The sequence below is a fragment of the Streptomyces sp. NPDC028331 genome (genome assembly GCF_055565775.1).
On the sequence record NZ_JBVHTR010000014.1, the window covers coordinates 56,202 to 110,330 of the forward strand.

Consider the following 54,129-nt stretch of genomic DNA (forward strand, 5'->3'; position numbering starts at 1 on the left):
ATGGCCGAGTTCGGCCGCTACCTGGCGCAGGTCTGGCGGGTGCGGGCGCCGGACGTGGTGCACTCGCACTTCTGGATGTCGGGGCTGGCGTCGCTGCGGGCCGTGCGCGAGCTGGGGCTGCCCCTGCTGCACACCTATCACGCGCTCGGCACCGTGAAGCGACGGCACCAGCAGCTCGCGGACACCAGCCCGCCGCGGCGGATCGCGTACGAGACGGAGGTGGGCCTCGGCTGCGACCGGGTGATCGCCACCTGCCGGGACGAGCTCGTCGAACTGGGCAGGATGGGCGTACCCGCCGGGAAGGTCAGCATCGTGCCGTGCGGCGTCGACACCGAGCTGTTCACGCCGAAGGGTCCGGTCGCGGAACGCGGCACCCGCCGGCACCGGCTGCTCCAGTTGGGCCGCCTGGTGCCGCGCAAGGGCGCGGCGGTGTCCGTCGCCGCGCTCGCCCGGCTGCCGGAGACGGAACTCGTCGTCGTCGGCGGGCCGTCGGCGGACCGGCTGGACGACGACCCGGAGGTGCGCCGGCTGCGCCGCGTCGCCGAGGAGCACGGCGTCGCCGACCGGGTGATCTTCACGGGCGGAGTGGCGCCGCACGATGTGCCGCCGCTGCTGCGCGCGGCCGACGTGGTGGTGTGCCCCGCGGACTACGAGCCGTTCGGCATCGTCCCGCTGGAGGCCATGGCCTGCGGCAGGCCGGTCGTGGCCAGCGCGGTGGGCGGCCAGTTGGACACCGTCGCGGACCCGACCACCGGGCGCCTGGTGCCGCCCCGGGACCCCGAAGCCCTCGCCCGGGCCGTCGGCGAACTCCTCGCGGACCCCGAGATGCGGGAGGCGTGCGGTGCGGCCGGCCGCCGTCGCGTGCTGCGCAGGTACGGCTGGGGACGGGTGGCCGCGGCGACCGAGGCGACGTACTGCTCCGTCCTGGACGCCCAGCCCGCGGCCACGGGGGTGGTGTGAGCACGCCCGGCCCCCGACAGCGTTCCCGACCCACCGCGGAGCACCGACGTCCGAAGGAGGTGCGGGTCCGGCCGCCGTCCCCGTGACGCGGTACGCCCGATCAGCATGACCGATTCTTCTGCATCCCTTGCACTCGATGCCGCGCATCTGCACTGCCGGTCACTGGAGCAGGCGCTCGTCCGGCTGCGCCGCGACGGCCTGCACCGGATCGCGGAGTGGGGCGGCCGGCTCGCCATCGTCCTTTCCGCCGGCGGCCGGCTGCTGGCCGCGGGCAACGGCGGCAGCGCCGCGCAGGCCCAGCATCTGACCGCCGAGCTGGTGGGGCGCTACCGGCAGGAACGGCCGGCCTACTCGGCGATCTCGCTGCACGCGGAGACCTCCAGCGTGACCGCGATCGGCAACGACTACGGCTTCGACCAGGTCTACGCCCGCCAGGTGGCCGCCCACGGCCGCCCGGGTGACGTGCTCGTGCTGCTGTCCACCTCCGGCCGCAGCGCCAACCTGATCAGCGCGGCCGTGACGGGCCGCAAGGCCGGACTGCGCGTGTGGGCGCTGACCGGGCCGGCTCCGAACCCGCTGGCGGAGGCCGCCGACGAGGCGCTGTGCATCGACGTCGGCAGCACCGCCACCGTCCAGGAGGCCCATCTCGTGGCCGTGCACCTGCTCTGCGAGAGCTTCGACGCGGCGCTCGGCGCCGCCCCTGTGCACACCGCCGCGCCGCGTGCGGTCGGAGTACACGGGAGGGCGTCGTGACGGGGCGGGGTCCGCTCGTGGTCGTCGGGGACGTCCTGCTCGACGAGGACATAGAGGGTGTCGCCACCCGGCTGTCGCCGGACGCCCCCGCTCCGGTCGTCGACGTCACCGAGGACCGGTGTCATCCCGGCGGCGCGGGCCTGGCCGCCGCGCTGGCGGCCCGCGGCGGCCGTGAGGTGGTGCTGGTGACCGCGCTCGGCGACGACGCGGCCAGCGAGGCCGTACGCCGTGACCTGCGCGGCCGGGTGCGGTTGGTGGAGATCCCGCTCAAGGGCAGCCTGCCGGTCAAGACGCGGGTGCTGGCGAGCGGCCGGCCCCTGGTGCGGATCGACCGGGGCGGCGGTACGCCCGGGGAGCCGGACGCCGCGGTGCGGGATGCGCTGGCGCAGGCGCACGCCGTGCTGGTCGCCGACTACGGGCGGCACACGGCCGGTGCCGTGCGGGAGCATCTTCAGGCCGTGGTGCCGCGTACGCCGCTGGTGTGGGACCCCCACCCCCGCGGCGACACTCCCGTGCCGGGGGCACGCCTGGTCACCCCGAACGCGACGGAGGCGTCCGCCCTGTGCCCCGGCGACGGCGACTCGCTGCGCGCGTACGCCGACCGGGCCGCTCGGCTGGCGGAGCGCTGGCAGGCGGCGGGCGTCGCCGTGACCCTCGGGGACCGCGGGGCGCTGCTGGCCAGGCCGGGCAACGGCACGCCGATGCTGGTGCCGCCGCCGTACCGGGCCAGCGGGGATCCGTGCGGTGCGGGCGACTGTTTCGCCGCTACGACGGCGGCGGCGCTGGCGGACGGCGCGCTGCCGGAGGAGGCCCTGCAACGGGGCGTCGCGGAGGCCGCCGCGTTCGTGTCGGCGGGCGGGGCCGGGAATCCGGCGCTGTGGCGGACCTCGCCCCCTCCCGCGGCGGAGACGCCCCGCACCGACGCCTTCGCGATCGCGGAGCGCGTCAGGGCGCGGGGCGGCACCGTGGTGGCCACCGGCGGCTGCTTCGACCTGCTGCACGCGGGGCACGTGGGCCTGCTGGAGAGCGCGCGGCGCATCGGCGACTGCCTGATCGTCTGCCTCAACTCCGACACCTCGGTCGCCCGTCTGAAGGGTCCGGGGCGCCCGCTGAACACCGTGGCGGACCGGGCGCGGGTCCTGGAGGCCCTGGGCAGCGTGGACGCCGTCGCGGTCTTCGAGGAGGACACCCCGGAGACGCTGCTGAAGCGGCTGCGGCCGGATGTGTGGGTCAAGGGCGGCGACTACTCGGTGCAGGACCTGCCGGAGGCGGAGGCGCTGCGGGGGTGGGGCGGGCAGGCCGTCGTCCTGCCGTACCTCGACGGCCGCTCCACGACGCTGCTGGCCCGCCGGGCGGCGCGGGCCGCCGTGCCCCCGGTGCCCCCGTCGTGAGGGCACCCGAGGCGCACCCGCCGCGGGTGCTGGTGCTGCGGGCGCTGGGGCTCGGTGATCTGCTGACGGCGGTGCCCGCGCTGCGGGCGCTGCGCCGGCATCTGCCCGGCCACGAGATCGTGCTGGCAGCGCCCGGGCGGCTGGCGCGGGCCGCCGCCGCGACCGGCGTGGTGGACCGGCTGCTGCCCGCCTCGGCCCCCGGCCGGGCGGTCCCCGCCGAGCTGGACTGGACCGGGCCCGCGCCCGATCTGGCGGTGGATCTGCACGGCAACGGCCCGCCGAGCCATCTGCTGCTGCAGCGGCTCGGGCCGCGGCGGCTGTTCGCCTACGCGCACCCGGGCACTCCCGGCATCGCCGGTCCGGTGTGGCGGGAGGACGAACACGAGCGGGAACGGTGGTGCCGCCTGCTCGCCTGGTACGGCGTCCCGGCGGACCCTGGGGACCTGTCGGTCCCGGCGCCCGCGACGGCCTCCCCCGCACCGGGCGCCGTCGTGGTGCACCCGGGGGCCGACGCCGCCGCGCGGTGCTGGCCGCCGGAGCGGTTCGCGGCCGTGGCGCGGGAGGTGCGCCGCTCGGGCCACGACGTCGTGGTGACCGCGGGCGCCGGGGAGGGCGTGCTGGCGCGGAACGTGGCGGCGCGGGCGGGGCTGCCGCCGGACGCGGTCGTGGGGGGCGACGGCGACGTGCCGTTCGACCGGTTGGCCGCACTGGTGGCGGGGGCGCGCTGCGTGGTGGTCGGCGACACGGGGCTGGCCCATCTGGCCACGGCGCTGGGGACCCCCTCGGTGGTCCTGTTCGGCCCGGTCGCTCCCCGGCTGTGGGGGCCACCGCCGGACCCGCGGCACCGGGTGCTGTGGCACCCGGGCGGCGACGACGGGCCGAGGCCGGGGGACGCGCACGGGAGGGTGCCGGACGAGCGGCTGCTGAGGATCACGGTGGCCGAGGTCACCGAGGCGGTGCACGGGGTGCTGGAGCGCGGGAGGCAGCCGGGGCCGGGCGGTGGCACACGGGGTGCGGGCCCCGGAGCACTGACGACGGGTCTGCGGACTCGCGGCTGACGGACCGAGACGGCAGGCCTGGGCACCGGGGAGGGGCCTACGGACGGCTACGGACGGACGGCGGACGGGCGGCGTGAGCAGGGGCCCTCAGTCCCGTCGCCTGCGGCGGGCGGCAGCGGTCGCCCGCCACCGGCCCGCCCCGACGGCTCAGGCCGCGGTGCCGAGGCTCGGTACTCCGCGCTCCTCGGTGTGGAGTACCACCGCCGGTGTGGCGCGGCGACGGCGCAGGACGAAGCCCGTTGCGATGGTGCCCGCGATGACCGCGCCGCCGACGACGAGGGCGCCGCGGGCTCCGGCGAGCTGCATGAGGAGGCCGAGCGCGGGCGGGCCGCCGAGGCCCCACGCCGTGCTGATGGTCCTCCACACGCCGAGCACGCGGCCGCGCAGGTGGGCGGGCGGGTCGGTCTGCAGGACGGTGGTCCCGGCGGTGTCCGAGACGGACTCCACCACGGCCATCGGCAGGACCAGCGCGAGCAGCACCGCGAGCGACGGCGAGAGCCCCGCCACGATCTGGAGGAGGCCGCCCACGGCGGCCAGCGTGCCCACCACCCGCACGGAGGGCCGGCGCAGCCGGGCGCCGAGGACCGCACCGACGATGCCTCCGACGGCGAGGACGGTGGACACCGTGCCGAACGCCGCGGCGCCGCCCGCGAGCGGGCCGGTGACCAGGACGGCCAGGGTGAGGCCGTAGTTGCGTCCGAAGATCGCACTGATCCCGGTGACGCCCGCGAGGGCCACCAGCCGTGGGCGGCGGGCGAAGAACGCGAGCCCCTGCCGCACGGTCATGTCCTCGGCGGCCGGCCGGCTGCCGCGCTGGGCCGGGCCGGCCGGCGCACGGCGCGCGGGAGCCCGTACGGCGCCGGGTGCCGGGCGGAGGAAGGGGATGACGGAGGTGACGAACAGGAAGGAGATCCCGTTCGCGGCGTAGGCGGCGGCCGTGCCGAAGAAACCGACCGCCACACCGGCGAGCGCCGTACCGGCCAGCCGGCCGGCGCTGTGCACCAGCGAGCCCACGCCGATCGCGGAGGGGACGTCCTCCTCGCGGACGAGGTCGTTGCCCAGCAGCGCGCACGCGGGGCCGTCGACGGTGGCGATCAGGCCGGTGACGGCGGCCAGCGCCATCAGCACGGGCACGTCGAGCCGGCCGAGCACGACCAGGACGGCCGTCGTGAAGGCGACGGCGCCCAGGAGCGCCTGGCTGACGGCGGCGGTCAGCTTCCTCGGCAAGCGGTCGACGGCGGCGCCGCCCGCCAGGCTCACCAGCAGGGCGGGGGCGGCCTGGACGGAGATCGACAGGCCGGTGGCGGCGGCGGACCCGGTGATCTTCAGGACCAACAGGTTCTGCACCGTGAGCTGCATCCAGGTGCCGGCGTTGGAGACGAGGTTCGCCAGGGACCACCAGCGCATGCTGCGGTACTTCAGGGATCTCCAGGGGGAGGAGGACTCGGCCGCCGGAGCCGCGGAGGCGTCCGGCGCGGGAGCAGCCGGTATGAGGGCAGCAGGGGGCGCGGAAGCGACAGGGGAAGAAGGCACAGTGATCTTCGGGGAGGGGTCCTGGGCGGACTCACACGGAACATCGGCGGGAGCTCGGTACACCGGCTGCGCTGCGCGGTCGCTCCCCCGGGTCTGACGGGTGCCGTGTCGCCGGTGAGCCGCGGTACGGGTCCCGGTGGGTCGGCGTCGACCATCGTGGCAGACGGGACCGCCGAGTCGTCGGCGAGGGCTGCGGACAGGGGGCCGTACACACGCCAAGTCCCCGACCGTGTCGGGGACTTGGCGTTCCTGTGTACTTGCTCACAGCGTCCGTGGCCGACCGCCCGCGGTCAGTCCTCCAGTTCCTCCTCGATGGGGGCCCTGGGTGCGTCCCGCAGGTGCTGCGACAGCCCCGGTTTGCCGCCCTCGCGCGCCTGCTCGGCACGCTGTGCGGCGGTGTGTCCGAGGTCGGAGTCGGGGTCCACCCGGACCGACCGCGCCACATCCTCCCGGCTGGTGTACTCCTCGGGCGGGATGCCGCGCAGCGCCTTGACCACCTCGTCGGAGGCTCCGGCCGCACGCGCCGCCGTCAGCAACCGGTCCTTGTCGGCCGGGAAGTCGACGTCCTTGAGGGCGCCGAGCACCTCCGGCACGTCGGTGTGCGCTACGGCGAGTACCCAGAGACCAGGCCGTGAACACCCTGAAGACCCGGGAGTGCGCGCCCGGGCCCTTCGTCGCCCGTTCTGCGTGTCGCACGGCACATACGGCGGACCGTGCGGCGAAGCTGACCTGGGCGGGGCCGGTGAACGGCCACGTCCTGGCCCCCGTCACGCATGCCCGGCGGCGCTGCGGGCACCCACGGGACGCACGGGCCCGGCGTGAGAGAGGAAGTGTTCGATGCAACCGATCGCCTCGGGGCCGCGAGCACTGGCCGTCACGGTGGTGAACCAGGGGGATCTCGACGCGGCGCGGGCCCAGATGGGTTTCTCCCTCGCCTGGCACATCGTGCTGGCCTGCCTCGGCGTGGGCCTGCCGCTGCTGACCCTGGTCGTGGAGTGGCGGGGGGTGCGGACCGGAGATCCCTCGTACCGCCTCCTCGCCCGCCGCTGGGCCCGCGCCATGGGCGTGCTGTTCGCCGTGGGCGCCGTGTCCGGCACGATCCTCAGCTTCGAGATGGGTCTGCTGTGGCCGGGTCTGATGGGAACGTACGGCCAGGTGATCGGCCTGCCCTTCGCCATGGAGGGGATCGCCTTCTTCATCGAGGCGATCTTCCTGGGCATCTACCTGTACGCGTGGGACCGGCTGTCGCCCCGCACCCATCTGCTCACCGGTGTGCCGATCGTGGTCGCGGGTGTGGCGTCCGCGTTCTTCGTGGTGTCCGCCAACGCCTGGATGAACCAGCCGCGCGGCTTCACCCTGCGGGACGGCAAGGTGGTGCACGTCGACCCGTGGGCGGCGATGTTCAACCCGGCCACCCCGCCGCAGACCACGCACATGATCCTCGCGGCCCTGATGGTCGCGGCCTTCCTGACGTCCAGCGTGTACGCGGTTGCCCTGCTCCGCGGCCGCCGGGACCGCTACCACCGGCTCGGCTTCACCGTCCCGCTGGTCCTGGGCGCGATCGTCGCACCGGTGCAACTGGTCGTCGGGGACTGGGCGGCGCGTTTCGTCGCCCACTACCAGCCGGTCAAGCTCGCCGCGATGGAGGGTGTCTACCGCACCGGTGACCACGTGCCGCTGACCATCGCCGGCATCGCGGGGCCGAACGGCCTGCGGTACGGGCTGGAGATCCCCGACGGGCTGTCGCTGCTGGTCGGCTACAGCCCGAACACGGTGATCAAGGGCCTGGAGACGGTGCCGCCTGGTCTGCGCCCTCCCGTCACCGGTGTCCACCTGGCCTTCGACCTGATGGTGGCCTGCGGCCTGTTCCTGCTCGCGGTGAGTGTGTGGCTGCTGGTGCTGGGCCTGTACCGCAGGCGTCACCCCGGCCCCTGGCTGGAGGGGGAGAGCCGCCCGTTGCGCGCCTTCCTCGCGCTGGGCGTCCTGACCGGGCCGGCCGCGGTGATCGCCCTCGAGTGCGGCTGGACGGTGACCGAGGAGGGGCGTCAGCCGTGGATCGTCTGGGGGCTGCTGCGCGTCCACGACGCCGTGAACGTGGCCCCGGGGCTGATGGCCGGGTTGTGGCTGGTGATCGCCGTGTACATCGCGATGACCGTGGCCACGGTCTACGTGCTGCGCCGTCTGACGCGCGACCGGCCCGTTCCGCTCGCTCCCCAGGAGCAGGACGTACGGGAGTACCCCGTTGTCTGACCGCTCGCCCTTGCTGTGTGTCCGCACCACCGTGACGGGGGGACCCTGATGCTCGCGAACACGGCCCTGGCCGTCATGTGGGTCGGTCTGACCTGCTACGCCCTCTTCGGCGGAGCCGACTTCGGAGCGGGCCTGTGGGACCTGCTCGCCGGGGGCAGCGAACGCGGCAGGGCGCCACGGCGGCTCATCGAGCACAGCATCGGCCCGGTGTGGGAGGCCAACCACGTCTGGCTGATCTTCGTCGTCGTCATGCTGTGGACGGGCTTCCCGCCCGTGTTCGCGGCGGTGATGTCCACCCTCTACATCCCGCTGACGCTGACGGCTCTCGGGATCATCGCCCGCGGTGCCGCGTTCGCGTTCCGCAAGGTCAGCACGGAGGTGTGGCAGCAGCGGCTGTTCGGCGGCTGCTTCGCGCTGTCGTCGGTGGTGACGCCCTACTTCCTCGGCTCGGTCGCCGGAGCCGTGGCCTCGGGGCGGGTTCCGCCCGGCCTGGCGAAGGGGAACCTGGTCACGAGCTGGCTCAATCCCACGTCCGCGCTGGGCGGTGTGCTGGCCGTCCTGACGTGCGCCTTCCTGGCGGCCGTGTATCTGAGCGGGGACGCGGCCCGGGCCGGGGAAGAGGGCCTGGCGGCCTACTTCCGCCGCCGGGCCCTGGTCACGGGGGTGGTGACCGGCGTCGTGGCGCTTGCCGGTATCGCCGTACTGCACGCGGACGCGCCGCAGCTCTTCCACGGCCTCACCCATCGGGCGCTTCCCCTGGTGGTGGTCTCGGCCGTGCTGGGCGTGGTCAGCCTGGGCCTGCTGGTGCGGGTGAAGCCCGCGGCGGTGCGGGTGACGGCGGCCACGGCCGTCGCCGCGATCCTGTGGAGCTGGGGAGCCGCCCAGTACCCCGCGATGCTGCCCCCGTCCGTCACCGTCGGTGACACCGTGGCGCAGTCGTCCGTCCTCGGGGCGAGTCTCGCGGCGCTGGCGGCCGGTGCGGTGCTGCTCGTCCCGTCGCTGCTGTGGCTGTACTCGCTGTTCCAGCGCCGTCCCGAACCGGCGGGCGGGGACGGCGAGCGCGGGGCCTGAGCCGCGGCTCGCGCGGCCGTGGCGGTACGGCGGCGGATCGCGCGCTCGGTCGGCGCATGGCCTCGCCGGGGCCCGGGTACTCGGGGGTCCGGCGCTTTTGGCGGCGCCGCGTCAACCCGAAATCTCACCGCCTGGAGGAGCCATGGCGGGTGTCAGCCCCACAGATCTGCAGAAAGCACTGTCCGGCGCGGAGTACCCGGCCGACACCGAGCAGCTCAAGAAGGTCGCCCGGGACAACCGCGCTCCCAAGGAGATCACCGAGCGCATCGACCACCTCGGTAAGAAGAAGTTCCAGAATCCGGCCGAGGTGAGCAAGGCGGTGTTCGAGAACGAGTGATCCGACGTCCGAAGTGCGGCGGCCGGGGCCGAGGTGCCCCGGCCGCGGCGCGTGCGGCCGGCGTCAGCCGACGTACTTGCGCGCCGGGGAGGTCCGCCGCGCCTCCTCCAGGGCCACCAGCCGGGCCTCGAGGTCGGCGGGCACGGGATCGCGCTGCTTCAGGACCCACGGAAGGCCCGCCGCGGCCCGCGCGAACGCGCGTACGGACGCGTGGTCCCGGGGGACGGTGCGCATCAGGTACCAGGTGCGGCGCAGCGCCGACGGCCAGGGGCGGCGCAGCCAGGTGAACCAGAGGGTGTTGCGCAGTCCGAGGACGCGCCGTTCGGTGCTGTCCCGTACCCGGGACGCCGCGTGATGGATGGTCAGTTCCGGTACGTAGCTCAGCCAGTGGCCCCGGCGGAGCAGGTCGGTGGCGAGGAGTTCCTCCTCACCGCCCAGCCACAGCCCGGGGTGGAAGCCGCCCGCGTCCCTGAAGGCGCTGACGCGCATCACGGTCGCGGCGGCGAGGAACGACCCCAGGGCGGGGCCGGGCAGCCAGTCGGGGCCCGTGAGGGGTGAGTCGCGCAGCTCGGCGACGACGGGGTCCTCCTCCCCCGACGGCTCGACCACGATGCGGGCCGTGACGGCCGCGAGCCGTGGACGGGCGTCGAGGAGGTCCGCGGCCCGGCGGAGTGATCCCGGTTCCCACCAGGTGTCGTCGTCGCAGAACGCCACATAGGGCGTCTGTACGTGACGCACGGCCAGGTTGCGGCCGACCGCTCCCAGGTTGCGCCCGGGGCGCAGCAGCCGGACCTCGGGGAAGTGCCGGGTGACGGCGTCGGCGGTGCCGTCGGTGGATCCGTTGTCGGTGACGACGACCCGGGGACGCTCGGGAAGGTCCCGCAGGGTCCGCAGGGTGCGCAGAAGTTCCGGGCGGCGGTCGCGGGTGATCACCACGACCGTGGTCCGGGGGTCGGGGCGGACGTCGTCGCCGTGTGGTGTGCCGGTGGCGTTCCGGGGTGTCGTGGCGGGCGGGTGAGAGGGATCGTGGGGCATGTCCGCTCGTTCTCGGTCGTCGGTGCTCATGGGGTGGCCCGCTCCAGCAGGCGGACGGCGTGCTCGGTCCGTGCGGGCAGCGGTTCGCGGTCCCTGAGGGCCGCGGGGAGCCGGGCGATCGCGCCGCTCAGCGCCGCCACCGCGTCGCTCTCACCGCGGGCCGCCGCCGCGGCGAGGCGGGCGGTGTGGCTCAGGGCCACCGTGACGGGACGGCGGAGCCATGCGGTGAGCAGGGCGTTGCGCCGTTGCACCGCCGTGCGGCCCGGGCGTTCGCCGGGGTCCGGATGGTGATGGGCCGTCACCCAGGGCACGTAGCTGACGCCCCAGCCGCGGGCCGCGAGGTCGTAGGCCAGCAGGGTCTCCTCGCCGCCGAAGAACAGCACCCGGTGGTAGCCGCCGGCCTCCAGGAAGGCCCGGCGGCGGACCACCGCCGCGCAGGCGAGGAAGCCGAGCACCGGGCGGCCGGGCAGCTCGGGGTCGGGCGGCAGGGGCGAGTGCGCGAGGACGGAGTTCAGCGGGTCCTCGGCGGCGTCCGGGCCGACCAGGGTGCGGGCGGCCAGCAGGCCGAGCCGCGGGTGGGCGTCGAACACGTCCGCGGCGGTGTCCAGGGCGCCCGGGGCCCACCAGGAGTCGTCGTCGCTGAAGGCGACGTAGGGCGTGGTGGCGTGCCGTACCGCGATGTTGCGGCCGAGGGCCCCGGTGTTGCGTCCGGCGGACAGGAGGCGCACGCCCAGCGGGTGCTCGCGCACGGCGGCCGGGGTGCCGTCGGTGGAGCCGTTGTCCACGACGACGACGGGTGGCCGCTCGGGCAGCTCGGCGAGCCGGTCCAGGGTGCGCAGCACGCTGTCACGGCGGTCGCGGGTGATCATGGCCACGGTGACGCGGGAGGCGGGCCCGGGGGGCGCGTCGATGTCGTTCACGCGCCCTCCCGGAGGAGCTTCTGCACCCCGCGCAGCACGTCGTGGGCCGTGATTCCGTGCGGACTCGGGCGGGCGCTCCCGTCCGCACGTGGGCCCCTTTCGTCGCCGAGGAGGATGCCGGGCACACCGTAGGGCTCGCGACGGGGATCCACCGGGGAGCGGAGCGAGACGACGGGGGTGCCGGTGGCGGCGGCGAGCTGGGCGGGGCCCGTGCTGCCGGTGACGACCACGTCGGCGGCCCGCACCACCCCCGCCAGGGTCCGCGCGTCCGTACGGCCGCCGAGGTCGACGGCCGTGCCGCCGCTGACGTGCCGGGTCAGGGCGGTCTCGTGCGGGCCGCCGGTGACGACGACGCGATGGCCGGCGTCGGCGAGCAGGGCGACCGCCTCCGCGCAACGGTCGGGGTCCCAGGCACGGTTCGGCGTTCCGGCACCCGGGTGGACGACCACGTAGGGGCCGTTGCCGGTGAGGCCGGCGGTGTCGGGCGACGGCAGCACCCGCAGCCGCCCGTCGTCCCCGTCCCTGAGCGAGAAGCCCGCGGCGGCCGCGGTCTCCAGTGCCTCCTCGGCCTCGTGGCGGCCCGACCGGTGCCGGGTCGCGCCGTCGAGGGGGCGGACGGTCGCGACACGGCGCGCCCGGACGTCGCGCAGCACCTCTGCGGCGGGCAGGGGGCCCCGGTGCGGCGGGGTGAGGTCGAGCGCCACGTCGTAGGACGCCTCGCGCAGGTGCCGTGGCAGGCGGCCGGTGTGCGCCTCGGCCTCGGCCGGCGGGTCGCCGCCGTCCCGGGGGGCCTCCCACACGGCGACGTCGTCGACATGGGGCAGCAGCCGGGCGGCGGGTGCGCCGCGGGGGCCGCACAGCAGTGTCACGTGGCCGGCCCGGGTGGCGGCCGCCCGGATCGCAGGGCCGGTCAGCAGGACGCCCCCGAAGCCGCCGAGCCGCACGACGAGTGCCTTCACCGTGCCCCTCCCCCGTGCGAGCGTCCCTCCGGGGTGCCGTCCGTGAAGGCGGCGATCGTCCGCTTGAGCCCTTCCTCCCAGGCCACCTTCGGCACCCAGCCGAAGAGTTCGCGGGCGAGGGTCGTGTCGGGGCGGCGCCGCGCGGGATCACCCGGATCGCGGTCGACGAACGTCAGGCGGGAGTCCGAGCCGGTGAGGGCGATCACCCGGCGCGCCATCTCCTCGACGGTGGTCTCCTCGTCGCCGCCGATGTTGACGGGCCGCACGGACCGGCTGGCGGCGACCCGCAGGATGCCGTCGACGGTGTCGTCGACGTAGCACAGGGAGCGGGTCTGGCGGCCGTCGCCCTCGATGGTGACCGGCTCCCCGGCCAGTGCCTGCCGGATGAAGGTGGGGATGGCCTGGCGGCCGTCCGCCGGCATCCGGGGGCCGTAGGTGCTGAACACCCGTACGATCCCTGCGTCGGTGCGGTGGGCCCGCGCATGGGCGGTGGTGAGCGCCTCGGCGAACCGTTTGCCCTCGTCGTAGGCGCTGTGCGGTCCCACGGGGTCGACGTCGCCCCAGTGGTCCTCGCGCTGCGGGTGCAGCGCCGGATCGCCGTACACCTGACAGGAGGAGCCCAGCAGGAACCGCGCACCGTCCCGGTCGGCGACGGCCAGCGCGTTGCGCGTGCCGTGACCGCATGCGTCGAGCGTCTCCAGGGCGCGGCCCCGGGCGTCGGCGGGCGAGGCGGGACCCGCGAAGTGCAGCACCACGTCGTAGGGGCCGGCGAGGGCGTCCCGGCTCTCGGGCCGTGCGATGTCGCACTCCACGAACCGGAAGCCCGGCCGCCCGGTCAGATGGGCGATGCCGGCCACCGATCCCCACCTCAGGTCGTCCGCGCAGTCGACCTCCACCCCGCTGTCGAGGAGACGTTCGCACAGGTGTGACCCGAGGAACCCGGCGCCTCCGGTCACCGCGGCGCGGCCCCAGAAGGGCCGGGCCGCGGGGAGCGGGGAGAACGTCGTCGTCGGCGTCATCAGCACGTTCTTCCTTCCGCCTTCCTTCCGCCGATGGGGACTCATGCCGGCGCGGCGGCCGGTCGAGTGCCCCGGCGCGGCGTTCTCATGCTCCGGCCTGCGGTGAGGGCGTGCCACAGCGGTGCCGGGCCCGGCCGCCGACCGCGGCCGGCGCGACGGCACAGCGTTGGCCCGTACGAGTGAAACCCTGCGGTCGGCCGGAGCGTCGCGGCATCCCACGGGCCGAACGGGGTACTTCGCCGCCATGCGGGTGAGTGTGATCGACGTGGGTTCCAACACGATCCGTCTGATGGTGGCGGACGCGGAGCGCGGTGTGCCCCTTCCGGTGCACACCGCCAAGTGGAGGCAGCGGCTGTCCGACCAGACGGACGCGGACGGGCGGATGGCGGACGCGGCTGTGGAGCAACTGGCCCGGTCGGTCGCCGAGGCCGCCGCGACGGCCGAGCGGTGGGGCTCCCAGCCACCCCTGGCGTTCGCGACCGCGGTGGTGCGGGCCGCGCCCAACCGGCAGGAGGTCCTGGACGCGGTGCGCGGCGAGACCGGTGTGGCGCTGTGCACGCTGCCCGGCGAGGTGGAGGCGGAGCTGACGTTCCTCGCGGCACGGCGCTGGATGGGCTGGCGGTCCGGGCCGCTCGCGCTGCTCGACATCGGCGGCGGTTCGCTGGAGGTCGCGTTGGGACGGGGCAGCCGTCCGGACTTCGCCGCGTCACTGCCCCTTGGGGCGAACCGGCTGACCCGGGAGTTCTTCGCCGAGAACGATCCGCCCACCCCGGCGGACATCAAGGGGCTGCGCCGCAAGGTCCGTCATGAGCTGCGGGACGTGGCCACGCGCGCCCGTTGGGAGAGCCCCTGCACGGCAGTGGCGACCTCCCGCACTTTTCAGCAGCTGGCACGGTTGTGCGGGGCCGCGCCGGGGCGGCACGGTCCGTTCGTGCACCGTGAGTTGCGCCGGGGCGACCTGCGGCGGGCCATCGACGACCTGGCCTCCCGCCGGTCGGCGGAGCGGGCCGAACTGCCGGGCATCTCCGCGCCTCGGGCGGCCCAGAGCCTGGCGGGCGCCCTGGTCGGGCACACGGTCATGAAGCTGGGGAACTTCAAGACGGTGACCATCTGCCCCTGGGCGGTCAGGGAGGGGGTGCTGCTGCGGTCCATCGAGGACGGTTTCGGCTGGTGGTCGAAGGCCGCGCAGCACGGCGGCACGGAGACGCCGCCTGGTGTCGCCGTTCCGCTGCGCGTGGCGGAACCGACGGCCTGACCGGCCACGGACACAGCGGCGTCCGTGCCGCGCGGCTCCGGTCCTGCGGCCCGGACGCCGCTGTGTGGGCCGAGCCTCGTCTCCGCGTGAGTAGGTCCCGCGCGTGAATAGGTCCCGCCGGCGGGTGACCCGCCGTCCCCGGCTACCCGTGACGCCCGCTGGCCCTTCCGGCCCGGTCCGTCAGGGCCGCCACGAGTGCCGGGGCGTTGTCGTCGTCCGGGTCCTCCAGGAACTCCCGCCGCACCTGCCGGGCCGCCACCCGGCCGGAGGTCAGGCACCACTGCCACCAGTGGTCCAGCCGCCGGGTGGTGAGGCGGTCCACGGGGACCAGGGCGGGCCACCCGCAGGCCTCGGCCTGGGCGGTCAGCTTGGCGCCGCCCTCGACGGGGTCCACGGCCAGGGCCGGCACTCCGCCGCGCAGCGCGAGCACCAGTCCGTGCAGCCGGTCGGTGACCACCAGGTCCATCCGGGACAGCACGGACTCGAACTGTCCGGGCGTGGCGCACAGCCGCCAGTCGTGGCTGTCGAGCCGGGTCTCCAGCTCCACCCGCGCGCAGTCCTTGCCGGCCAGCCACCGGGTGACCGTCTCGGCGGCCTCGTCGTGGCGGCGCCTCCCCCCGTACTCGTGCTGCCCGTGCGTGAGGATCACCCCCACGACGGGCGTGGTCGTCTCGGTCGGCGCGTGGGTGGACAGATCGGGCACCGGGCCCATGGCGGGCGCGTCCCGCGGCAGGACCCGGTGGAATCCGGTCACGGCCGGGTCGTCGGCGTCCAGCACGGAGGTTCCGACCGCGATCCGCACACAGTGCGCGAAGCGCCGGTGCAGTTCCTCGACCTGGGGCCCGTGCAGCGGCCCGCAGATGAAGACCAGATGCGAATAGGAAGCGGGCCGTACCTCGTCCAGGTGCAGCGCCGACGGCCGGAAGCCGGGGCTCCATGCCACGTCGTAGGGGATGCCCTGGTGGCGCAGCACGTCCTCGACCCGCCGCAGGGCCAGCACGTCCCCCGCGGTCGCCTCACCGTTCAGGAAGCTGAACCATCCGGTCAGCAGAGTCCTCAGATTCCTCGCACACACAACGCCTCACGAGTGCCCCCTCGTTACGGGCTCACTCATGCCCTGAAGGGATCACGGGTGTCCGGGCGGTGGCTCACGGGCATCCGGGCGCGTGGGCTCACAGGCATCCCGGCGAGGGTTCACGGGGATCCCGGCGGGGTTCGCGGGCATCCCGGCGGGGTTCACGGGCATCCCGGCGGGGTTCGCGGGCTGACCTCGCGGGCATGACCGTGGCCGTCCACCGGCCCCGAGTCGGCACGCCCGGCGGCTGCGGTATCGTCCGGGCCGTCGGGGCCCGTACGGCACGGGCCGGACGGTGAGCCCGTAGGCACGGGCCGGGAAGTTCACGGAGTGCTGTCGACGAGGTGCCCGCCATGACCGAACCCGAGCAGGGGCCGGCCGCCGCGGCGGCCCGGTTCACCGGGCGTCCGGTGACCGGTGAGCGTCCGGTGTCCGGGGCGCTCACAGAGGTCACCCTCGACGGTGGCCGGGTCGTGATGGTCAAGCACGGCGACGATCCGGGCCCCTTGCGGGCCGAGGCGGCCGGGCTGCGCTGGCTGGCGGACGCCGGCACGGTGCGCATCCCCGCCGTGCACGGTCACGACGGGCACTGGCTGGTGACCGACCGTGTCGCGCCGGGGCGGCCGGACAGCGACGCCGCGGTGCGCTTCGGCCGCGATCTGGCGGCCCTGCACGCGTCCGGCGCGCCCGCCTTCGGCGCCCCGCCGCCCGACGGTCCCGAGGACGCGTACATCGGCCTCGCCCCCATGCGCAACGCCGCCGGTGAGGACTGGCCCACCTGGTACGCCGAGCACCGGGTGCTGCCCTATGTGCGCCGCGCGGTCGACGACGGCACGGTGCGGTCGGCCGAGGCGGCCCTCTTCGAGCAGGTCTGCGAGCGGCTGCCGGACCTGGCCGGTCCCGCCGAGCCGCCCGCCCGGCTGCACGGCGACCTGTGGAACGGCAACGTGCTGTGGGGCGCCGACGGTCACGTCTGGCTGATCGACCCGGCCGCCCACGGCGGCCACCGCGAGACCGACCTCGCCATACTGCACCTGTTCGGCTGCCCGCACCTGGACCGGGTGCTCGACGGCTACCGGGAGGCGGCCCCGCTCGCGGACGGCTGGCGGCGCCGGATCGGTCTGCACCAGCTCTTCCCGCTGCTGGTCCACACGGTGCTGTTCGGCGGCGGCTACGCGCAGCAGGCGCTCGCGGCCGCCCGCGCGGCGCTGGCGGCCTGACACGCCGCACACGCGCCCGGGCCGGGTACGGTCTGCTGGTCACCACACCTGGAGGAGCCGCCGTGTCCCGCGCCACCGACGCCTCGTTCGACCTGCTGCCCGGCGCCGACGACTCGCCGGTGATCCTTCATGTGCCGCACGGCGCCCGGGAGATACCGGACGACGTGCGCGAGGGCATCCTGCTCGACGACGCGGCCCTCGCCCGGGAGCTGGACCACATCACGGACGCGCACACCGGCGAACTGGCCGAGCTCGCCGCCGAGGCCGCCGCGCTCACGCCCTGGCGGTTCGTCAACCGGCTGTCACGGCTGGTCGTCGACCCCGAGCGGTTCCCCGACGAGCGGGAGGAGATGCTCGCCGTGGGGATGGGCGCCGTCTACACCCGTACCACGCACCGCGAGGCCCTGCGCGACGCCGGCGCCGACCCCGAACCCCTGCTTCGGCGCTACTTCCACCCGTACGCCCGGGCGATGACGGCGGCGGTCGCGGACCGGCTGGCCGCCACCGGGCGGGCCGTCGTCCTCGACGTCCACTCCTACCCGACCTCCCCTCTGCCCTACGAACTGCACGGCGACGGGCCCCGGCCGCCGGTCTGCCTGGGCACGGACCCCTTCCACACACCGCCGGAGCTGCTCGCCCTGGCACGCGCCGCGTTCGCGGACCTCGGCGGAACCGGGGTCGACAGCCCGTTCTCCGGAACGTACGTCCCCTTGGAGTTCTACGGCACCCACCCCGGGGTCACCGCCCTCATGGTGGAGATCCGCCGCGACACCTACATGGCGGAACCGGGCGGTGGAGCGGGACCCGGTCTGCCCCGCCTCGCGTCGGCGCTTGCGGCCCTGGTGGACGCGGTGTCCTGACGGCTACCCCCGCCGCGGTCACTGGAGCAGCGGGAGCTTTCCGACGATCTTGCCGACGCGGTTGCGCGGGCCCACGATGCTCACGGCGCAGTAGACGAGGTCGTCGGTGGCGGTCTTGCCCACGGTGGCCCGGTAGTCGGCGTAGACCCGGGTCTCCTGGGCCGCCACGGGCATGTCGGCGACGAAGGTGTCGGCGTACGAGGCCGCCTTGGCGCGGACGGCACGCAGGGTGTCGGCGTCCGCCGCCAGGACCGAGCAGCCGGCCCAGGGCAGCCCCGGGTGCACGGCGCCCTCGGCGTCGGTGGCGTCTTCGCCGAGCAGGCCGGTCACCGCGGACTGCGTGGCCGCCGCGACGCAGACGGCCGCGTTGACGGCGCGGCCCGCGGGCAGGTCGCGGTCGACGACCAGGACCCACTTCAGCCTGGCGGCGCGGGTCGAGACGGTGGGGTCCATCTCCTCGGGCGCGAAACCGATCGCAGTGCTGGGCGTGCTTTCCTCGGCCATGAACGTGTCTCCTGAGCATTTCTGCGGCTGATGGCCGGAATGCTAGACAAGCGTGCGACCTTCACGGGCCGTCGCCGAACTTTCGCTGGCGGGCGTGGCCGCCCGGCGGTCGACGGCGCACTTCGTGCGGCGAGTCGCCGTATGCGGCGTCGGACGTGCGATGGGCGACCGGGCCCGTCACCGTCTGCTGCGCCGGGTCGCCGGGCGTTCGGCGGCGGGTTCGATACGGCGGGGCTGGACGTGCTCGTAGATCATGGTGGTCTGCACGTCGGCGACTTCGCGGCGTTCGGTCAGCCGGTCGATGACGAAGGCGTAGACGCCGTCGACATCCGGGACGGCGACGTGGATCAGGAAGTCGTGGGCGCCGGAGGTGACGAACAGGCCGATGACTTCCGGCAGTCGGGCGGCCCACTCACGGAACCCCTCGATGACGGGGCGGGCCGGCGGCCGGATGCGGACCGCGATGAGGGCCTGGACCGGGCGGCCCACCGCCTCCAGGTCCACGGCCGCGTGGTAGCCCGTGATGACCCCGCGCTCGCGCAGCAGCCGCACCCGCTCCAGCGAGGTGGACGGGCTGACCCCGGTCCGAGCGGCCAGTTCGCGGTTCGTACGCCGCGCGTCGTCCTGCAGTTCGCGCAGCAGAGCGCGGTCCAGTGCGTCCATGTCCATGCCGCCCACTATGACGTACGGCGTTCGGCGCTCGCGGCGAAGTGCCGTACGTGTGCGCGCGGCGGCCGTGCGGGTGCGGTCTTCCGGTGCGTGCCGGGGTCCGTCGAAGCCGCCACTTTTTGTTATCGGCCGTGTCCGGGGCCGTCTCCTGTGCGCAACCGTCCCGATCGGACCACCTGACGAGACCGAGGACCCACCGACGTGAGAGCACAGATCAGCCGCCGGAGCATGCTGAAGATCGCCGGGACCGCCGCGGGCGCGGCCGCGGTCACCGTCGCCCCCGCGCCCGGGGCGTCGGCTGCGGGAACGGCCTTCGCGCACCCCGGGCTGCTGCACACCCGGGCCGACCTCGACCGCATGGCGGCCAAGGTGAAGGCGGGCGCCGCTCCCTACACGGCGGGTTTCGCCAAGCTGACCGCCAACCGGCATGCGCAGAGCGCCTGGACGGCCCGGCCGGCGGCGACCGTCTACCGGGGATCGGGCACGCCGGAGAACTACTCGGTCCTCTACAACGACGTCCACGCCGCCTACCAGAACGCCCTGCGCTGGCACGTCAGTGGCGACACCGCGCACGCGGACACCGCCGTGGCCATCCTCAACGCCTGGTCCGCCACGCTCACCAAGCTGGACGGCACGGCGGACCGCTTCCTCGCGGCCGGGCTGTACGGCTACCAGTTCGCCAACGCCGCCGAACTGGTGCGTGATCACGCCGGGTTCGACCTGGCCCGCTTCCAGAAGATGATGCGGTCGGTCTTCCTTCCCCTCAGCTCCGACTTCCTCGTCCACCACAACGGCGCCTACGTCAGCAACTACTGGACCAACTGGGACCTGGCCGCGATGGCCTGCGTCCTCGGCGTCGGCATCCTCTGCGACGACCGCACCGCGGTCGACCAGGCGGTCTCCTACTTCCGGCAGGGCCAGGGCATGGGCTCGGTCAGGAACGCGATCCCCGTGGTGCACCCCGACGGCCTCGCCGAATGGGCCGAGGCGGGGCGCGACCAGGGGCACGCCCTGCTCGGCGTGGGCCTGATGGGCACGGTGTGCGAGATGGCCTGGAACCAGGGCATCGACCTGTACGGATACGAAGACAGCCGCTTCCTCAAGGGCGCCGAGTACGTGGCCAGGTGGGGCATGGGCGGATCCGTGCCCTACACGGCGCTGACCCGGAAGAAGGGCGCACCGGGCGTCTGGTCCGGCAGCGAGACGACCAGCAGGGCGGCCGCCGTGGACCCGGCCATGACCCGCCCGATCTGGGCCATGATCGCCAACCACTACACCAAGCGCCGTGGGCTGGACGCACCCTACGTCACGCGGATCGCGGCCAGGACGGCCCCCGAGGGCGGCGGCGGGGACTACGGGCCCAACAGCGGCGGTTACGACCAGCTCGGTTTCGGCACGCTGACGTTCACCCGCGACCGGGCGTCCGCCACGGGCGCGGCCGCATCCCCGGCCCCCGGATCCGGGACGGGCGCCCGGGCCGGAGGCGGCGGATCCCCCGCGCCGTCGTCCGCGGCCGGAGCGCAGGGCGCCCGGAGCAGGGACCTGGCGGACACCGGCTCCTCGGACGTGCCCGCGTGGACCGCCGCCGCGGGCGTCACCGCCGTCGCGGGCGGACTGCTCCTGCTGCGCCGCCGCGGCCGCGCCGGGCGCGACCGCGCGTGAGCCCGCCGTCCGGCGGTCCGCCGTCGTCGGACCGCCGGGCGCCTGCTCCCCGCACACGCTGGGTACCCGACCTGCTGCGCCCGGTACGGAAGGACCGATTCCGCATCTTTCGGGATGCGCGCTGCGCCATCCGGGGCAAAGGTGAGGGGAGAATCCACTCGCGGAGGAGACAGAATGTCGACGTCACAGCCTGATGCGTCGCGTCGTCCGGCCGACGACCGTGCCACGCCGGACGAGCTGCTGCACGCGTGCCCCCTCGAGACCTCGGCCGAGGATCTGGTCCTCGCCTCGGGGCGGGACATCACCCCCCAGACCCTCGCCTGGGCGGAGCGGAAGCTCGCCTCCGAGGGACACGCCGCGCTGGACAAGCTACTGCCTTAGCGACTCCCGGTCCGGAATCACCGCGCCGGGGAGGGGGCCGCCCCCCGGAGCCGTGATTGCGGACCGGTGCGGTTGCTGCGGGGCGAGCTTCGGGCTGTCCGCGAGGAGCAGCGCGTCGGCGGCGGCGACGGCGTCGCGCACGTCCCGGGTCCCCGTCATGACGCAGAGCGTGTAGCTGACGTCCGCCAGTTCTGCCGCCGCTTCGGGTGTCTCCCGCTCGGCGAGCGCGATCCGCAGGGACGCGTACCGAGTCAGCAGTCTCCTGACGGCCTTCGGATCCGGAACGAGCACAGTCGGGCCCTTTCTCTGGTTTTTCGGTCCCGACTCCCCCGTCCCGGGGGAAGCATGCACAACTCGTCTCACACCGCGCGCGATATGGCGCGATCTCGGCCCTCCCCTCCCCCACGACCGCCCCTCACCGGACGGGGCCACGGCGCGACACGCGGATCCCCGAGCCGCCCTCCCTCCTCGCCCTTGACGTGCACGGACCATACTGGGAGGCGCCCCTGTCCCCTTTCCGCAGAGTGATCCATGGCAAAGTCCTCCACCGCCCGTGCCACGGCTCCCGACACCGTCTGGCTTGCGCGCGGGCGACACCTCGGCCCGGGTGCCGAGGACGCCGTCCGAAGCCGCCTGCGCAAGCTGAAGAGCGAGAACGTCATCCAGGACGAGACGGAGTTCGACGGCTCCCCGGACGACGCGCCCGCGCGTGTCTTCGAGGCGCGGTGGCTCGTCGCGGACGACGTCGTCGTACGGGCCCGCCTCGATCTCGGGACACCCGACGACAAGGACGGCACCCAGGACTGGGTGCTGGTGGCCGAGGCGGACCGGGCCTGGGACCCCTACTGGCCCTCACCGGCCACCGTCTTCTGGCCCGACGACCCGGACGTGCCCTGGGACCACGACGTGGTGCCCGGGCTGCGCTTCAGGGAGATCAATCCGCTGCCCGCGGAGGACCGGGCCCTGCGGCGTCTGCTGAAGGACTGCGCGCGCCACTCGTGGAGCATCCATGTGGTCGTGCACGAGGCGATGACCCCCGACGAGCGCGGACTGCGCCCCCTCGCGCCCCTGTTGCCGCCCGCTCTCAGGCACCGTGTCGTGGAACACCGGGCCGCACCCGAGCAGTTCCAGGTGGTCAACTGGGCCCTGTACGACCTCGGCGCCCGGGTGCCCCGGGGCGGCGCCGTGGTGCTGCCCGCGGCGCCGTCCGGTCCCGGCGCCGACGACAACGGGTTCAGCGTACGCACGGTCTTCCTCGACGGTTCGCGCCCCACGGAGCTGCTCGACACCGTGCGACGCTTCGCCGAGCAGCCCGCGCCCCTGCCGGAGGGCGCCGAGGAGGCCCTGTCCGCGCTGCGGGAGCAGTGGCATCTGACCACCCTCGAGGAGGAACTGGCCCTGGCACGCAGCCGGCTCGCCGCCTACGCCGAGGCGCTCGAGGCCATGACGAGGTCGAGGGACCTGTACCGGGAGGCGGCCGAACTCGCCCACGAGGCCCTGGCGGCCTACCAGGAGTCGGGGGCGCTGCCCGCACCCCGGCAGCCGCGCAAGCGGGAGGGTTTCTCCCTGCGCACCCTGGCCAAGCCCCTGGAGCGCGTGGTGGACGGGGTGAAGTCGCTCGGCGTGCCGGGCCCGCAGGACCGCGGCCCCGCCCCGGAGACGGAGCCGTCCGCGCAGACCTCCCCGGGCGGGCCGCCGGACGCCGGGGAGCCGAAGTAGCGGTACGCCTGCGGACGGACAAAGGCCCCGCCGGGTCCCGGGGGGAGGGCATCGGCGGGGCCGACGGCTCGCGATGCCAGGGGGGAGGGCGTCCGCGAGCGGTCCGAGATGCTGCTGCCCGGCTTCCCCGAAAATATGCGGGGCCGATTTCGACGCCTCCTTTCCGCCATCCGTGACAGCCGGGTGTAGACGGAGGTTTGTCGGGGTACCCGTGGCGAACTCGGTGTGGGGTGCGACTGGTGCGAGCCCGGCAGCGAGATGTTGATCACCTCCGGAGCGCGGTTCGCGGTGCATCTGTCGCCCGCCCCGGGGTAGGCGAGTCCCGCCACACCGTACGGATGGGAGGACATTGTGTCGACTGAGCAGACCCCGCTCTCCATCGATGTGACGATGCCCCGGGAGGATGTCGCGCTGGTCACTGTGAAGGGTTTCCTGGACGTCGACACAGCGACGGAGTTGCATCACCACCTCGCCAACCAGATGCACCACGGCCGGCAGCACCTGTTGCTCGACCTGTCGGAGGTGCCGTTCATGGACTCGTCGGGCATCAACATCATTCTCAACGCCTACAAGGAGACCCGTCAGGTCGGCGGTTCGATCGGCCTCATCGATCCGGCCCCGGCCGTGCAGCGGATCCTCGACCTGACGGGGGTGAGCCTGACCGTCCCGTCCTTCAAGACCGTTCAGGACGCGCTGGACGGCACGGGCGATACGCTGAGCCGCCCCTAGAGCCCCTGGGCGAGGCGTTGCCTCGAAGGCCGGACCGGGTCGTGTGTGCGCCGAGGCGAGCGGTCACCGTACAGTGGCCCGACTCGGCCGTGACCGGCTCCGTGTGCTTGCTGACGGCCAGTCAACCGGTAGCGTCATCAAGGGACTTCGTCCGCCCGCCTGATTTCCGTGTTCGTCGTCACCCGCCCGCAACGGCCCGACGCCGTGCAGTCGGCGAGGTCCCCCGATCGTTTGACGATCTCCGGGGCGTCCTCGAATACCGAGGGGGATCTCCCATGATTACAGTGGTCGCGCGACAAGGACCGCGCTCTCCGGGCAGGCTCCCCGGCCGTCGGGGGAGAGAACGTACGAAGGAGACAGGGACGTGACGGACCAGGAGTCGGCAACGAACCCAGGGGCGTCGACAAGGGTCGTGGGGGACTTCCTGCTACGCCGTCGGGAGCAGATCTCTCAGCGCTGGGCCGACCAGACGCTGTTCCGTACGGTGTTCACCGTGTCCCGCGACGAGGCGGTGGAAGCCGCGGGCTCCCTGGTGGAGGCCCTCGCCACGGTGGCCGCGTCGGGACGGATCGAGGACATGAACGCCGCCGGGTTCGCCGGGGCGCGGGACCAACTCGCGCGTATGGTGGCCTCGCGGGCCCGTGCGGGAGCGACGCCTTCACAGATCGCCGACGAGGTGGCGGCCCTGCGGTCGTCGGTGACCGAACTGCTGAGGGCGGAACTGTCCGGTTCGGACGGCGAGGCGAGCAGCGCGCACGTCGTCGCGCTCACCGTTCTGATGGGCACCCTGAGGGTGCTGGTGATGGAAACCACGCTGAGCGCGGGCGAGGAGATCATCGAGCGGCAGCGCCTGCAACTGCTCGAAGTGGCCACGCCCGTCATCAAGTTGTGGAACGGCATCGTCGCCGTGCCGCTCATCGGCACACTGGACAGCGCCCGCAGCCAGGTCGTGATGGAGAGCCTGCTGGACGCCGTCGTCACCCAGCAGGCCCGGTTCGCCATCCTGGACATCACCGGGGTGCCCACCGTGGACTCGTTGGTGGCGCAGCACCTGATGAAGACGGTCGCGGCGGCGCGCCTCATGGGCGCCGAGTGCATCGTCTCCGGTATCCGGCCGGCGATCGCCCAGACGATCGTGCATCTGGGGATCGACCTGGGCTCGGTCCTCACCCGGGCGAGCCTGGCCGACGCCCTCGCCTACGCCCTGCACGAGCTGGGCGCCGTGATCGTCGACCGGGCGGGCCACGGAGGAGGCCAGCGGTGACCGGCGGATTCGAAGGCCCTGGGGGTGCCTCCGTCCCCGTACTCAAGCTCGGCGACGTGCTGCTCGTCACCCTTCAGGGTGAACTGGAGGACAAGGCCGCCGAACAGCTTCAGCAGGACATCAGCGAGGCGATCGCGGGCAGTTCCGCCACCGGGGTGGTCATCGACGTCTCCGGTGTCGAGATCGTCGACTCCTTCCTCGGACGCGTGTTCGCGGAGATCGCGGCGAGTTCCAGGCTGCTCGCCGCGGAGACCGTCGTGGCCGGCATGCGCCCCGCGGTGGCCATCACCCTGGTGGAACTCGGCCTCACGCTGCCGGGTCTGCGCACCGCGCTCGACACCGACGAGGCCCTGCGGATGCTCACCCGGTCGTCCACGCCCCTGTCCCACGGCCGAGCACGCCAGGAGAACGCGTGACGGAGACATCGGGCCGCGTCACCACATGCCTGCCCATCCGCACGGACATGGATCTGGCGTGGGTGCGGCAGCATGTGCGGCAGGCTGCTGCCGAGATCGGTTTCGGTCTGGTGGAACAGACCAAACTGATCACCGCGGCCAGCGAGCTCGCACGCAACACACTCGTCCACGGCGGAGGCGGACAGGTCGAGTTCGCCTTCCTGGACAACGGCCGGACCCGGGGCCTGCGCCTGTCCTTCGTCGACGAGGGACCGGGCATCCCCGACATCGAGCAGGCCCTCACCGACGGCTACACCTCGGGCGGCGGCCTCGGCCTCGGGCTCGGCGGAGCCCGGCGGCTGGTCCACGAGTTCTCGATCGACTCCCGTCCCGGCAACGGCACCCGGGTCACCGTGGTCTGCTGGGCCGCCGGACCGCCACGACCCCGTGAGGAGATCCGATGACCCGCGTCCGGGACGTGCCCGTGCACGACTCGACCCGGGTACGGGATGTCGCGGTGGCGGCGCGGGAGGCCTGTGGCCAGGCGGGGTTCGATGACGGCCGTACGGCCCAGGCCGTGCTCGTCGCCACCGAACTCGCCACCAACCTGCTCAAACACGGGGGCGGTGGCCGGATGCTCATCGACACGGTCGACGCGGACCTCTCCCCGGACGCGACCGCTCGACGGCCGGCGCTGCAGATCGTCTCCATGGATCACGGTCCCGGCATCCCCGACCTCACGGCCGCACTGGGCGACGGCTTCTCCACCACGGCCTCGCTGGGTGCGGGCCTCGGCACCTGCCGGCGGATAGCGGACGACTTCCAGCTGCACAGCGCGCCCGGACGCGGCACGGTCGCCCTGGCCCGGCTGAGCGCCTCGTCGGGTCGCCGACGACACGGGCACGCCCGGCACACCCACGTCCAGGACCAGGCACCGGTGCGGGCCGGCGGCGTCAACATCCCCCTCGCCGGGGCCGTCTCGGGTGACGCCTGGGCCTGTGTGAGATCCGGGGAGCGCGTCACACTGCTGCTCGCCGACGGCCTCGGGCACGGCCCGGCCGCGGCCGAGGCCTCCGACGCGGCCGTCCGGCAGTTGCGGGACAGCCCCCATCTGCCGCCGGCGGAGCTGCTCGGCGTCCTGCACACGGTGCTGCGCAGCACCCGGGGAGCCGCCGTCGCGGTGGCCCAGCTCGACCTGGCGAAGGGGGATCTGGAGTTCTCCGGCATCGGCAACATCGGTGCCCGGTTCCGTTCCGGCGGCGGCTGGCAGCACCTGCTGTCGCATCCCGGGATAGTCGGCGCCCACCGGCCGGCGCACATTCCGTGCCGGCGGCTGCCCTGGTCGCCCGACTGCCTCCTCGTCCTGCACAGCGACGGACTGCCCAGCCGATGGTCGCTGCGCGAGGACGTGCCCTCCGCGGACCTGGACCCCGGCGTGACCGCGGCTCTGATCGTGCGGGACGCCAGCAGTGCCGCCCGGCCCGTCCGCGACGACACCACGGTGACCGTGCTGTCCCCCACACCGCCGAAGCGTGAGCCATGACCCACACCTGGCAGATCATCACCGTCGTCGACGCCGCCCGGGCCCGGATCGCCACCGCCCGGCTCGCGGCCGACCTCGGTGTCTCCGTCGTCGACCGCACCCGCCTGGTCACCGGGCTCACCGAGCAGCTCCGCCAGTGCCTCACCAAGGGCGGCGCGTGGCGGCTCACCCTGGCGACCACTCCCGCGTCCAAGCGCGACGAACAGCCACGGCTGCGGGTCACCGTCCGTCCCGACCCGGACGAGCGCCCCCACGAGGAGCCGACGTGGCAGGCCCAGGTCCCGGCGCCCGAGCGGGGCGGCCGGGCCGACGCGGTGACGGTGCGCGCCTCCCCGCCGGCCCTCGCCGAGGCCCTCTTCAGCGCCGACGACGACACCGCGCGCGTCCTTCAGGCGCTTTCGGAGCAGGAGGCGCTGGTCGCCTTCCACCGCGAGGAGCTGCACCAGACCAACCAGGGCGTCCTCGCCCTGCATGCCGAGCTGGACGCCGCCGGCCAGGCACAGCGCGCGCTGTTCGCCGCCGAGCGGGCGGCGCGCACGGAGGCCGAGGAGGCGCGCCGCCGGCTCACCTTCCTCGCCGACGCCAGCGCGGCCCTGACGGCGTCCCTGAACCACGGGGAGATCGTGCGCCTGCTCCCCGAGCTGCTGACCCCGACCTACGCGCGCACCGCCGAGGTCTGGCTGCTCGGCGACGAGGACGCGGAGTCGAGCCACGCGCCCCGCGCGGCCGCCGCCGTGCTCGCCGCCCGGACCGGCCGCCCGCAGTACGCGGCGCCCCATCCGGGGGGTCTGCCCGGTGTGGACGACCGGCCGCCCTCGGCCCTGCACCCCACACGGCCGCTGCTGTGCATTCCGCTGTCGGCCCGGCGCGCGTCCCTCGGCGTGATCACCCTCACCCCGCCCGGCGACCGGTGGGACCCGGACGACGCCGTGATGCTGATCGAACTGGCCCGCAGGGCGGGTATCGCCATCGACAACGCCCAGCGTTTCGAGCACAGCCGCGACATCGCCGAGACGCTGCAGCGGGCGCTGCTCACCGAGCTGCCCACCACGCCCGGGCTCCAACTGGCCGCCCGCTATCTGCCGGCGACCCACGGACTCAACATCGGCGGCGACTGGTACGACGCGTTCCGGCAGCCCGACGGGAGCCTGATCGCGGTCATCGGCGATGTCACCGGGCACGGGCTGCACGCGGCGGTGATGATGAGCCAGCTCCGGACGGCCCTGCGCGCGTACGCCGTCGACGGGGGCAGCCCGGGCCGGCTCCTCACCCGGCTGCACCTCTTCCTGCACCATCTGCAGCCGGACCTGTACGCCACCGCGGTCATCGCCCGTTTCCGGCCCGGCGAACCGGTGCTGACCTGGGCCGCGGCCGGTCATCCGCCCCCGGTGCTGCGCACGCCCGACGGCCGGGTGCACACCCTCGACGCCAAGCCGGGTGCCATGCTCGGCGTTCCGGTGCAGCAGGACATCCCGGACCACACCGTGTCCCTGCCGCCCGGCTCCACGCTCGCCCTGTACACGGACGGCCTGGTGGAGCGGCGGGCGTACGGCATCGACCCGGGCATCGAGCGTCTGGCCGAGGCGATGTCCACGCTCGCCGTGCCGGATCTGGACGCCGGTCTGGAGGGCGCCGCGGACCGGGTGCTCGAGCCGATGCTGCGGGATTCGGAGGGCGAGGACGACGTGTGCCTATTGTTGTGTCACGTCAATGGCGAGACGACCGGTACCCCTGGGGAGCTGCCCATGCCGTGATCCTGGATGCGTATCCGGCGGCTTTCTGGCAACCGTCATAAGGGGGGCCGGGCGACAGCGCTACGAACGACGAGAACCGGCCGGAGTGCCGGCCGGGGGAAGGACGGCATGGCAACCGAGCCGCGTTGGGACAAGGCCTGGCCGTTCGAGACGGTGGAGGCCCTGGTGGCCGATTTCGGCGGTGACCTGCCGGACGTCACGGGCGCACGGCTGGCCGCCGAGGAGTTTCTGCGACGGCTGGCGCGGGCGTCGCCTCCGACGAGTCCGGAGTACTGGAACGACATATTGCTGGTGGTCGACGAGCTGGCGGCGAACGCCGTCCAGTACGCGCCCGGGCCGTTCGGCCTGCGGATGCGTGCGACGTACGACGGTGTCCATGTGACGCTGCACGACACGAGTACGACGCCTCCCGCGCCGCGTCCCTTCAAACCGGGCCAGAGCGGAGGCATCGGCTGGCATCTGGTGCACACGCTGTGCCACCAGGTGAGTGTGGTGGTCCAGCCGGACGGCAAGGACGTGCACGTGTTCCTGCCCTGGTAGGGCGCGGCGTTCTCCGCCCGGCCCCACCGGGGCGGAGCCCCCGCCGAGCCGTCGGCCGTCCGACGGTGCGCACGGGGGCCTACGGGCTCAGGCCGCCTGCCACCGCGTCCCGGAGGCGTCCGGGGCGGTGCTGCCGGTGGCGCCTGTCTCTCCGGCCTTGTGTGCCGTGGGCTCGGGGATCCGCGGCACGGTGCCGGTTGCGTCCGTCCGGTCCGGGGAAGCGGGCACGGCGTGCAGCCGACGGCGTCCCGCGGCGCGGGTCCTGGTGCTGCCGCGCGGGGCGAGCATCCGTTCCTCATACCTGCCGAGCGCCAGCACGAGACACAGCATGGACACCGGCATGAGCAGGGCTACGGCGATCATGTGGGCTCCTTCACAGGGTGCCCCTTTCGCGTTGCCCCGCTTCGCCCGTGGAAACACGATTCAGCCGAGCGGCACCAGCACGCTGATGGTCTTGCCGTCCGCACGCGGTTCGATGGTGATGTCGCGTGCCAGTTTGATGATCAACGGCCAGCCGAAGCCGCCCCGGTCCTGCCTGTTCGGGAGCTCGCCGGTGCCGAACGCCACGGAGGGGATGTCCGGGCTGCGGTCGTGCACGACGAGCCGGACGCCCTCCCGGGTCGGGACGGCCTCGAAACCGGCGAGTCCGCCCCCGTGGCGGATGGCGTTGGACACCAGTTCCGAGGTGACGAGCAGCAGGTCGGTGACGGCCTGCTCGGTCGGCCGTACGGGCCGGGTGTCCCAGTGGCTCCGGACCACCGTGAGCACGTGGGCGCGCGCCGTGGCCGCGCTGGTGACCGGGCCGCCGGGCGGGGGCGGGCCGCCCTGCCGCGCGGCGTCGGGCGTGTGCGCGTGCCTCGGGCGTACGGAGGCACCGGTGTCGCGCTCGTCGGCCGCTCCCGGGTTCCCGCCGTCCCGCGGGGGGAGGTCCAGCGGTTTCATCGCGCGCGGAACGAGTCGGGCAGGCCTGCGTGACCCGTGGCGCCGCTGAGACAGCACCGGGACTCGCATCGGACGGGAGCCGGCGGGGCGTGGTGTCGTTCATTCATCGACCCACGCATACCCGTCCGCGGACAAGCCATGAGTGCGAAAAATCGCCCGTTGGGGGATCCACCGCCTGTGCCCGCCGCTCACCGGGCCTCAGGCGGCCAGGGTGGAGGCCAGTTCGGCGGCGGCCTCGACGAGTTCCGCGTCGTGCTCCGCGAGCAGTTGCCGCAGAACGCCCCGGTCGGCGCGTACGGCACGGCGGGCCGCGCGCTCCCACCCCACGTAGTCCTGGGGGTAGTTGAGCAGTTTGGGGTAGACGGAGGCGGTGCTCTCCCACTGGTGGGCGTCGGCGATGTTCCTCAACAGGCGGAGGATCTCCACGCGGCAGGTCACGTGGGGAAGCCGGGCGAGCTCCCACAGGAACGGAACGGTGGCCGCGGTGGCCTGGTCGACCACGAAGCCGTACTGGCAGATGCGCTCCCGCAGGCGGCCGAGCGCTGCCCGGGCGGTGGGCTCGTCGCCCCGGGCGACGTCGTGGAGCAGGACCGGGATGGCCTCGGCGGAGCCGCTGGAATCCTTGATGGAGTCCCACGGCACGTGCCCCAGGTCCTTCAGTGGTGTGGCCATTTCCACTCCCGCAAACAGTGTGGGGCCAAGAACGACACGGCATTGCTGGACACGACATCGCCCTGAGGCGACGTCAGCACGCTGACGTCTGTGAAGCGGTGGACGCCGCCGCTATTATCCACGCTGTCAGCACCGTCGTGCAATTGCACGGGAAATTGCATGACGGGGAGCGGAAGGAGACTGTGGTGCCTTCAGTGCCGAACGGAGTGCAGGCGGGGTCGTTGGACGCCCGCTGGGTCAAGAGCGGGCACAGCAACGCCGAGGGCAACTGTGTCGAGCTGGCCCGCCTGGCCGACGGAGCCATCGCGGTGCGCAACTCGCGTGATCCGGACGGGCCCGCGCTCGTGTACACGCCCGCCGAGCTGGCCGCCTTCCTGGCCGGTGCCAAGGACGGGGAGTTCGACCATCTGGTGTGAGGCGGGTCCGGCCGGCCCGGTTCTGCCGTCCTCTGCGACGGGGCGCGCGGGAATGCGATAATGCGGTCCTGTCGTCCGTCGGCCAACTGGGAGTCAGGATGTCCGCCTCGTCGCACCGTGTCTCCCGTCTCGAACCGTATCTCACCCGGACCCACCCCGCTCCGACTCTTCTGAAGATGCTGGTCGGAGTGCAGTTGGCGGGCATGCGCGAGGACGCCGGCCTCTCCCAGGAGCAGGCGGCCCGGGCGCTCGGGTTCAGTCCGGCGAAGCTGTCGCGCGTCGAGGCGGGCAAAGGCCGTAGGCCGCCCACGGAAGACGACGTACGCGCGCTGCTGCGGCTGTACCAGGTCGGCGACCACGAGGCCTCGGTGCTGCTGCAGTTGCTGCGGCGGGCCGGCGAACCCGGCTGGTGGCAGCGTTACGACAAGCGGCTGATGCCCGAGTGGTTCGACCGCCTGGTCGGGCTGCAGGAGGCGGCCACCGCGATCCGCACCTTCGAGATCCAGTACGTTCCCGGGCTGTTGCAGACCCCGGCCTACACCCGGGCCGTGGTGGAGCGCGGTCTGCCGACGGCGTCGGCCGCCGAGGTGGAGCGCCGGGTGGAGCTGCGGATGCGGCGGCGCGAGCTGCTGTCGCGTCCGGACGCGCCCCAACTGTGGGCCGTCCTCGACGAGTCGGTGCTCATGCGGGTACTGGGCGGTCGTCACGTGATGCGCGAGCAGCTCGAGCACCTGGTCGAGATGGCGCAGCGCCCGCATGTGACCGTGCAGATCGTGCCGTTGGACGTGACCAACGCGTCGGCCCCGTCGATCCCGATCACATATCTGCGCTTCGGCGGCGCGGACCTGCCGGACATCGTCTACCTGGAGCACATCAGGAGCGCCAACTTCCTGGAGGACCGGGACGAGACGGAGGAGTACCGGGTGGCACTGGACCGGCTCGCCGACGAGGCCCTCGACCCGCACGAGTCGCTGGAGCTGTTGCGCAGGACGCTCCGGGAGCGTTACCCGGCCGGATGACCGGGGGCCGGGGGAACCCGCGGGCGACCCGGAGGCGGTGGCCCGTCAGCGGATGCGGCCCACTCCCCCGAACTCGATCCACTCCTGGGTGAGTTGGCGGGGAGCGACCTCGGAGTCCGGCCGCCAGGCGGAGACCTCCACCAGTCCGGGCTCGAGGACGTCCATCCCGTCGAACCAGGCCTGGACATCCTTCTCCTGGCGCACCCGCCCCCAGTGCCCCTGCGTGGCGCGGTCCATGAAGTCGGTGACGAAGTCCCTGACGTCGGCGTCCTCGCTCACCAGTTGGCACATCACCATGAAGCTGCCGGGCACGAGCCGCTCGGCCACCCGGCGGACCAGGGCGGGCGGTCCGTCCGTCTCGCTGTCCGGGATGCAGTGCATCACCGAGTTGAAGAGGACGGCGACCGGCTGCGTGAAGTCGATCAGACGCCGCGTCTCCGGATGCGAGAGGATCGCATCCGTGTCCCGCATGTCGGCCTGGATCACTGCGGTGCGCTCGTCCTGCTCCAGCAGGGCCCGGCCGTGCACCAGAACCATCGGGTCGTTGTCGACGTACACGACGTGGGACGCCGGGTCGATGCGCTGGGCGACCTGGTGGACGTTGTCCTGGGTGGGCAGTCCGGATCCGTGGTCGAGGAACTGGCGGATCCCGTACTCCTCGGCGAGTGTCCGTACGACGCGCTGCAGGAACCGCCGGTTGTTCAACGCGAGCGCCCGCGTGCTGGGCACGACCTTGTCCAGCTCTTCACAAGCGGCCCGGTCGGAAGCGTAGTTGTCCTTGCCGCCCAGGTAGTAGTCGTACATACGGGCGGCCGTCGGCACCGAGGCGTCGACCGACGTGGACAACTGCCTGCCAGACTGCATCGTTCCCCCAGATCCGGGCCGGGCCGTCGAACCGGCTCGGCGGGCACACCATCCTAGGGAACCGGCGCTCGCCCGTGCCAGTACTCGAACGAAGGACACCTCGCCAAGTCCGCCGCCACTCCCCCGCGTTGCGAAGGAGCCCCGCCAGGGCCTTCGCGGCCGGTCCGGCGCCCCCGGTCGCGGCCCAGCCGGTCGCCGACCCGGGGTCCGGGCCGGAGGCGGACCCGGGGGCGCGCCTGACAGGTCGCCCCGTAGGATCGGCGCAGGCAGGCCCGGTGACGGGGGCCGGCCATCGGCGAGGACGAGGAGACCCGGTCATGACGGAGCGTGTCGGCGTGGGCGCCCAGGTCGAGGACTTCGCCCTGCCGGACGAGACCGGCGCCGAGCGACGCCTCACCGAACTCCTCGCCGACGGGCCGGTCGTGTTGTTCTTCTACCCCGCCGCCCTCTCCCCGGGCTGCACCGCCGAGGCGTGCCACTTCCGCGATCTGGCCGCCGAGTTCGCGGCCGTCGGCGCGCGGCCGGTCGGCATCAGCGGGGACGCGGTGGACCGGCAGCAGGAGTTCGCCGGACGTCACACGCTCGGCTTCCCGTTGTTGTCGGACCGGGACGGCACCGTCCGGGAGCGGTTCGGCGTCAGGCGGGGTCTCTCCCTGGCTCCGACCAAGCGCGTCACTTTCGTCATCGACCAGGACCGCACGGTCCTGGAAGTGGTGCGCAGCGAACTGCGCATGAGCGCGCACGCCGACCGTGCGCTGGCCGCGCTGCGCGCTCGCAGCGCCTGACGACCGGCGCCCCGGCTCTCCCCGTCGAGCGCAACCGCTCGCCAGGCAGGTCGGACGACTTCTGCGCGAGGCGTTGACCAGAAACCATCGTCGGGGACAGCGGCAAGAAGATCGTCCCGTGCCAGAAGTACAACGGCAACAACACGGGCGCGGAACCGCCGAAGATCGGGACCGGCCCCGACGGCACCTACTGCAAGTACAGCGCGTCCGACATCACCTACCGCTGAGCCGGTTCCCTCCCCCACAAAGAAGGCCCGCCGCCCCCCACCTCGGGGCGGCGGGCCGTGGCCGGCCCGGTCAGTGGGCGGGCCAGCCGTCGAGGTGGCGGTGGAGAGTGACGGTGGGCCGCTCGTGGCCCTTGGGGGCCTTCGCGACCGCGTCGTGGAGCACGGTGTTCACCTCGGCGGCCAGGGCGTCGGCGCGCGCCTTGAGGTCGGTGGCCGGAAGGGTGGAGCGGGTCAGCGCGTCCAGCCGCCGGTGGATGTCCGCCAGCCGCCGCTGCGTCTCCTGGTCCAGGGAGAAGGGGCGCGGCGTGGAGACGATGAACTGGTAGGCCCCGGCGAGGGTCTGGCAGCCGTCGCAGTGCTCGTTGACCGCGTCGCCCCGGTTGACCGCGGTCAGATGCGTGTGCTCGCCGGCCATCGTGACGATCTGGAAGGACAGCGCGACCGAACGGCAGTGGTCGTCGACCGAGCAGCCCACCCCGACGGCGTTGGCCTGGTTGCGCACGCCGGCGGCGTCGACCGCGCCGAGCTGGTGCACGGTGAAGGAGTCCCTGGTCTGGGTGTGGTGCCGGAAGTCGGCGCGGCTGAACGTCTGGTCGGTGGCGACCGCGGTGTGGTGCGGCAGCGCGGTCGCCGCCTGCGCCGGGACGGCGGTCGCGAGTCCGGCCGCCCCGGCGGCGAACAGCCCGGCGCGGACGGCGCGCTTGGTGAAGACCGACTGCGGACGGGGTTTGCGATGCTGGTTCATATGGTCTCCCGCTGGAGTGGTGTCGATGGACCCCGGAGCTTGCCGGGGCGATCAGGAGGCGGTGGGCGACGGCGTTCCGGCCGGCGGCGGGCTGGAACTGACCGGCGCGGACGGGCTGTCGGCCGGGGACGACGGCGCGGACGGCGAGCCGGGGGCGGGACCCACGGGCGCCGAGGTCGGGGGCTGCCCGCTGGGGGCCGGGCTGTCGGAGGGCCGGCCGGCCGTGCCCGGCGGTGACGCCTTGGAGTCGCTGGGGTGCGGGCTCGCCGAGGGCGAGGGAACGGCCGAGGCCGAAGGGCCGGCGGAGGCGTTCGGGGACGCCGTGCCGGACGGCCTGGTGGTGGCCGTGGCCGACGGTCCGGCCGTGTGCCGGTCCGGGAGCGTGGCGTGCCGGGCGGGCGGGGGCGAGGTGGAGACCCCGGGCTGCAGGATCGGGGCGATCGGCGGCTGCTTCGGCAGCGGGCGCGGGGTCAGACCCGAGACCCAGGCGTAGCTCAGGCCGCCGAGGCCGACGACCAGCAGCGCGCACAGCGCGAGGCGCAGCCGTGGCCGTCCGGCCGTCGCCTTCACGCCGCCCCGCCACAGGCGTCCGCCGAGCTTCACCGACAGGTAGACCACGCCGGCCATCGGGCACAGCAGCATGACGCAGCCGATCACGCCCATCAGGCCGGCCGCGATCTGGCCGTGCGCGAACGCGCCACCCGTGCCGAGGAGTTGTTCGGTCAGCGAGCGGATCATCGTGGTGGTGATCCGGGGCAGGTTCCACAGTGCGTAGCCGAGCTCGCCGATGATCAGCGGCACCATCGTCAGCACCCAGACGGCGACGATGGCCCGCGCGGACTTCTTGAGCGCGGTCACCTCGGCGCGGGCCCTGCGCCCGGTGGCGCCCGGGACCAGGCTCAGCAGGATCGGCTTGATCTTGCCGTAGAGGTCGGGGACTCCGGCGAGGTCGCCGAGGATGTAGTAGCCGTCGAGGCGTACCGCCGGCATGAGCTGTTCGAGGATCTCGAAATGGCCGAGATAGACGGCCGCCAGGAAGAACGCCTGGCCGCTCAGGGCGTAGGCGCCGGCCATGGCCAGCATGAAGACGACGTTGAAGTAGACACCGCCGAGGTCGGTGCGGAGCCGGCCGGCCCTGCCGATGCGGTAGACGTCGGTGACGTCCGTGTACATCGAGGGCCAGATGAGGAACAGCCCGCAGCCGATGCAGCCGGGTCTGGCCCCGCCGTAGCGGCAGGCGGAGGCGTGGCCGAACTCGTGGAACACCAGGGACGCCACGGTCAGCACGAACACGACGAGCAGCAGCACCGGCTGGTCCAGCACCTGAAGCACGGGTGTGATCGCGCCGAAGAAAACGAACAGCCACACGTCCAGGACCGCGACGCCCGCGAGGACGGCCATGACGACCAGGGGACGGTGCAGCCAGGCGAGGGCGCCGGCGATCTTCGCCACGCGTCGCTCGTCGAACAGGACGCGGTGTCCCTTGAGCGCCAGCAGCAGGTCCGACCGGGGGGCGGAGACCTGGTCGTCCTCCTGGCCCTCGGGGACCGTCACACCGAGCGGCTCCAGCTTGTTCTCGATCAGATAGCGGATGTTGTCCGCGCTGACCTCGCGTCCGAACCGGGCGCTGACCCGGTGGGCGACCGTCTCGACGTCGCGGCTGCCGTCGATCGACGATGCGACCAGATGCAGCAGCCGCGTGAGCTGCACGACCTGCCCGTCCCCCCGACGGGCGATGTACCTCGGCTCGGTGAATCCCGACCCCTGGTACTCGCCGTGCAGTTGGAGCCCGGCGCTCAGCCGCGGTACGAGCGGCTTGTCCGGGCCGGCGACGGCGAGGCCGCCGGTGGCGACCTGCTCGTACGTCACCGGGATTCCCCCGGGCCCCGGCACCGGGCCGGTGTCGTGAAGTGCCGCGGTGTTCTCCCCCAGCAGCGTCATGTGCGCCTTTCCTCCCCCCGGATGCGGACCGCGCCTGCCCCTGGCGCGGTCCGCTGAACGTGCCCTCGTGGTCCGGGGGTTACTGGTGGATCGTGATCGACTGGGTGGCCTGGGACTCGGCGACCGACCACGCGGAGTGGTCGTTGAGCGCGGCCGACTCGTTGTGCGCGGAGACGTTGGCGACGTGCTTGGTGACGTTCACCGTCTTGCCGAAGCTGAACTTCAGCCGGCCCAGGGCCTCGCGGCCCGGCAGCAGCTCCGCGGTCTCGGCGTCCAGCTCGTGGGCGTTCATGCTCATGGCGTGTCCTTTCAGAAAGACGTTCGTTGTAAGGCGTGGTGGGGCCGGGCGGACGCGGATCGCCGCCCGGCCGGTATGGGGTGACAAATCGTCAGGTGTTGCCGCCCGATGGTGGTACCGCCGCGGCGAGCGGAGGTGTGGTGAGGTGTCGCCGCGGCGGTACCGGGTGCCGCACGGTGCCGGGGCGCCGGGCCGTGCGGCACCGGATCACTGGGTGATGTTGATGGACTGGGCGGCGCCCGAGTCCGCCACCGACCACGCGGAGTGGTCGTTGAGCGCGGCCGACTCGTTGTGCGCGGAGACGTTGGCGACGTGCTTGGTGACGTTCACCGTCTTGCCGAAGCTGAACTTCAGCCGGCCCAGGGCCTCGCGGCCCGGCAGCAGCTCCGCGGACTCGGCGTCCAGCTCACGCGGATCCATCATGGTCGATTCCCCCTCGGGGTTCGTAACGCGGTGCCGTCGGACACGTTCAGGTCCCCCCGGACCGTGTCCAACTCCGTCGGACGGGCTGTCCAACGAGATTGGACACTAGGGGCCGAGGCGGGTGTGACGCAAGCGGTTCGGGAGAACACCTTCCGTCATGCACCCAAGTCGCCCCTAGAATGATCCGACGCGGAAGAGTTCCGCCCGGCGGCGAGCAGGAAGTGACCATCGGTGGCCAACGCACTGCAGCAGATCATCCGCGACCGGCTGGACAGTGAGCGCTGGTCGTACGGCGACGTCGCCCGCCGCGGAGGCATTCCCCGCTCGACCGTGCACCACCTCGCCACGACCGATCACATGGCCCGGATGCCGCAGCCGGCCACCCTCGAGGGGCTGGCCCAGGGCCTGGGTCTGCCGTTGGACACGATCCGCCGGGCAGCCGCCGAAGCCTGCGGGATCCACCTCTACGCCCCCGCCGCCGAACCGGCCCCGGCATCCGAGGGGTCGGGGGACCCCGAGGTGGACGTGCTCATCGCGAGTGTGCAGCGCCTGTCGGCCGAGGACCGCCGCCATGTCGCGGCGCTCGTCGAGTCGCTGCTCGGCCGCTCCGCGGACGCGTCCTGAACACTCCCGGGGCCGGCCGGGGTACGGCGAGGCGTCCCTCGCCCCACCGGTCACTTGCACCAGAAGACGTCACTTCGGCCCGAAGACGCATGATCCGCCGCTAGTCTCTCCTCCTGCCCGGGGCCCCGTGAGCCGCACGCCCCGGGTTCCTCTGGGGGGAAACTTGCTCTTCGTACACGGCGGCCCCGCCACCGCCATCGTCAAGGGACCGACGGGAGAATCCGTGGTCCTGCTCTCCGGCGAACTGCCGGCCGACCTCACCGACGCCGCCCTCGGGGAACTCCTCGATCTCGCGGCGGCGGTGCTCAGCGAGGAGGAACTGGCCCTCTTCGACCAGTGCCTGGCCCTGCTGCGCCGCGGTGAGGGCCCCACGCCGCAGCGCATCGAGATCAACGGGGCCGTGCTCACCGTCTACCGCGAGTGAGCCGCGCCCGGGGCCGCCGGGCACCGGAGTGACCCGCTCGTACACAATTCCAAGCGCCGCGGCCATGGCCCCGCGCGCCAAACAGAGGCACGATCAAGCCATGGCAACGACCCCGCACCGCCGCTCCCTTCTCCTGGCACGCCGATGAGCCCGGCCCGCATCCCCGGCCTGATCGTGCCGCTGGCCCTCCTGTGCGCCCTGGTCGCCGGTGCGGTCTGGTACTGGCGGCATCGCGGCGACTAGATGTATTGATCACGAGCCTCCCGAAGGGCCCGGAACGCCGACCGCGCGGAGCGGGTCGCGCGGGGAGGGTGCCGACGGCTACTTCTCCTGACGGGCCGCCACCAGGACGGATCGCGTGGCCTCCAGGAAGCGCCGTACGGAGTCGAGTTCGCGGTCGTCGAAGTCGTCTTCCACCGCGACCAGCCGGCCGATCAGCGGACCGAAGAAGGACCAGCCGAGGTCGGTCGCCCGGTCGGTGACGGTGAGGAGGACACGGCGGCGGTCCCGCGGGTCGTGTCCGCGGCCGACCAGGCCCTGCCGCTCCAGCCGGTCGATGACGGCCGTGACGGCCGAGGAGTTCAGTCCGAGCTGCGCACCGAGCCGACCGGGCGTCGCGTCGGTGCCCGCCCTGTCGAAGTCCAGCAGGTGGATCAGTGCACGCAGATCGGTGGGGTGCAGGCTGTTCCGCGCCGCGAACTCCGCGCCGAGCAGGTCGAGTTCGACGGTGATGCCGCGCAGCAGGTGCACCAGTTGGAGACGTGGGTTCCGGTGGTCCACGTGGCGCCCTTCCACGAGTTGATATCTCAATGAGTGAGTATATCGTTGAGTGAGGCATGATCGGTGTGCTGTTTCGACAGGGGAGGTCGCATGTCCGGTGCGCCAGGTTTCCGCAGTTCACAAGCAGAGGCGCGTTTCCTCGCGGCGTACGACGCCGTGCTGGGGCGCTGGCCGGTGCCGGTCGAGTGTGCCGACGTGCCCACCAGCTATGGGACGACGCGCGTGAACTCCTGCGGCCCGTCGGACGCACCGGCGCTGGTCCTGCTCCCCGGTGGAGGCGCCACGTCGGCGGTCTGGCTGGCCGATGTCGCAGGGCTCGGCGCCCGGTTCCGCGTCCACGCGGTGGACACCATCGGTCAGGCCGGGCGGAGCATCGCGGACGGCCGCCCGGTGCACGGCAGGGACGAGCTGATGGCATGGCTGGACGAGGTGCTGGACGGGCTGGCTATCGAGCGTGCGGCGTTGTGCGGGCACTCGTACGGCGCCTGGCTGTCCCTCACCTATGCCCTGCACGCGCCGCAGCGGGTGAGCGGGGCGGTGCTGCTGGACCCCACGCGCTGCTTCGGCGGATACCGGAGGCGGTACGTGCTGCGGGCCGTGCCGCTGTTCGTGAAGCCGAGCGAGCGGGCGGCGCGTGCGTTTCTGGGGTGGGAGACGGGTGGGACGGCGCTGGACGAGGGGTGGCTGGAACTCACCGCGCGCGGCACGGCCGGGTACATCCCCAAGATCGTCGATCCCCGCCCGCCCGAACCCGAGCTGCTGCGCCGCTCCACGGTGCCGCTGCTGGTGGTACTGGCGGCCCGCAGCCGCGCGCACGACATCCGGACGATCGGTGAGGGCGTACGACAGCGAGCGCCGCACGCCCGGATCCACGTGCTGCCCACGGCGACCCATCACACGCTGCCGCTCGCCCACGCCCAGGAGGTCGACCGGCTGATCCTCGACTTCCTCGACTGAGGACCGTCCGCCCCGGCCGCCGGTCCGCCCGTCCGCTTCGCGGGGGTGGCGGCACGTCGCCATCCCCTGCTGTCATGGGGCCATGACGCATCCGCACCTGCCCACCACCGAGTCGGCCGTCGCTGCCCTACGTGAGATCGCGCGGGAGTACGGGCGGGCGGTGACCGTCACCGACGACATCGGCGCGGACCAGACCTCCCGTCGCACCTCGGCCGGGGCGTTCGCGGTTCTCGATCCGGACGGTTCGCTGCCGCACGAGGCGTTCGTCGAGCTGGGAGGCACGCCGGCCGTCACCGTCCGGCTCTTCCCCGAGGACGACGCGAAGATCACTGTCGACGACGTGGAGTTCGAGGATCTTCCCCGCGACGCGGTCCCGGCGTTCCTGCGGTCCGTCTACGGCGGTCGGGCCCATGTCAGGGAGCGGTTCTTCCCGCCCGGTCAGTGGCTGATCGTTCCGCTGCCCGGGGACGAGACGTACAGGGAGCTGATCCCGCGCACCTCGCTGACGCCGTGGCTGGTCCGCGCCATCCGGCGTTAGCGGTCCCCCCGAACTCCCCGGGCCTCAGTGCTGGCCGCGTTCGGCCTGGTCGCGCAGGAAGGTGCTGATCTGGCCGGCCAGGGTCTCGGAGACGGCGTCGGAGCGGGCGGCCGCACCCGGCAGGCCGTCGGGGACGGTCATGTCGCCGGACCACAGATACCGGTCGGTCCATTCGTCGTCCGCCTTCAACTGGACCTGGATGTCCACCAGGCTCAGAGCGGACTCCGGTGCCGCGGCGTACAGGACGGCGGTCGCACGGCGCAGCGGGTACACGTCGAAACCCTCGATGAAGTGCGAGTTGCGCCAGTCGAGAAATGCGCTCTCGCCGTCGGGGCCGGTCCTGACGTCCAGTTGGCCGTCTTCCAGATGGATGCCGACCGGTTCCCCCGAACGGTTTTCGACGGTCACCCGGAAGCGGAAATAAGTGAGGTCTTCGGCCGCCTCGTCGCGCCCACGCGGCGGCTCCGCCTTTTCCAGCCCGTGGACGCGGACGCGCAGACCGGCATGCTCGTCCGCGCATTCCTGCCAGTCACCGATCACATGGGGCTCGTGCACGGTCCACCTCTCCACTTCCGGCCATGTTCCTATCCGCGCACGCAACAAAGTGTCAAATGCAAGCAAGATCCGGCGGCCGGTGTATTCGCCTGGCTGGATCACCGATCAAGCCGTGCCCAGCATGAATCGCTTCAGCGCCGTGCGAAAGGCGATCGCGCACGTGTCGCACATCACGTGCGCGGCAGGCCGGGCACGGGGCTCCCGGACCGCTGGCAGACTGCAGGTCATGGCCCCGATCACGCCCGCCCGCGCCCTGCTTCTCCTCGTCACCGGGCTGGTCTGCCTGACCACCGCGAGCGGCGCCCTCGTCGGCGCCCTCTTCGCCGGTGCTCGGGGGGCTCTCGTGGCCGCTGCGTGCGCGGGCGCGGCGGGCGCACTCGGCGCCCTGATCTTCCGTCGGCGTGCGCTGGCACATTTCGCCGCGGCCCAGCGGCAGGCGGGCATGCGCGGTTACGCGGAGGGGATCGCCCACGGGGTGCTGGTGCACGTCGCCGCGTACGAGGCCGCCGTCTTCCCCCGTACCGGCCCCCTGGGAGTCACCCGGGAGGAGCGGGCCGCGCGGCGCACCGTCGCCTATCGGATGGCCGCCCTGGACGAGGTGCCCCAGCGGGTCCGGGAGGCCGCGGCGGACGCGCTGGCGGTGCTCGACGCGGCCGACCGCACCCGGGCCGAGGAGGCCCTCGCCCGACTCGCCGCCGCGGTCCGGAAGGAGTACGCCCGACCCTGACCGAGGGCAGGGCTGCTGCGGATTTCCGGCCACCCGAACGCCCGCACGGATCATTCGGCGCATCCGCGCCGTATGCGTTCGAGTCCCAACGGCCGGTCGACGCTTGGGAGTTGGTTGGTTCGGGCTGCCGGGTACGGCCGTCTCACGCCCTGCGGCCAGTGCTCAGGCACCCGTGTCCTTCGGATCACGGCACGCGCGCGATTGAGCAAGGTCGTGCCGTGCCGACGTAGCAGAGGTCATGGCAGCATGCAGGGGCGCGGACGGCTCGGACGCGACGTACGACCGGGGGCGCGGACGATGACGTACGACCAGCAGACACCCGTCACGCCCGACGGCGACGCGCCCTCGGGGCCGGCCGGCACCCCTTCCCGGACGGACGCCGACGGCGCGGGTCTCCGGGCGCGGCTGCGGCGGCACCGGCGGCCGTTGCTCGTGCTCGCGGTGTGCGCGCTGCTGGCCCAGATGGCGTTCGCCATGGCCACCACCGCGGTGCGGCAGACCCCGACCATCGACGAACCCGTGTACGTCGGCACGGCGGTCGTGTACGTGCGGGAGCACAGTCTGCGCTTCAACCCCGAGCACCCACCACTGGGCAAACTGATCATCGCGGCCGGCACCGTCTTCGCCCACCCCCATCTCAAGCCGGGCTTCCAGGGCGACCAGGGGCAGTTGGGGCGGCGGCTGCTGTACGAATCGGGCAACGACGCGTGGCGGGTGATGTTCTGGGCCCGGCTGCCGGTGATGGTGGTCACGCTGCTGTTCGGGCTGGTGGTGTTCGGCTTCGCACGCGAACTCGCCGGATCGGTCGGCGGGTTGGCGGCGCTGGCCCTGTACGCGTTCTCGCCCGACCTGATCACGAACGGCTCCCTGGCCACCCTGGACGTGCCGGCGGCGGGATTCGTGGTGACCGCGGCCTGGATGGTGTGGCGGGCACGGCGGCGGCCGCTGCCGTTTCTGCCGCTCGCCGGGGTGGCGGCGGGGGCGGCCGTGGCCACGAAGATGAGCACGCTGCCCGCGGTGCCGGTGCTGCTGGCGCTGGCCGGGTGGTCGTCCTGGCAGGCACAGGGCGCCGGCGCACCACGGCGGCGGCGCGCGGCACGCGCCGCGGCGGCGGCCGCGGGGGTCGCGCTGGTCCTTGTGGCCGTCGTGTGGGCCGTCTATCTGGTCGTGGATCCCCGGCTGCGGTGGACGACACCCGCGCACACGCCCGCGGTGCACGGTGTGCGCGCGCTGCTCATCGACGCGTCGCCGTTCCCGGAGCCGTACCGCGACGGGATGCGGATCCAGTTCGGGTTCGAGAGCGCGCAGTGGCGCGGCTACCTGTTCGGCCGGCTCTACAGCGGCAACCGCTGGTACTACCTTCCGGCCGCACTGCTGGTGAAGACGCCGCTCGGCATGCCGGCACTGTGGCTCGGCGGTGCGGTGGCCATGGCGGTGGTGCCCCGGCTGCGCCCGGCCGTTCCGTATGTGCTGCTGGTGCCGGGGGTGCTGCTGGCCGCGGCCATGCAGGGGTCGCGTGATCTCGGGGTGCGTTACGCGCTCTTCGTCCCGGTGTTCCTGGCCGTCGCGGCGGCATGCGTGCTCGCGCTGCGGCGGCGGTGGGTGTACGTCGTGACCGCCGCCCTGGTCGCGTTCGTGGCGGTCAGCTCGCTGCGGACGTACCCGTTCTATCTGCCGTACTCCAACGAGGCCTTCGGCGGACCGGCGAAGACGTATCTCAGGCTGCACGACTCGAACGTCGACTGGGGGCAGGACCTCGGGCGGCTGGCGGACCGGCTGCGCGAGCGGTACCCGGACGAGAAGAACGTCTGGCTCGTCTACAAGGGCAGCGGTGTGCCCTCCTGGTACGGCATCCGCGGGCGCGACCCGCTGAAGGTGCCCCCGAGCCGGGTGCACGGGCTGCTCGTGGTGTCCGACACGTCGATCGCCAAGGCCGGGGGCCGGCTGAAAGAGCTGATCCGCGGCAGCAGGGCGATCGACGACGTGGGTCACTCCATCACGATCTTCCGGCGGCCCTAGGTGTGCTGTCCCGGCACGTTGGTGACCGGGGGGCTTGCGGCGGTGCCGGTCCACGTGGGGAACAACGGGCCTGCGTCCTTGCCGGACAGCCGCTGGCCCAGTCGGACGAAGCCGTCCGCGGTGCGGTGGCCCCGCCGGTGCCGCGCGGCGGTCCCGGTCGGGTCGCCGGGAGCGCGGGAGGCCGTTCAGGGGAAATCGCCCGGCCGGGACGCGTGAGGGGGTGCGACGGTGTCCACAACTCACCCGTGAGACTGCCGCTGATCGCCCCCATGCTCGCCTGCCCCGGCACGCTGCCGCCCGCCGGGCAGGACGCGCAGTGGGCGTACGAGACCAAGCAGGACGGCCAGCGCGTGGTGGTCTATCTGCCCGGCGACGGCAGCCTGGAGCTGCGGGCCCGCTCCGGCGACGTCATCACCGGCGCGTACCCCGAACTGCGCCCGCTGGGCGACGCCCTGGGCGCCACGCCGGCGGTGCTCGACGGGGAGGTGGTGGCGCTCGACGAGAGCGGGCGCGGTGACTTCCAGCGCCTGCAGTCCCGGATGGGGCTCGCCCACTCCCCCGCCCTGGCGGTGCGTCGTGCGGCGCTGATCCCGGTGCACCTGGTGGTGTTCGACGTGATGTTCCTGCGCGGCGAGCGCCTGCTCGCGCTTCCCTATGCCCGGCGGCGCGAGCTGCTGGAGGGGCTGGCGCTGACCGGGGCGCACTGGTCGACGCCGGGCGCGATCGTGGGCCATGGGGCGCGGGCACTGGAGGCGACCCGGGAGGCGGGTCTCGAGGGGCTGGTGTGCAAGAGGCTCGACTCGGTGTACGAGCCAGGGGTGCGGTCCCGTTCCTGGATCAAGATCCGCAATGTGCGGGCCGTCGATGTGATCGTGGGCGGCTGGCTGCCTGGCCAGGGACGGCTGCGGGGACTGCCGGGGGCGCTGCTGGTGGGGCAGCGGGCCGAGGCGGGGCGGCTGCGCTATGTCGGACGGGTGGGCACCGGCTGGAGCGAGGGCGAGCGGGCCGACCTCGCGCGGCTGCTGGAGGCGCTGAAGACGTCGGCGTGCCCGTTCGAGCGGGATCCGCGGGTCGCGGGCGCCCGCTGGGTCCTGCCCAGGCTCGTCGGGGAGGTGCGCTACACCACGCGCACCCGGTCCGGGCTGCTCAGACAGCCCTCATGGCTGCGGCTGCGCCCGGATCTGGCGCCGGAGGACTCGGCGGCCGACCTGCCGTGACGACCCCGTTTCCAGTGGGCGACGCCGCTCGGCCGACACGGCTCACACATGGCCCGGGCCGCCGCTGCCGAACCCGCCGCTGGAACCCGGCAGCCACCGTTTGCGCTGCTGGTCCTGGCACCGCTTGGACGCGCAGTGGTGAAGCTGGTACGGCATGAGCCGCTCGCTCTCCTGCCCCGCGTGCGGCACCTCCTCGGGCTCCCTGACCTCGCGCTCCTCCTGGACCGGGCCGCCGTCGGGCAGGTGGGGCTGCTCGTCCGGGCGGGGCGGTGCCGGTTCCCGGTCGCGTACGGACATGCCGAGCCGTACGGCCCAGATCAATGCGCCGGCGACGACAACGCCCACGAGGATGAAGAACACGCTGAGCGTCCACTGGGAAACAACGCGATCAACGCGAGCAGCAGCCGATAGTGCAAAGCTCACCGTATTCATGTGTTGACGATACCCCGATCAGGGAGAAATGGCGCCCGGAGTAATTCCGATCCGACCCGGGAATTGCTGCGCAATTACCGGGCCGCGGTAATGGACGCCAATTCGCACGTCACATCCGGTACGTGCGCAGGGCCGGCGTGGCCAGGGCCAGGACCAGGGTCGCCGCGATGACCATCAGGCCGCCGCCCGCGATGGCGGCGCGAGCGCCGAGGACCGAGCCGACCGTGCCGTGCAGGGCGTCGGCGAGGCGGGGCCCGCCCGCCACGACGACCGTGAAAACGCCCTGCATCCGGCCGCGCATCTCGTCGGTGGCGGCCGACAGCAGGATCGCGCCGCGGAAGACCATCGAGACCATGTCGGCCACGCCGGCGAGCACCAGGAACGCGACGGCCACCCAGAGATTCGCGGTCAGGCCGAGACCGGTGATGGCCGCGCCCCAGCCGATCACCGCGGCGATCACCATGAGGCCGTGGCGGCGGGCGCGGGAGAACGTGCCGGACAGCAGGCCTCCGAACACCGCGCCGATGGGGATGGCCGCGAACAGCAGGCCGAGCGCGAGGCCTTCCCCGTAGGGCGCGAACGTCCGCGCGGCGAGTTGCGGGAACAGGGCGCGCGGCATGCCGAGGACCATGGCGATGATGTCGGCGAGGAAGGAGAGCAGCAGCACCGTGTGGAGCGAGATGTACCGGAAGCCCTCGGCGATCGCCTGCCAGCCCGCACGGCTGTTCGCCCCTGCGGCCTGGGGCGGCAGGGCGGGGAGCCGGAGGACCGCCCACACCGTGACGCACAGGGCGAGGGCGTCGATCAGGTACAGCTCGGACAGGCCGATGACGGGGATCAGGGTGCCGGCCAGGAGCGGGCCGGCGACCAGGCCGGTCTGCATGACGGTGGAGCCGAGGGCGTTCGCGGCGGGCAGTTCGTCGGCCGGGACGAGACGGGCGATGGAGGCGTTGCGGGCCGGGGCGTTGAGACCGAAGAAGGCCTGCTGGAGGGCGAGCAGGACCATCAGGACGACGACCGATTGCAGGCCGGTGACGGCCTGGACCCAGAACAGCACGGACGTGACGGCGAGGCCCGAGTTGGTGATCAGGAGCAGCCTGCGGCGGTCCATGCTGTCGGCGATCGCGCCGCCCCACAGTGCGAACAGGGCCAGGGGCAGCAGGCCCGCGAGGCTGGCGTACCCCACCCACGCCGACGAGCCCGTGATGTCGTAGATCTGCTTGGGCACGGCCACCGCGGTGAGCTGACTGCCGACCGCCGTGACGATCGTCGAGGACCACAGGCGGCGGTAGGCGGGACGGCGCAGCGGGCGGGTGTCCATCGCCCAGCGCCGCCAGCCGCGGACCTCGGCCGGTCCCGGGCCAGGTCTCTCTTCGGGGGCCGCTCCGTTGTCGGTCGTACTCTCGCTCGTGCCCACGGACTTCCTTGCCTCATACACGGTTCGATTCCGGGTTCACTATCACCGATCCGCCCGACGGACGGACACCCGGGTCGCCGTGAACGCCCCGGACGGGGGCGACGGCCCGCCGTGCCTCAGGCGCGGCGACGACGTGCGTGGGCCACGTCGCGGCAGGTGCGGACCCCGCGCGTCCGGGACCGCTCGGCGCCGGCCTCCTGGAACAGCCGGACCCGCCCGCGCTCGCGGCGGTCGCGGCCGCGGCGCAGGACCCGCTGGGGCGCTGCTGACGTGCCCGCGGCGGCCCCGTCAGCCCTCCGCCACGACGAGCACGAGCGGGATGTCGTCGCACGGGACCAGGCGCAGCCCCTCGTGGCGGGCCGGTCGCGCCTCGGCGAGGAGCGCGCCGAAGTCGGGGCCCTTGGTGAGGGAGCCGACCAGATGGGCCGGGTCGGCCGAGGCCGCCACCCGGCCGCGGGCGTTGACCAGGTGGGCCCGCCCGGGCAGCCGTCGCAGCAGGGGCATCACGGCCGCCTCGAAGTGGCGAAGGTACACATCGGCGGCGGCCACCCCGGCGAAGCGGCCCTCCACATGGACCGGCGCGGACAGCGTCAGGCTGTACTCGTCGGAGCAGAGGTAGTCGACGTAGGGCCCGGCGACCGCGCGGCGCCCGGTGTCACGGGGCAGGGCGAACCAGTCCCAGTGCGTGTAGTCCGAGTAGGCCGACTGCCGCGGGTCGAGGTCGAGCAGCAGCGGGCGCACCGACCCGTCGGCGCGGGTCTGCCACCACTCCAGCCACGCCGGTACGTCGGCGAGCAGACCCGGTGCCGCGATGAAGCCGACGCCGGAGACCAGCTCCTGCCGGGCGAGGTGGAGATGGAGGCCGGGGCGCAGCGCCGCGAGGTCGGCGGTCGCGGGGCGGCGGCCCCGGGCGCCGAGACGGGTCAGCAGCGCCGTGGTGTCGGCCCGGACCTGGGCGACGGTGTCGAAGACGGCCTCCAGGGTGCCGCGCACCCGTGCCGCCACACCCGTGTCGGTGACCGGGTCGAGTGTCGCGGTCGCCGCGCCCGTGCGGCCGCCGCCGACGCTCCCGGCCGTGCTCGGACCCGTCGGGGCGGGAGGCGGGACGAGCCACGGTGAGGAACCGGGCTGCTTCAGGGAGTCGGACATGACCGCGACCGTATACGCCCGGTTCGCCTCGCCGCATCTTGACGTAGCGTCACCTCACTTGCCACCGGCGGAAGTTGAACCGGACGACAACGCTCCGTAAGGTGTTGGCCACGCCGTTCGCCCGAAGGCGCCACCCCGGCCTGCGGGAGAACGTGGGGCAGGGTCACCCACCCGCCCTCCGACCTGGAGCGTCGTCCGCGTCCGCCACCGGACCCGGTGGTGATCGCAGCCGCTCCGGTCATCGCGCCACCCCCACTCCGGGTGCCGTGTGCGGCCCGACCGTCGCGCCGTTCACCCGGGTCGCATCCTGCACGCCCGCCCACCCGCTGTCACCCGCCGTCACAACTTCATCCCCGATTCCCCCCACCGTGGAGATTTCCTTGCGTCTGAACAGATCCCTCAAAGCGACGGCCGCCGCCTCATCCCTTCTGCTCGTCAGCGCCTGCGGGCTCTTCGCCGAGTCGAGCGCGTCCACCTCCTCGGCCGGCTTCAACCCGCCGGACCTGAAGGCGCAGTCCGAACTGGGCCGGACGGAAGGGCAGGTGAACCTGATCTCCTGGGCGGGCTATGTCGAGGACGGGTCCACGGACCCGAAGGTGGACTGGGTCACGCCCTTCGAAAAGCAGACAGGATGCCAGGTCCATAACAAAGTCGCGGCCAGCTCGGACGAGATGGTCAAACTGATGAAGACCGGCGAGTACGACGCCGTCTCCGCGTCGGGCGACGCCTCCCTCAGGCTCATCGCCTCCGGCGAGGCGGCCCCGGTGAACACGGATCTGGTGCCCAACTACAAGGACGTCTTCTTCGGGCTGAAGAACCAGAGCTGGAACTCGGTCGACGGCACGGCGTACGGCATTCCCCACGGCCGCGGCGCCAACCTGCTGATGTACAACACCAAGGAGGTCTCGCCCGCCCCCGTCTCCTGGTCCGCGGTCTTCGACGACGCGGCGAAGTACAAGGGTCACCTCACCGCGTACGACTCCCCGATCTACATCGCGGACGCGGCTCTGTACCTGAAGGAGACCCAGCCCGGGCTGGGCATCGAGAACCCCTACGCGCTCGACCAGAAGCAGTTCGAGGCGGCCGTCGACCTGCTCAAGAGGCAGCGCGCCAACGTGGGCGAGTACTGGAGCGACTACCTGAAGGAGGTCTCCGCGTTCAAGAGCGGCGACTCCGTCATCGGCACCACCTGGCAGGTCATCGCCAACCTCGCCCAGAGCGAGGGCGCCAAGGTGAAGGCCGTGCTGCCGCAGGAGGGCGCCACGGGCTGGTCCGACACCTGGATGCTCTCGGCCAAGGCGAAGCACCCCAACTGCGCCTACAAATGGATGAACTGGATCATCTCCCCGAAGGTCAACGCCGAGGTCGCCGAGTACTACGGCGAGGCGCCCGCCAACATCAAGTCCTGCGACCAGACCAGCGACCCGGCCTTCTGCGACACCTTCCACGCCACCGACGAGAGCTACTGGAAGGACATCGCGTTCTGGACCACGCCCATCGAGCAGTGCCTCGACGGCCGTACGGACGTCAAGTGCGTGCCGTACGCGAAGTGGGTGCAGGCCTGGACCGAGATCAAGGGCTGAGCCGGTCCTCGAGCGGCGTCCGCCGTGCCGCCCGGCACGGCGGACCTCGACGCAGAGGTCGCACGGGTCGCGACCAGCACGTGTGCGCACACGCGGCCGATGCCGGGCGCAACGGGCCGTGGATGGCCCAGGAAGAGGGGCTTCCCGCAGGCTGACGGCTTTCTGACATCCGTGTGCGGCTCCGGCCGCGAGGGGGTCAGCGCGACAGGGAGGTGGCGTCGCCCATCACGACCACCGGGTGCCGGTCCGGGTCGAGCGCCCGCAGCAGCGCCTTCATGTCGGCCTCCTTCAGGGTGACGCAGCCGTGGGTGGGACCGCCGTGGTCGACGTGGAACCAGATGCCCCCGCCCCGGCTCTCCCCGAGCGGGCGGGTCCAGTCGCGCGGTGAAGTGCCCGCTTCGCGGTTGTAGTTGATGGCCACCACGTAGTCGAAGGCGCCGGCCAGGGACTCGCCCTCGAAGCCGGTGCCGAGGGCGGTGAAGCCCTGGGAGTGGTCGTAGGGCAGCTTGGTGCCGGGGTCGGGCAGGAGCCCTCCGGCGTCGGTGAGGCCGTAGACGCCGATCGGTGAGCGCAGGTCACCGGACATGTGGTGGTCGGTCCAGCCCTTGAGGGCGTTGTGTGCGGGCCACTGCCGGTCGGCCTTCCAGCCGGAGTCGGTGCGCTCGTACAACACGACCGTGGAGTCGGGCGAGTTCCGGTCCTTGCCGGTCACCACGACGACCTGACGGGCGTTCGCCGGTATCCCGGCCCCGGTCTTGGGCCCGATGCCGGGCAGTTGCCGAGGGAGGTCGGGCGTCGCCGCGGGCGAGGACGGGGGCACGGGCGTGTCCTTGGCCTCGTCGGCGGCGACGGCCGCCCGCGTCTGTGCCGCCCCGCCCCCCGACTGGCACCCGGCCAGCAGCAGGGAGGCTGCGAGCACGGCCGCCGGTACACGTATTGCTGTGGTCATACCTCGAGATTGGCCGAAACATGTAAGGAAGTGGTCAGAATGCGAATTCAATCACACTGAACTGCTCGTGAACGAACAAGGGTTGTTGCGGTTTCAGAACGTCGGCGATCTTGGCGGAGGGGAGCCGTCCGGGACAGGATGCCCGCATGAAGGGTGATCTCTTTTCCGGTGACCACATGGTGCAGCCCGCGTCCGCCCCGGGCATGTCCCTGCAGAACGCAAAGTCCATCCGGTACGTCGTCAGCGGTGAGATGTTCGCGCGGCAGGGCTCGATGGTCGCCTACCGCGGGGACCTCAGGTTCGAGCGCAAGGGCCAGGGCGTGGGCGGGATGCTCAAGCGTGCGGTCACCGGTGAGGGGCTGCCGCTGATGGCCGTGCGCGGGCAGGGCGAGGCGTGGTTCGCGCACGAGGCGCAGAACTGCTTCCTCGTGGACGTCGAGCCGGGCGACGAGTTCACCGTGAACGGGCGCAACGTGCTGTGCTTCGACGCGACCCTGTCGTACGAGATCAAGACCGTGAAGGGTGCCGGTATCGCCGGCGGCGGGCTGTTCAACAGCCTGTTCACCGGGCGTGGCCGGCTCGGGCTGATCTGCGAGGGCAATCCGCTGGTGATACCCGTCTCGCCCGGACTGCCGGTGTTCGTCGACACCGACGCGGTCGTGGGCTGGACGGCCCGGCTGCACACCTCACTGCACCGCTCGCAGTCCATCGGGTCGATGCTGCGCGGCGGTTCGGGTGAGGCGGTTCAGCTGAAACTGGAGGGTGAGGGACACGTCGTCGTACGGCCCAGTGAGCTCGCTCCGCAGAAGGAGCACTGACGGGAGGGGGCCCCGCTCCGCGGAACGGGCGGGGCCCCTGCGGGTCAGCGCCCCGCCGGCGGCGGGGTGTTGGCGGACGTCACGTTGACCGCGGCCCACGCCCGGTCGACGGTCCGGTACTCGGTACTGGTCGCGCCGTACATGTCGGCGGCCGCCTTCAGCGTCGCGGCGCGTGCGCCGTGGAAGTCGGTCGTGGAGACCATGTAGCGGGTCAGCGCCCGGTAGAAGATCGCCAGCGCCTTGGCACGGCCGATGCCGGTCACCCGCGAGCCGTCGTAGGTCGGCGAGTCGTACGCCACGTTGCCGATGGTCTTCCTGCCGCTGCCCTCGGCGAGCAGGTAGAAGGCGTGCGACGAGACACCCGATCCGGCGTGCACCTCCGTGTCGTACGCCGCGGCCGACCAGTAGTCGACCGTGCCCTCGAGCTTGTCCAGGGACGGGTGGTCCAGGCGGCGCAGGAACTTCTGCCGCAGTCCGAGCTTCTCGCCCATGAGGTAGTTCGGCGGGTTCTTCGGGTTGTCGGCGGCGAACTCCACCCCGCTGCCGAAGATGTCGGCGAGCGACTCGTTGAGTGCGCCGGGCTCGCCGTACTGGTTGCCCTCCTGGTCCACGCGGGTCGGTTCCAGGCCGGCGGTGGCGTCGACGACGCCGTGGGTCAGCTCGTGGCCGGTGACGTCGAGGACGACGAGCGGCTTCTTGAACAGGTCGCCGTCCCCGTCGCCGTAGAGCATGCAGCCGCAGGCCGAGTCCCAGAAGGCGTTGCCGACCTTGGTGCCGAAGTGGACCATCGCATGGGCGCCCGCGCCGTTGTTCTTGATGCCCTTGCGGCCGAAGGTCTTCTTGTAGAAGTCCAGCGTCTTGGTGATGCCGTACTGGGCGTCGACCGCGGCGGTGGCGCGGTCGGACGTGGCGCCGTTGCCCCATTTGTTGGTGGAGCTGGTGAACGCGGTGCCGCGGGAGAACGCCTGCAGCTCCCGGCCCTTCGCGTCCCGGGTCTCGGTGCCCCAGCGGGTGGGGTCCTTCAGGAGGTAGCTCGTGCGGGCGGTCCGGGTGGTGGTCAGGGGCACCTTCCCGACGAAGAGGGAGACGCCGGTGCCGTTCGCGGTGGACGGGTACGAGACGGCCGCGGAGCCCTTCGCCGCCATGAGGCCCGCAAGGGCGGTGGCCCCGTCGGTCTGCGGGGTCGCCGACTCGCCCCGCCTGTGCAGGGTCTCCTCGAGGGACGGCGAGACGAACTGCTCGCTGTCGGGTGTGTCGCTGCGGATCCGGCCGGTCAGCGCGTCCACGACGACCGTGCGGGAGCCGCCGGCCTCGGCGGTGCGGCTGTCGGTGACCCGCACCCGGTAGGCGAGGGCTGAGCCGCCGGCACGGGCGTCCACGACCAGTTCGGCGGCACCGGCGTCGCCCTGCGCGGCGGCGGCGGCCTTCTGCTCGGCCTGGGAGGCCGTCAGCTTCGCACCGTTCGTCGCCGGTTCGACGGCGTGGTCGGTGGCGCGGGTCACGCCGAGGTACCCGCCCCGCTCGTCCAGGTGGACGACGAGGTCGCCGCCGAGGACGGGCAGGCCCTGGTGGGTGCGGACGAACCGGACGTGCTGCTTGCCGTCCGGGTCGGTCATGACGTCCTTCGCCAGCAGGGTGTCCCCCCGGGTGACACCGGTGGCGGAGGCGTGTGCGAACGCGGCGGCCCGGGCCGCGTCGACCGGCGAGGAGGCCGCGGCGGTGGCGTCGGCGAGCGCCGGGACGGCGGGAAACGTGGCCGCCGTCGTCACGGTGACGGCGACGGCCAGCCTGCGTATGTGGGGTCTACGCACATGGTTCCTTCGTACGGGGGCGGCCGGATCGCCAACCGCCCGCGGATACGGCGCAGTCGGGCGCCGTGGGGCTGGTCGGGCCCCGGTCCGCCACCCTCACGTATTTGCCATGTGCATGTAAAGGCGAAAGATCCCTCTTTTACGACCTTCGAGGCGATCTCTTTACGAATGTTCGCGTTCGCGTGACTGTTCGACGACCGTGCACCGCAGGGAGGGATGGCGGGTGGATGCACCGCGGTTGCGCGCGCGGCCGTTCCGCACGGCGGATGTGATCGACGTCGCATCCGACCGGGCGGGACGGGTCGAGCCCGGCCGGGACGGGGCCGGATTGAACAAAGATTCGAATTGACGGAGTAAGCTGCCTGTATGGCCGCGCACCTCCAGGGCTCGCTGTTCGACCAGACCGACGACATCCGGCTCGGCCCGCTCGACGGGCTACGGCGGACACATCTGGGCGCCGGGGCGTGGATCGACGTGCTGCCGGGCTGGCTCAGCGGCGCCGACGCCCTGTTCGTGCAACTGGCCGCCGAGGTGCCCTGGCGCGCCGAACGGCGGCACATGTACGACCACACGGTGGACGTGCCGCGACTGCTGGCCCACTACCACGCCGGTGAGCCGCTGCCGCACCCCGTCCTGGAGCAGGCCCGCGACGCCCTGTCCGCGCACTACGCGGCGGAGCTGGGAGAACCCTTCGTCACCGCCGGTCTCTGCTACTACCGGGACGGCCGGGACAGTGTCGCCTGGCACGGGGACCGCATCGGCCGCGGCGCACGTGAGAACACCATGGTCGCCATCCTGTCCGTGGGCGCGCCCCGCGACCTGGCGCTGCGGCCGCGCGGCGGCGGCCAGGCCATCCGGCGCCCCCTCGGACACGGAGACCTGATCGTGATGGGCGGCTCCTGCCAGCGGACGTGGGAGCACGCGATCCCGAAGAGCAGCCG

At 73.0% G+C, this 54,129-nt stretch carries 58 protein-coding genes and 1 pseudogene (2 of these 59 running past the window's edge); 34 read left to right on the top strand and 25 right to left on the bottom strand.

Features of this window, described 5'->3' with window-relative positions; genetic code table 11:
• The 4 genes from ACZ4SW_RS21290 to ACZ4SW_RS21305 form a co-directional block, all read left to right on the top strand.
• Positions 1 to 960, top strand: the 3' portion of a protein-coding gene (locus ACZ4SW_RS21290) for a glycosyltransferase (protein WP_468246123.1). Its footprint begins 312 nt before the window's first position; the window shows 960 of its 1,272 coding nt (coding positions 313-1,272); its start codon lies off the left edge, out of view; the stop codon is at positions 958 to 960.
• Positions 961 to 1,065: 105 nt separating this feature from the next.
• The gene (locus ACZ4SW_RS21295; RefSeq protein WP_468246129.1) at positions 1,066 to 1,713 is read left to right on the top strand and encodes a D-sedoheptulose-7-phosphate isomerase; all 648 of its coding nucleotides are present in this window, start codon (positions 1,066 to 1,068) and stop codon (positions 1,711 to 1,713) included.
• Positions 1,710 to 3,104 carry a D-glycero-beta-D-manno-heptose 1-phosphate adenylyltransferase gene (gene rfaE2 / locus ACZ4SW_RS21300; RefSeq protein WP_468246136.1) on the top strand — a complete coding sequence of 465 codons (1,395 nt, stop codon included), beginning with the start codon at positions 1,710 to 1,712 and terminating at the stop codon, positions 3,102 to 3,104. Before ACZ4SW_RS21295 ends, rfaE2 begins: the two co-directional genes overlap by 4 nt.
• Positions 3,101 to 4,162 carry a glycosyltransferase family 9 protein gene (locus ACZ4SW_RS21305; protein WP_468246141.1) on the top strand — a complete coding sequence of 354 codons (1,062 nt, stop codon included), beginning with the start codon at positions 3,101 to 3,103 and terminating at the stop codon, positions 4,160 to 4,162. The genes rfaE2 and ACZ4SW_RS21305 overlap by 4 nt, the downstream gene beginning before the upstream one ends.
• Positions 4,163 to 4,309: 147 nt before the next feature.
• On the opposite strand, the gene ACZ4SW_RS21310 is transcribed toward ACZ4SW_RS21305, so the two are convergent.
• Complete coding sequence (locus ACZ4SW_RS21310) at positions 4,310 to 5,695, bottom strand: MFS transporter (protein WP_468246147.1); 1,386 nt, start codon at positions 5,693 to 5,695, stop codon at positions 4,310 to 4,312.
• 290 nt (positions 5,696 to 5,985) lie between these two features.
• A complete protein-coding gene (locus ACZ4SW_RS21315; RefSeq protein ID WP_468246152.1) occupies positions 5,986 to 6,288 on the bottom strand; it encodes a DUF2795 domain-containing protein in 303 nt (100 codons plus the stop codon).
• 244 nt (positions 6,289 to 6,532) lie between these two features.
• Between ACZ4SW_RS21315 and ACZ4SW_RS21320 the strand changes: the two genes are divergently transcribed.
• The 3 genes from ACZ4SW_RS21320 to ACZ4SW_RS21330 all read left to right on the top strand — a co-directional run bounded on the left by ACZ4SW_RS21320 (position 6,533) and on the right by ACZ4SW_RS21330 (position 9,353).
• Positions 6,533 to 7,945: a cytochrome ubiquinol oxidase subunit I gene (locus tag ACZ4SW_RS21320; protein ID WP_468246157.1), complete on the top strand. Its 1,413-nt coding sequence runs from the start codon at positions 6,533 to 6,535 to the stop codon at positions 7,943 to 7,945.
• Between the two features lie 48 nt (positions 7,946 to 7,993).
• Positions 7,994 to 9,016: a cytochrome d ubiquinol oxidase subunit II gene (locus tag ACZ4SW_RS21325; protein WP_468246164.1), complete on the top strand. Its 1,023-nt coding sequence runs from the start codon at positions 7,994 to 7,996 to the stop codon at positions 9,014 to 9,016.
• A 142-nt stretch (positions 9,017 to 9,158) separates the two neighbouring features.
• The gene (locus tag ACZ4SW_RS21330) at positions 9,159 to 9,353 is read left to right on the top strand and encodes a DUF2795 domain-containing protein (protein ID WP_200422965.1); all 195 of its coding nucleotides are present in this window, start codon (positions 9,159 to 9,161) and stop codon (positions 9,351 to 9,353) included.
• A 63-nt stretch (positions 9,354 to 9,416) separates the two neighbouring features.
• On the opposite strand, the gene ACZ4SW_RS21335 is transcribed toward ACZ4SW_RS21330, so the two are convergent.
• From ACZ4SW_RS21335 to ACZ4SW_RS21350, 4 genes are read right to left on the bottom strand one after another with little or no spacing between them, the layout of a single operon-like run.
• On the bottom strand, positions 9,417 to 10,418 hold the full coding sequence (locus tag ACZ4SW_RS21335) for a glycosyltransferase family 2 protein (protein WP_468246169.1): 1,002 nt from the start codon (positions 10,416 to 10,418) through the stop codon (positions 9,417 to 9,419).
• Positions 10,415 to 11,257: a glycosyltransferase gene (locus ACZ4SW_RS21340; protein WP_468246869.1), complete on the bottom strand. Its 843-nt coding sequence runs from the start codon at positions 11,255 to 11,257 to the stop codon at positions 10,415 to 10,417. Before ACZ4SW_RS21340 ends, ACZ4SW_RS21335 begins: the two co-directional genes overlap by 4 nt.
• 47 nt (positions 11,258 to 11,304) lie before the next feature.
• Positions 11,305 to 12,267 carry a glycosyltransferase family 9 protein gene (locus ACZ4SW_RS21345; RefSeq protein ID WP_468246176.1) on the bottom strand — a complete coding sequence of 321 codons (963 nt, stop codon included), beginning with the start codon at positions 12,265 to 12,267 and terminating at the stop codon, positions 11,305 to 11,307.
• Positions 12,264 to 13,286 carry an NAD-dependent epimerase/dehydratase family protein gene (locus tag ACZ4SW_RS21350; protein ID WP_468246181.1) on the bottom strand — a complete coding sequence of 341 codons (1,023 nt, stop codon included), beginning with the start codon at positions 13,284 to 13,286 and terminating at the stop codon, positions 12,264 to 12,266. Before ACZ4SW_RS21350 ends, ACZ4SW_RS21345 begins: the two co-directional genes overlap by 4 nt.
• Before the next feature lie 244 nt (positions 13,287 to 13,530).
• On the opposite strand from ACZ4SW_RS21350, the gene ACZ4SW_RS21355 reads away from it, so the two are divergent.
• Entirely contained in the window at positions 13,531 to 14,541 is a 1,011-nt protein-coding gene (locus ACZ4SW_RS21355) for a Ppx/GppA family phosphatase (protein WP_468246188.1), read from the top strand.
• Positions 14,542 to 14,683: 142 nt separating this feature from the next.
• On the opposite strand, the gene ACZ4SW_RS21360 is transcribed toward ACZ4SW_RS21355, so the two are convergent.
• Positions 14,684 to 15,616 carry a polysaccharide pyruvyl transferase family protein gene (locus ACZ4SW_RS21360; protein WP_468246194.1) on the bottom strand — a complete coding sequence of 311 codons (933 nt, stop codon included), beginning with the start codon at positions 15,614 to 15,616 and terminating at the stop codon, positions 14,684 to 14,686.
• 353 nt (positions 15,617 to 15,969) lie between these two features.
• Between ACZ4SW_RS21360 and ACZ4SW_RS21365 the strand changes: the two genes are divergently transcribed.
• Complete coding sequence (locus ACZ4SW_RS21365; RefSeq protein WP_468246200.1) at positions 15,970 to 16,836, top strand: fructosamine kinase family protein; 867 nt, start codon at positions 15,970 to 15,972, stop codon at positions 16,834 to 16,836.
• Positions 16,837 to 16,898: 62 nt separating this feature from the next.
• Positions 16,899 to 17,696 carry an N-formylglutamate amidohydrolase gene (locus tag ACZ4SW_RS21370; protein WP_468246205.1) on the top strand — a complete coding sequence of 266 codons (798 nt, stop codon included), beginning with the start codon at positions 16,899 to 16,901 and terminating at the stop codon, positions 17,694 to 17,696.
• 18 nt (positions 17,697 to 17,714) lie between these two features.
• Here ACZ4SW_RS21370 and ACZ4SW_RS21375 read toward each other — a convergent pair whose 3' ends face one another.
• Both ACZ4SW_RS21375 and ACZ4SW_RS21380 read right to left on the bottom strand, forming a co-directional pair.
• Entirely contained in the window at positions 17,715 to 18,200 is a 486-nt protein-coding gene (locus ACZ4SW_RS21375; protein WP_468246211.1) for a DUF2000 domain-containing protein, read from the bottom strand.
• A 177-nt stretch (positions 18,201 to 18,377) separates the two neighbouring features.
• The gene (locus tag ACZ4SW_RS21380; protein WP_468246872.1) at positions 18,378 to 18,863 is read right to left on the bottom strand and encodes an Lrp/AsnC family transcriptional regulator; all 486 of its coding nucleotides are present in this window, start codon (positions 18,861 to 18,863) and stop codon (positions 18,378 to 18,380) included.
• 234 nt (positions 18,864 to 19,097) lie between these two features.
• On the opposite strand from ACZ4SW_RS21380, the gene ACZ4SW_RS21385 reads away from it, so the two are divergent.
• Positions 19,098 to 20,531 carry an alginate lyase family protein gene (locus ACZ4SW_RS21385; protein WP_468246876.1) on the top strand — a complete coding sequence of 478 codons (1,434 nt, stop codon included), beginning with the start codon at positions 19,098 to 19,100 and terminating at the stop codon, positions 20,529 to 20,531.
• Positions 20,532 to 20,705: 174 nt separating this feature from the next.
• Positions 20,706 to 20,912: a hypothetical protein gene (locus ACZ4SW_RS21390; protein WP_468246218.1), complete on the top strand. Its 207-nt coding sequence runs from the start codon at positions 20,706 to 20,708 to the stop codon at positions 20,910 to 20,912.
• Here ACZ4SW_RS21390 and ACZ4SW_RS21395 read toward each other — a convergent pair.
• Positions 20,901 to 21,203 carry a DUF5133 domain-containing protein gene (locus ACZ4SW_RS21395; protein WP_468246226.1) on the bottom strand — a complete coding sequence of 101 codons (303 nt, stop codon included), beginning with the start codon at positions 21,201 to 21,203 and terminating at the stop codon, positions 20,901 to 20,903. The genes ACZ4SW_RS21390 and ACZ4SW_RS21395 overlap by 12 nt on opposite strands.
• A gap of 240 nt (positions 21,204 to 21,443) precedes the next feature.
• Here ACZ4SW_RS21395 and ACZ4SW_RS21400 point away from each other — a divergent pair, with 240 nt between their 5' ends.
• The 8 genes from ACZ4SW_RS21400 to ACZ4SW_RS21435 all read left to right on the top strand — a co-directional run bounded on the left by ACZ4SW_RS21400 (position 21,444) and on the right by ACZ4SW_RS21435 (position 28,856).
• Positions 21,444 to 22,631 carry a hypothetical protein gene (locus tag ACZ4SW_RS21400; protein ID WP_468246234.1) on the top strand — a complete coding sequence of 396 codons (1,188 nt, stop codon included), beginning with the start codon at positions 21,444 to 21,446 and terminating at the stop codon, positions 22,629 to 22,631.
• 351 nt (positions 22,632 to 22,982) lie between these two features.
• Positions 22,983 to 23,360: an anti-sigma factor antagonist gene (locus ACZ4SW_RS21405; protein ID WP_468246243.1), complete on the top strand. Its 378-nt coding sequence runs from the start codon at positions 22,983 to 22,985 to the stop codon at positions 23,358 to 23,360.
• A 364-nt stretch (positions 23,361 to 23,724) separates the two neighbouring features.
• Positions 23,725 to 24,624 (top strand): STAS domain-containing protein, encoded by a 900-nt coding sequence (locus ACZ4SW_RS21410; RefSeq protein ID WP_468246250.1) that lies wholly within the window; start codon positions 23,725 to 23,727, stop codon positions 24,622 to 24,624.
• Entirely contained in the window at positions 24,621 to 25,040 is a 420-nt protein-coding gene (locus ACZ4SW_RS21415) for an STAS domain-containing protein (RefSeq protein ID WP_468246257.1), read from the top strand. The genes ACZ4SW_RS21410 and ACZ4SW_RS21415 overlap by 4 nt, the downstream gene beginning before the upstream one ends.
• 47 nt (positions 25,041 to 25,087) lie before the next feature.
• Complete coding sequence (locus tag ACZ4SW_RS21420; RefSeq protein ID WP_468246880.1) at positions 25,088 to 25,483, top strand: anti-sigma regulatory factor; 396 nt, start codon at positions 25,088 to 25,090, stop codon at positions 25,481 to 25,483.
• Entirely contained in the window at positions 25,480 to 26,562 is a 1,083-nt protein-coding gene (locus ACZ4SW_RS21425) for a SpoIIE family protein phosphatase (RefSeq protein WP_468246263.1), read from the top strand. The genes ACZ4SW_RS21420 and ACZ4SW_RS21425 overlap by 4 nt, the downstream gene beginning before the upstream one ends.
• On the top strand, positions 26,559 to 28,316 hold the full coding sequence (locus ACZ4SW_RS21430) for a PP2C family protein-serine/threonine phosphatase (RefSeq protein ID WP_468246270.1): 1,758 nt from the start codon (positions 26,559 to 26,561) through the stop codon (positions 28,314 to 28,316). Before ACZ4SW_RS21425 ends, ACZ4SW_RS21430 begins: the two co-directional genes overlap by 4 nt.
• Positions 28,317 to 28,424: 108 nt before the next feature.
• Positions 28,425 to 28,856, top strand: a complete 432-nt coding sequence (locus ACZ4SW_RS21435) for an ATP-binding protein (RefSeq protein ID WP_468246276.1) — start codon at positions 28,425 to 28,427, stop codon at positions 28,854 to 28,856.
• Between the two features lie 87 nt (positions 28,857 to 28,943).
• Here the strand turns inward: ACZ4SW_RS21435 and ACZ4SW_RS21440 are convergent, their stop codons facing one another.
• From ACZ4SW_RS21440 to ACZ4SW_RS21450, 3 genes are all read right to left on the bottom strand, one after another.
• Complete coding sequence (locus tag ACZ4SW_RS21440) at positions 28,944 to 29,219, bottom strand: hypothetical protein (RefSeq protein ID WP_468246283.1); 276 nt, start codon at positions 29,217 to 29,219, stop codon at positions 28,944 to 28,946.
• Positions 29,220 to 29,279: 60 nt separating this feature from the next.
• Complete coding sequence (locus ACZ4SW_RS21445; protein ID WP_468246288.1) at positions 29,280 to 29,798, bottom strand: ATP-binding protein; 519 nt, start codon at positions 29,796 to 29,798, stop codon at positions 29,280 to 29,282.
• Between the two features lie 198 nt (positions 29,799 to 29,996).
• The gene (locus tag ACZ4SW_RS21450; RefSeq protein WP_468246295.1) at positions 29,997 to 30,470 is read right to left on the bottom strand and encodes a hypothetical protein; all 474 of its coding nucleotides are present in this window, start codon (positions 30,468 to 30,470) and stop codon (positions 29,997 to 29,999) included.
• A 185-nt stretch (positions 30,471 to 30,655) separates the two neighbouring features.
• On the opposite strand from ACZ4SW_RS21450, the gene ACZ4SW_RS21455 reads away from it, so the two are divergent.
• Complete coding sequence (locus tag ACZ4SW_RS21455) at positions 30,656 to 30,886, top strand: DUF397 domain-containing protein (protein ID WP_468246301.1); 231 nt, start codon at positions 30,656 to 30,658, stop codon at positions 30,884 to 30,886.
• Between the two features lie 98 nt (positions 30,887 to 30,984).
• Positions 30,985 to 31,905 carry a helix-turn-helix domain-containing protein gene (locus ACZ4SW_RS21460; RefSeq protein ID WP_468246304.1) on the top strand — a complete coding sequence of 307 codons (921 nt, stop codon included), beginning with the start codon at positions 30,985 to 30,987 and terminating at the stop codon, positions 31,903 to 31,905.
• A 45-nt stretch (positions 31,906 to 31,950) separates the two neighbouring features.
• Here the strand turns inward: ACZ4SW_RS21460 and ACZ4SW_RS21465 are convergent, their stop codons facing one another.
• Positions 31,951 to 32,769 carry an SAM-dependent methyltransferase gene (locus ACZ4SW_RS21465; protein WP_468246311.1) on the bottom strand — a complete coding sequence of 273 codons (819 nt, stop codon included), beginning with the start codon at positions 32,767 to 32,769 and terminating at the stop codon, positions 31,951 to 31,953.
• A 317-nt stretch (positions 32,770 to 33,086) separates the two neighbouring features.
• Here ACZ4SW_RS21465 and ACZ4SW_RS21470 point away from each other — a divergent pair, with 317 nt between their 5' ends.
• Together ACZ4SW_RS21470 and ACZ4SW_RS21475 are read left to right on the top strand one after the other, a co-directional pair.
• A complete protein-coding gene (locus ACZ4SW_RS21470) occupies positions 33,087 to 33,554 on the top strand; it encodes a peroxiredoxin (RefSeq protein WP_468246316.1) in 468 nt (155 codons plus the stop codon).
• A gap of 83 nt (positions 33,555 to 33,637) precedes the next feature.
• Positions 33,638 to 33,781, top strand: a pseudogene (locus tag ACZ4SW_RS21475) (pectate lyase); the annotation flags it as partial.
• 70 nt (positions 33,782 to 33,851) lie between these two features.
• On the opposite strand, the gene ACZ4SW_RS21480 reads toward ACZ4SW_RS21475, so the two are convergent.
• The 4 genes from ACZ4SW_RS21480 to ACZ4SW_RS21495 all read right to left on the bottom strand — a co-directional run bounded on the left by ACZ4SW_RS21480 (position 33,852) and on the right by ACZ4SW_RS21495 (position 37,188).
• A complete protein-coding gene (locus tag ACZ4SW_RS21480; protein ID WP_468246323.1) occupies positions 33,852 to 34,526 on the bottom strand; it encodes a hypothetical protein in 675 nt (224 codons plus the stop codon).
• A gap of 51 nt (positions 34,527 to 34,577) precedes the next feature.
• Entirely contained in the window at positions 34,578 to 36,467 is a 1,890-nt protein-coding gene (locus tag ACZ4SW_RS21485) for a hypothetical protein (RefSeq protein ID WP_468246330.1), read from the bottom strand.
• A gap of 79 nt (positions 36,468 to 36,546) precedes the next feature.
• Entirely contained in the window at positions 36,547 to 36,765 is a 219-nt protein-coding gene (locus ACZ4SW_RS21490) for a hypothetical protein (RefSeq protein ID WP_468246336.1), read from the bottom strand.
• A gap of 207 nt (positions 36,766 to 36,972) precedes the next feature.
• Positions 36,973 to 37,188 carry a hypothetical protein gene (locus ACZ4SW_RS21495; protein WP_468246343.1) on the bottom strand — a complete coding sequence of 72 codons (216 nt, stop codon included), beginning with the start codon at positions 37,186 to 37,188 and terminating at the stop codon, positions 36,973 to 36,975.
• A 231-nt stretch (positions 37,189 to 37,419) separates the two neighbouring features.
• Here ACZ4SW_RS21495 and ACZ4SW_RS21500 point away from each other — a divergent pair, with 231 nt between their 5' ends.
• Together ACZ4SW_RS21500 and ACZ4SW_RS21505 are read left to right on the top strand one after the other, a co-directional pair.
• Positions 37,420 to 37,812, top strand: a complete 393-nt coding sequence (locus ACZ4SW_RS21500; protein WP_468246351.1) for a helix-turn-helix domain-containing protein — start codon at positions 37,420 to 37,422, stop codon at positions 37,810 to 37,812.
• 163 nt (positions 37,813 to 37,975) lie between these two features.
• Positions 37,976 to 38,236: a hypothetical protein gene (locus ACZ4SW_RS21505; RefSeq protein WP_468246357.1), complete on the top strand. Its 261-nt coding sequence runs from the start codon at positions 37,976 to 37,978 to the stop codon at positions 38,234 to 38,236.
• Positions 38,237 to 38,557: 321 nt separating this feature from the next.
• Here the strand turns inward: ACZ4SW_RS21505 and ACZ4SW_RS21510 are convergent, their stop codons facing one another.
• Complete coding sequence (locus tag ACZ4SW_RS21510) at positions 38,558 to 39,046, bottom strand: MarR family winged helix-turn-helix transcriptional regulator (protein ID WP_468246363.1); 489 nt, start codon at positions 39,044 to 39,046, stop codon at positions 38,558 to 38,560.
• A 60-nt stretch (positions 39,047 to 39,106) separates the two neighbouring features.
• Here ACZ4SW_RS21510 and ACZ4SW_RS21515 point away from each other — a divergent pair, with 60 nt between their 5' ends.
• Both ACZ4SW_RS21515 and ACZ4SW_RS21520 read left to right on the top strand, forming a co-directional pair.
• Complete coding sequence (locus ACZ4SW_RS21515; protein ID WP_468246370.1) at positions 39,107 to 39,973, top strand: alpha/beta fold hydrolase; 867 nt, start codon at positions 39,107 to 39,109, stop codon at positions 39,971 to 39,973.
• Between the two features lie 82 nt (positions 39,974 to 40,055).
• Entirely contained in the window at positions 40,056 to 40,511 is a 456-nt protein-coding gene (locus ACZ4SW_RS21520) for a hypothetical protein (RefSeq protein ID WP_468246377.1), read from the top strand.
• A 24-nt stretch (positions 40,512 to 40,535) separates the two neighbouring features.
• Here ACZ4SW_RS21520 and ACZ4SW_RS21525 read toward each other — a convergent pair whose 3' ends face one another.
• Positions 40,536 to 41,066: a hypothetical protein gene (locus tag ACZ4SW_RS21525; protein ID WP_468246384.1), complete on the bottom strand. Its 531-nt coding sequence runs from the start codon at positions 41,064 to 41,066 to the stop codon at positions 40,536 to 40,538.
• A 226-nt stretch (positions 41,067 to 41,292) separates the two neighbouring features.
• On the opposite strand from ACZ4SW_RS21525, the gene ACZ4SW_RS21530 reads away from it, so the two are divergent.
• The 3 genes from ACZ4SW_RS21530 to ligD all read left to right on the top strand — a co-directional run bounded on the left by ACZ4SW_RS21530 (position 41,293) and on the right by ligD (position 45,029).
• Entirely contained in the window at positions 41,293 to 41,793 is a 501-nt protein-coding gene (locus tag ACZ4SW_RS21530) for a hypothetical protein (RefSeq protein WP_468246391.1), read from the top strand.
• 246 nt (positions 41,794 to 42,039) lie between these two features.
• Positions 42,040 to 43,812 carry a phospholipid carrier-dependent glycosyltransferase gene (locus ACZ4SW_RS21535; protein ID WP_468246397.1) on the top strand — a complete coding sequence of 591 codons (1,773 nt, stop codon included), beginning with the start codon at positions 42,040 to 42,042 and terminating at the stop codon, positions 43,810 to 43,812.
• A 245-nt stretch (positions 43,813 to 44,057) separates the two neighbouring features.
• Complete coding sequence (gene ligD, locus ACZ4SW_RS21540; RefSeq protein ID WP_468246403.1) at positions 44,058 to 45,029, top strand: non-homologous end-joining DNA ligase; 972 nt, start codon at positions 44,058 to 44,060, stop codon at positions 45,027 to 45,029.
• 42 nt (positions 45,030 to 45,071) lie between these two features.
• Here ligD and ACZ4SW_RS21545 read toward each other — a convergent pair whose 3' ends face one another.
• From ACZ4SW_RS21545 to ACZ4SW_RS21555, 3 genes are all read right to left on the bottom strand, one after another.
• Positions 45,072 to 45,461, bottom strand: coding sequence for a DUF6479 family protein (locus ACZ4SW_RS21545; protein WP_468246408.1), 390 nt, complete (start codon positions 45,459 to 45,461; stop codon positions 45,072 to 45,074).
• Positions 45,462 to 45,570: 109 nt separating this feature from the next.
• A complete protein-coding gene (locus tag ACZ4SW_RS21550; protein ID WP_468246415.1) occupies positions 45,571 to 46,878 on the bottom strand; it encodes an MFS transporter in 1,308 nt (435 codons plus the stop codon).
• Positions 46,879 to 47,166: 288 nt separating this feature from the next.
• On the bottom strand, positions 47,167 to 48,027 hold the full coding sequence (locus ACZ4SW_RS21555; protein ID WP_468246422.1) for a PDC sensor domain-containing protein: 861 nt from the start codon (positions 48,025 to 48,027) through the stop codon (positions 47,167 to 47,169).
• A 380-nt stretch (positions 48,028 to 48,407) separates the two neighbouring features.
• Between ACZ4SW_RS21555 and ACZ4SW_RS21560 the strand changes: the two genes are divergently transcribed.
• Positions 48,408 to 49,610 carry an ABC transporter substrate-binding protein gene (locus ACZ4SW_RS21560; RefSeq protein ID WP_468246430.1) on the top strand — a complete coding sequence of 401 codons (1,203 nt, stop codon included), beginning with the start codon at positions 48,408 to 48,410 and terminating at the stop codon, positions 49,608 to 49,610.
• A 196-nt stretch (positions 49,611 to 49,806) separates the two neighbouring features.
• Here ACZ4SW_RS21560 and ACZ4SW_RS21565 read toward each other — a convergent pair whose 3' ends face one another.
• Positions 49,807 to 50,559: a L,D-transpeptidase family protein gene (locus ACZ4SW_RS21565; protein ID WP_468246437.1), complete on the bottom strand. Its 753-nt coding sequence runs from the start codon at positions 50,557 to 50,559 to the stop codon at positions 49,807 to 49,809.
• 146 nt (positions 50,560 to 50,705) lie between these two features.
• Between ACZ4SW_RS21565 and ACZ4SW_RS21570 the strand changes: the two genes are divergently transcribed.
• Complete coding sequence (locus ACZ4SW_RS21570; RefSeq protein WP_468246443.1) at positions 50,706 to 51,377, top strand: AIM24 family protein; 672 nt, start codon at positions 50,706 to 50,708, stop codon at positions 51,375 to 51,377.
• 44 nt (positions 51,378 to 51,421) lie between these two features.
• Here ACZ4SW_RS21570 and ACZ4SW_RS21575 read toward each other — a convergent pair whose 3' ends face one another.
• Positions 51,422 to 53,188, bottom strand: a complete 1,767-nt coding sequence (locus ACZ4SW_RS21575; RefSeq protein WP_468246449.1) for a M4 family metallopeptidase — start codon at positions 53,186 to 53,188, stop codon at positions 51,422 to 51,424.
• Positions 53,189 to 53,554: 366 nt separating this feature from the next.
• Between ACZ4SW_RS21575 and ACZ4SW_RS21580 the strand changes: the two genes are divergently transcribed.
• On the top strand, positions 53,555 to 54,129 hold the 5' portion of the coding sequence (locus tag ACZ4SW_RS21580) for an alpha-ketoglutarate-dependent dioxygenase AlkB (protein ID WP_468246456.1). The gene runs 52 nt beyond the window's last position; only the first 575 of its 627 coding nucleotides appear in the window; its start codon is at positions 53,555 to 53,557; the stop codon falls past the right edge of the window.

Coding starts and splice junctions, on each gene's coding strand:
- ACZ4SW_RS21330 (WP_200422965.1), top strand. CDS start 9,159: ATGGCGGGTGTCAGCCCCACAGATCTGCAGAAAGCACTGTCCGGCGCG.
- ACZ4SW_RS21460 (WP_468246304.1), top strand. CDS start 30,985: ATGTCCGCCTCGTCGCACCGTGTCTCCCGTCTCGAACCGTATCTCACC.
- ACZ4SW_RS21565 (WP_468246437.1), bottom strand. CDS start 50,559: ATGACCACAGCAATACGTGTACCGGCGGCCGTGCTCGCAGCCTCCCTG.
- ACZ4SW_RS21520 (WP_468246377.1), top strand. CDS start 40,056: ATGACGCATCCGCACCTGCCCACCACCGAGTCGGCCGTCGCTGCCCTA.
- ACZ4SW_RS21545 (WP_468246408.1), bottom strand. CDS start 45,461: ATGAATACGGTGAGCTTTGCACTATCGGCTGCTGCTCGCGTTGATCGC.
- ACZ4SW_RS21490 (WP_468246336.1), bottom strand. CDS start 36,765: ATGAGCATGAACGCCCACGAGCTGGACGCCGAGACCGCGGAGCTGCTG.
- ACZ4SW_RS21515 (WP_468246370.1), top strand. CDS start 39,107: ATGTCCGGTGCGCCAGGTTTCCGCAGTTCACAAGCAGAGGCGCGTTTC.
- ACZ4SW_RS21485 (WP_468246330.1), bottom strand. CDS start 36,467: ATGACGCTGCTGGGGGAGAACACCGCGGCACTTCACGACACCGGCCCG.
- ACZ4SW_RS21465 (WP_468246311.1), bottom strand. CDS start 32,769: ATGCAGTCTGGCAGGCAGTTGTCCACGTCGGTCGACGCCTCGGTGCCG.
- ACZ4SW_RS21420 (WP_468246880.1), top strand. CDS start 25,088: ATGGATCTGGCGTGGGTGCGGCAGCATGTGCGGCAGGCTGCTGCCGAG.
- ACZ4SW_RS21335 (WP_468246169.1), bottom strand. CDS start 10,418: ATGAGCACCGACGACCGAGAACGAGCGGACATGCCCCACGATCCCTCT.
- ACZ4SW_RS21440 (WP_468246283.1), bottom strand. CDS start 29,219: ATGATCGCCGTAGCCCTGCTCATGCCGGTGTCCATGCTGTGTCTCGTG.
- ACZ4SW_RS21530 (WP_468246391.1), top strand. CDS start 41,293: ATGGCCCCGATCACGCCCGCCCGCGCCCTGCTTCTCCTCGTCACCGGG.
- ACZ4SW_RS21480 (WP_468246323.1), bottom strand. CDS start 34,526: ATGAACCAGCATCGCAAACCCCGTCCGCAGTCGGTCTTCACCAAGCGC.
- ACZ4SW_RS21555 (WP_468246422.1), bottom strand. CDS start 48,027: ATGTCCGACTCCCTGAAGCAGCCCGGTTCCTCACCGTGGCTCGTCCCG.
- ACZ4SW_RS21495 (WP_468246343.1), bottom strand. CDS start 37,188: ATGATGGATCCGCGTGAGCTGGACGCCGAGTCCGCGGAGCTGCTGCCG.
- ACZ4SW_RS21535 (WP_468246397.1), top strand. CDS start 42,040: ATGCAGGGGCGCGGACGGCTCGGACGCGACGTACGACCGGGGGCGCGG.
- ACZ4SW_RS21295 (WP_468246129.1), top strand. CDS start 1,066: ATGACCGATTCTTCTGCATCCCTTGCACTCGATGCCGCGCATCTGCAC.
- ACZ4SW_RS21430 (WP_468246270.1), top strand. CDS start 26,559: ATGACCCACACCTGGCAGATCATCACCGTCGTCGACGCCGCCCGGGCC.
- ACZ4SW_RS21425 (WP_468246263.1), top strand. CDS start 25,480: ATGACCCGCGTCCGGGACGTGCCCGTGCACGACTCGACCCGGGTACGG.
- ACZ4SW_RS21445 (WP_468246288.1), bottom strand. CDS start 29,798: ATGAAACCGCTGGACCTCCCCCCGCGGGACGGCGGGAACCCGGGAGCG.
- ACZ4SW_RS21385 (WP_468246876.1), top strand. CDS start 19,098: ATGCTGAAGATCGCCGGGACCGCCGCGGGCGCGGCCGCGGTCACCGTC.
- ACZ4SW_RS21380 (WP_468246872.1), bottom strand. CDS start 18,863: ATGGACGCACTGGACCGCGCTCTGCTGCGCGAACTGCAGGACGACGCG.
- ACZ4SW_RS21470 (WP_468246316.1), top strand. CDS start 33,087: ATGACGGAGCGTGTCGGCGTGGGCGCCCAGGTCGAGGACTTCGCCCTG.
- ACZ4SW_RS21375 (WP_468246211.1), bottom strand. CDS start 18,200: ATGGCCGAGGAAAGCACGCCCAGCACTGCGATCGGTTTCGCGCCCGAG.
- ACZ4SW_RS21390 (WP_468246218.1), top strand. CDS start 20,706: ATGTCGACGTCACAGCCTGATGCGTCGCGTCGTCCGGCCGACGACCGT.
- ACZ4SW_RS21400 (WP_468246234.1), top strand. CDS start 21,444: ATGGCAAAGTCCTCCACCGCCCGTGCCACGGCTCCCGACACCGTCTGG.
- ACZ4SW_RS21325 (WP_468246164.1), top strand. CDS start 7,994: ATGCTCGCGAACACGGCCCTGGCCGTCATGTGGGTCGGTCTGACCTGC.
- ACZ4SW_RS21570 (WP_468246443.1), top strand. CDS start 50,706: ATGAAGGGTGATCTCTTTTCCGGTGACCACATGGTGCAGCCCGCGTCC.
- ACZ4SW_RS21355 (WP_468246188.1), top strand. CDS start 13,531: ATGCGGGTGAGTGTGATCGACGTGGGTTCCAACACGATCCGTCTGATG.
- ACZ4SW_RS21450 (WP_468246295.1), bottom strand. CDS start 30,470: ATGGCCACACCACTGAAGGACCTGGGGCACGTGCCGTGGGACTCCATC.
- ACZ4SW_RS21435 (WP_468246276.1), top strand. CDS start 28,425: ATGGCAACCGAGCCGCGTTGGGACAAGGCCTGGCCGTTCGAGACGGTG.
- ACZ4SW_RS21350 (WP_468246181.1), bottom strand. CDS start 13,286: ATGACGCCGACGACGACGTTCTCCCCGCTCCCCGCGGCCCGGCCCTTC.
- ACZ4SW_RS21320 (WP_468246157.1), top strand. CDS start 6,533: ATGCAACCGATCGCCTCGGGGCCGCGAGCACTGGCCGTCACGGTGGTG.
- ACZ4SW_RS21365 (WP_468246200.1), top strand. CDS start 15,970: ATGACCGAACCCGAGCAGGGGCCGGCCGCCGCGGCGGCCCGGTTCACC.
- ACZ4SW_RS21340 (WP_468246869.1), bottom strand. CDS start 11,257: ATGATCACCCGCGACCGCCGTGACAGCGTGCTGCGCACCCTGGACCGG.